Below are 57,671 nucleotides of genomic sequence, written 5' to 3'. Positions count from 1 at the left end.
AGCCTACTTGGCAGAAAAAGCAGGCAACGAACCGAGCATTGCTGCGCAAACGGTTAAATGTAAAGCCTGTGGCGCGCAATCGCAATTTTCCGCCAATATAGTTTCGGACCGCTGCCCATTCTGTGCGGCACCTTTAATTGCAGCAGAAGCGTATTCACAGCGCATTATTCAACCCAGAGCGATCGCTGCTTTTGACATCAAAGAAGCAGAAGCGCGGCAAAAGTTCACAGATTGGATCAGCGGCCTCTGGTTTGCCCCCAACGCCTTGAAGCAAGCACACCGAGCTGAGCGTGGCTTGAAAGGTATCTATACTCCATATTGGACTTATGACGCTGCCAGCGATACACCGTACTATGGCGAGCGAGGTGTTGATTACACCGAAACTGAAACCTATCGCGAAAATGGTGAAACAAAAACACGCAGTGTCACTCGCACTGCATGGTACCCAGCCTCAGGCCAAGTCCATGTCGATTTCGATGACGTTCTGGTTCTAGGTTCACGCACTTTACCTGCAGAATACGCAGCAAAGTTGGCACCGTGGCGATTAGAGCGACTACAAGCCTATCGTGATGACTATGTTTCAGGATTCACAGTCGAAGCCTATCAAGTTGGCTTAGAACCAGGCTTCGATGCAGCTCGTGATGAAATGGAAAACGTCATACGTGCAGAAATATGCCGCGATATTGGCGGCGATCATCAACGCATCAGCAGTATGAGCCCACGCTATAGTGATATTCATTTCAAACACGTGCTGCTGCCGATTTGGTTATCGTCTTACCGTTACGGCGATAAAGTTTATCGCTTCTTGGTCAATGGGCAGACTGGAAAAGTACAAGGTGAGCGCCCGTACTCGGTTTGGAAGATTGTAGGTGCGGTGGCGTTAGGCTTGGTTGTTATAGGCGCTTTAATTTGGGCTTCGCAGAAGCATTGATGCATTAACTTTTAGATTCGAATTAGATATGCAACACGAATCAAGTCCTTATATCACCTTGGGAATAATTGTTTGCGTGGCACTGGGGATCCTGATTGTAGATCATCTGATCGTACGACGAAGCAGGCATAAAAATCAAAGGGGTGTCTGTGCGAAGTGTCGAGATTTAATTGGGGCAAGTTCTCCAACGATAGCGGTTGGCGGAGGAGAAGGGAGTGCAGTGCGAGCGCTGGTTTGCGAAAATTGCTATCGAAAAAATGCTAGTGTTGAGAAAATTGTTTTTCTATTATTGGTAAGTTCGTTTCTTATAACAGCTTTATTTTTGTGGCTAATCGCCCCATGATAAATAACTTCGCTGGCGCTAGTGCCTTGCAAGTATCGTTTCTACGCCTGTGTGTATTTTAAGTTCAATCATATAGTCTCCAGAAAGGAAACGAATATGGCGACACGAGATATTTCAAAAATACTTTTCACTGCGGTTTATCCATTGTACGTACAAAAGGCTGAACGAAAAGGCCGGACGCAGGAAGAAGTAAATACTATCATCTGCTGGCTAACGGGTTATAGCCGTGAGCAGCTTGGTCAGCGCACTAAGGTTGAGATCAATTTTCAAGACTTCTTTAGTCAAGCACCTTCAATACATCCTAATATTTCCTTAATCACAGGCCTTGTGTGCGGCGTTCGTGTCGAAGATCTTCAAGATCCAATCACATATAGAGTTAGATGCCTCGACAAGCTCATCGATGAATTGGCCAAGGGTAAAAATCTTGAAAAAATATTGCGCCAGTAGAGCAGATAGTCTTAGCGTACCCATATCGTATCGTTGTGGAAAATAACTTCAAGGAGAATCAAGATGAAAGCAAATCCCGTTGGCTGGTTCGAAATTTATGTGCAAGACATCCCGCGTGCTAAGGCATTTTATGAAGCGGTTTTTGAAACCACATTAGTGGAACTGCCCAATCCTAATCCGTCTGAATTTGGGGATATGGAGATGTGGACTTTCCCTATGGCTATGCAAGATTACGGCGCATCTGGTGCCTTAATCAAAATGCCTGGGTGCCCCTCCGGTGGCAGCACATTGGTTTACTTCTCATGTGACGACTGCGCAGTGGAACTCGAGCGTGCGCTGAAGCACGGTGGCACTGTATTCAAGGGGAAACAGTCAATTGGCGTTAATGGATATATTGCGCTAGTCGTTGATACTGAAGGCAATATGATCGGTCTGCATTCTATGCAGTAATGGCAAAGCGTGACTACAGGCTCAACGATTATTCTCGCCAGAAAAGTCCGGTCATGATTGACGTCTTACAATGTGCGATGTTCTTAATGCCTTGCTCATCCAAATAAAATACGCGGTAGCAGCGCTCCCCGTCTTCGAAAAACGCTCCTGCAGCGAAGGGTGCCCACTCCACTTTAACATTTCTCCATCCTTTCTTTCTTGCAGCTGAAAGTATCCCGTCAATATCAATGTAGTGGAGGAAGATGCGGATAATGATGGCGACGGCAGCCAAACAAGAAAGGATGAGAAATTCCATTGTTAGAGCATAGTAAGAAAAAGAGGAAACCACATTGTAATGATTTCCTCAACTTGAAAAACGGTAATTAACTCCTCCAACTACCCGAACCTTGTTATTAGGGAGGAGTAAAAAAATTTTTTACGCGTTTAAGAGAATTTCCAATTTGTCGAATGACCCTGTCCATCCCATTGTCATGCCACGACGTTCGTTGATGAAGGCTTGTAGTTCAGCATCGGTGAAGTCACCGACTGGTTCCCAAGTGACCGTCACGCGGGTCTGGCTGTCGCCCTCAGCTGTAAACTCGACCGTCGTCTGCATAGTCTCTGGCCAGGTCGGCGCCATAGGATGACGCGAAATATTTTCATGTTCATCGCAGAACTGCTGTGTGTAGACGAGTCGATTGGACTTGGACATCTCTAGATAAGAAGCGCGTCCATACATGGTAATGTTGCTGCCATTCGTCATCTTATAAAACGAGCTGCCACCTTCATGCAAATCGGCGCGCATAAAAGACATAGTGAAACCAGTTGGCGGTAACCATTTAGAAAAATGTTCGGCCTTGGTCCACATGTCATACATCAGATCGATCGGTGCTGCGAAGCTGCGGTTAATGACGAAGCGTTCTTTGTGTTCAATCTGCGCTCCTAGGTATTCTGCGAAACGATCCCAAGTTGATTCGCCACCTGCTTGTTTAATGAACTGACGCGTTTGTGTGGCCGCCTCGGCTGTCGCCAAACTCATGGTCATTTCCATCAAGGTCTTTTTGCCGATCGCGGTGAAGTAGACGGTGACACGAAAAAGCGGTGGTGTGTCATCGGTGGCACCATGATCGTAAACCAAGGATCGGTGCTCATCGATTTCGTGGTAAGTCGCAATGTTGGGATAATCAGTGCCATCTGGTCCATGCATGGTGTAACGCCATTGACCACCCACGCGCAATTCTTTGCTATGGGTGGTCAAGGTGAAGCCGCGTGGCCCCCACCAATGTGCCGCTTGCACTGGGTCTACCCACGCATCCCAGACGATTTCAACCGGCGCATCGTAGATCCGCTCGAGATAAATTTCATTTGCTTGTGGTTTTGTTTTTGTTGCGGACATTCTTCTTACCTTTCTTTTCGGCGGTGACGGTTTGTAGATAGAGATCAAGGCGATCGAAACTTTCTTCCCAAAAAGCGCGATATTGATCGACCCAGTCTGCTGCCAGTTTGAGGTTTCCACCATTGAGCTTGCATGGACGACATTGAGCATCGCGGGTTTTGGTAATAAGACCTGCGGTCTCAAGAACCTTGAGATGTTTAGTGACAGCAGGTAGGCTCATGTCATTCAGAAATGGGCGTGCCAAATCGGATACATTCGCCTCACCTTGGGAAAGTTGCGCCAAAATTGCACGACGCGTAGGATCGGCGAGGGCGGAAAACGTTAAACTCAGTTGATCTTGCATAGTGTACCGAATGGTTAATTAACCTAATAGTTTAATAGTATTGTGGGATTTCGATGGCGTCAAGTGATATTTGATGCGTGTGATGAACACCAAGAAAAAAGCAATCTGATGTTGATACTTCTGATTTCATCTTTTCACGTCTTCGTTTATGATCAACTGGGTTTGCGATTGATTCTTTCATTCTTTCATCGCTGCAGGTTTTTGAATGTAGGCTGAACTACCTTGTCTAACACGACTCTTCGAGGAGCAAATCCATGAGCAATTCCATTCGTACCTGCCTTTGGTTCCGTGACGGCCGCGGACAAGAAGCCGCAGAGCTCTATTGTTCCTTGATTCCCAATAGCAGAGTCGAAAATGCCTACGTCGGCGACAACGGCTACGGTATTTTTTCTGTGATCGACTTTAACCTCGGTGGAGTACCTTATCAAATTCTCGACGCAGGGCCGATGTTCACTTTGAGTGAGGCCGTGTCGATTGCAGTTGCAACAGACAATCAGGCTGAAACTGACCGACTCTGGGCGGCATTTACGAGTAATGGCGGTGAGGAAACCGCATGCGGCTGGTTAAAAGATCGTTTCGGTGTGTCATGGCAAATTTATCCCAAGCGTTTGCTGGAATTGACCATGAATGCTGACAAAGATATATCGCGCAAAGCGATGGCGGCGATGATGAAGCAGAAGAAGATTGAAATTGCTGAGATTGAAGCGGCAGTTCGTGCTTAGCTGCTAGCGATAAATTCATTGGCTGAATATCATTGCTCGCTTATGATTAAAGTATAAGTTGAGTGACTTTTAGTATAAAGCAGCATCGAGCTATGAGGCGAGGGACGAATATGAAATCGTTTTTATTGTTATTGTTAAGCTTGGGTTTTAGTACAGCGAGTCAGCTCGCTCAAGCCGATGATTTTTCAGATGGAGTCGCTTTATATGAGCAGCGCGATTTTCCCGCCGCCGCTGCAGCATTTAAGAAAGCCGCCGATCAAGGTAAATCTGACGCGCAGTTTAATCTTGGCCTGATGTACCTTAATGGTGAAGGTGTTGCGCAGAATTACGTGGAAGCAAAAGCACTGTTTGAAAAGGCAGCACAGCAGAATAATGTGCGGGCACAAGTCAATCTCGGTCGCATGTACGCAAAAGCCAAGGGCGTTGCACCCAATTACGGGATGGCGGTTTATTGGTTCAATAAGGCAGTGGAGCTTGGATATGCTGACGCGCAATATAGTTTGGGCGTTTTATATGTGAGTGGAATTGGCGTCTCACGTGACTATGATAGAGCGCGTGATTTATTCTCAAAGGCCGCGGAACAAAAGAACGCTAGTGCCCAATATCAAATCGGGCTTATGTACTTCAAAGGAAAAGGTGTAGCGATCGATAAAGTCGCTGCGTTGAAATGGCTTATTCTTGCAGGCGACTATGATGATGCTGTGACTTACCGTAAATATGTAGAGTCGCAATTGAGTAAAGAGGAAATTGAAGAGGCTAAGGCAGAAGCAGCACAAAAACAATGAGCATTCTAGGTGCGATTACGCTGCGCTAATCGCACTTACGTACTACCAAGTAAAGTCATCAGGAATTTGGTAGGCCGCATAAGGATCATCCGCATCAATTTCATTTGATGTTTTCTTCACCCGTACCACCAACGAAGCATCGCGTTCCTCGATTTTCTCTGCGATGACGCGAGGCAGTAATTCCCTTTTGCCGTCGACGCAAACGATCATCAGTCGGCCTGCAATTAGATGTTTTTGTACTTCTTCTGAGACGTAGATCTTGTCGATCTTGGTGCCATGCGTGTAGTGATAGGCGATGTCACCATTACCTTTGCTTTGGCGATTGGTTTGCACCATTTGCACAATCTGTGCGAACACCGCTTTTTGAGCAGCGGCCGCATCACGTTGCGCATTCAGTTCACGTGCACGCTCGGCATTTTTCTTTTGTACTTCGAGTGCGGCTAAACGCGCTTCGTCTACGCTTTCTGTTCCAGTGCGGCGCTCGACCTTTTTCTGTTTGACTTTGTCTTGGTGAACTTGTTTGGCTTTGTTCTTGTTGACTAAACCTGCTTTTAAAAATTGATCTTGCAAGGACGCCATATTGCGGTTCCCGAAAAAAGTATCGTCGATATAAAAAAGTAGGGCGCAAGTGATTGCGCCCTACTTACTATTTATTTACTGAGTTAGCTTTAGAAGGCTTAGCCCAACTTAGCAAACTGCTCCTTCATTTTACTCAATGTCGCAGAGAAGCCCGATACGCGTTCTTTCTCTTGTTCGACAACGGCTGCCGGCGCACGTGCCACAAAACTTTCGTTGCTCAGTTTTGCTTGGGCTTTGTTGATTTCCGCTTCGAGTTTGGTCATTTCTTTTGACAGGCGTTCGCGTTCTGCGGCGACGTCGATCTCTACTTTCAACATCAGCTTGGTTTCACCGACGATGGAAACTGGCGCTGGTGAGTCTGGTAATACATCGACGATCTGTACTTCAGACAATTTTGCCAAGGCTGCCATGTAAGGTGCGTAGCTTTCCATGCGTGATTTGTCTGCTGCGTTTGCTGGTTGCAATAACAGCGGTACGCGTACCGCTGGTGACAATTGCATTTCACCACGCAAGTTGCGGCAAGCATCGGTGGCGGCTTTGAGACCAGTCATCCAGCCTTCAGCAGCCTCGTCGATCGCTTCTGCATTCACCAAGGGGTAGGCTTGCATCATGATGGAATCGCCTTCGGCTTTCAGCGTTTTTCCGGCCAATGGTGCTACCGTTTGCCACAATGCTTCGGTCACGAATGGAATCACTGGGTGCGCCATGCGCAGGGTCACTTCCAACACACGCAATAAAGTGCGGCGTGTGGCGCGTTGTTGTGCTTCGCTGCCTTGTTGTACTTGGACTTTGGCTACTTCCAAATACCAATCGCAGTATTCGTCCCACACAAATTTGTAGATGGCGGAGGCAATATTGTCGAAGCGGTAGTCAGCAAAACCCTTTTCGAGTTCTGCTTCTGTGCGTTGCAAAGTCGAGATGATCCATTTGTCGGCTTGGGAGTAGTCGAGATCATTGTCGCTCGCTGTGCCAGTGAAGCCGCAGTCTTTGCCTTCGGTATTCATCAAGACGAAGCGTGTGGCGTTCCACAATTTATTGCAGAAGTTGCGATAGCCTTCGCAACGACCTAAGTCAAAGTTGATGTTGCGGCCAAGTGAAGCATAGCTCGCCATCGTGAAACGCAACGCGTCTGTGCCGTAGGCTGGAATGCCGTCAGCGTATTCTTTGCGTGTGGCTTTTTCAATCTTCGGTGCATCGCTTGCGCGCATCAGGCCGGTAGTGCGTTTAACCACTAAATCGTCGACGCTGATACCATCGATTAAATCGATAGGGTCTAGAGTATTACCTTTGGACTTCGACATTTTTTGGCCGCTAGAATCGCGCACCAAGCCGTGTACGTAGACTGTATGGAATGGCACCTTACCAGTGAAGTGCGCGGTCATCATGACCATACGCGCTACCCAGAAGAAGATGATGTCAAAGCCGGTGACCAATACTGAAGACGGCAAGAACAATTTGCTGTCCACCGTCAACTCTGGCCAACCCATCGTCGAGAAGGGAACCAAAGCAGAAGAGAACCAGGTATCTAGCACATCGTTATCACGGTTCAAGGCACCTGTGTAACCAGCCGCGGCAGCTTTTGCTTTGGCTTCGGCTTCATCACGCGCGACGAAAATTTCACCGTTCTCACCATACCATGCTGGGATTTGATGACCCCACCACAACTGGCGTGAAATACACCAGTCTTGAATATTGTTCAGCCATTGGTTGTAAGTGGTGTTCCAGTTTTCTGGTACGAACTTCACTTCACCATTTGCTACTTTTTCCAGCGCGACTTCAGCAATCGATTTGCCTGGGAAGTGTGTGCCTTCTGGCGCAGCTTTGCTCATCGCCATAAACCATTGGTCGGTCAACATCGGTTCGATGACGACATTCGTACGGTCGCCGCGTGGCACCATCAATTTGTGTGGCTTTACCGACTCGAGCAAACCTAATGCATCAAGATCGGCCACCATTTGCTTACGAGCGACAAAGCGGTCCATGCCTTGGTAGGCGGCTGGGCCGTTTTCATTGATCTTGGCATCCAAAGTTAAGATACTGATCAAGGCTAAGTTATGACGTTGGCCAACAGCGTAATCGTTGAAGTCATGGGCTGGTGTAATTTTCACGCAGCCAGTGCCGAACTCTTTGTCGACATAGCTATCTGCGATGACTGGGATTTCACGATCAGTCAAAGGCAATTTCAACATTTTGCCAACGAAAGCAGTATAGCGCTCGTCGGTTGGATCAACCGCAACAGCAACGTCACCGAGCAAAGTTTCCGGACGTGTCGTCGCTACTGTTAAGTGACCACTGCCATCGGCAAATGGATAACGGATATGCCACATGGAACCGTCTTCTTCTTCCGATACCACTTCCAAATCAGACACCGCTGTACCCAATACTGGGTCCCAGTTCACCAAACGTTTGCCGCGATAGATTAAGCCTTGTTCGACCAAACGTACGAAGACTTCCGTCACGACTTTTGAACGTTCTGCGTCCATCGTAAAGTATTCACGATTCCAATCGGCAGACGCGCCCATACGACGCATTTGACCCGTGATGGTGGAACCAGATTTTTCTTTCCACTCCCAGACTTTTTCCAAGAACTTTTCACGACCTAAATCGTGGCGAGATATCTTTTGCGCATCGAGCTGGCGTTCCACCACGATTTGTGTCGCGATACCGGCGTGATCTGTGCCAGGTACCCATGCCGTGTTATGGCCACGCATACGGTAATAACGTGTCAAGCCATCCATAATCGTTTGGTTGAAGGCATGACCCATGTGCAAAGTGCCAGTGACGTTTGGTGGTGGGAGTTGGATACTGAACGATGGTTTGGACTCATCGGTCGTGGCTGTAAAGTAACCGCGTTTTTCCCATTCCGTGCGCCAAAACGATTCAATATTGGCGGGCTCAAAAGATTTGGCTAATTCCATGATGTGGTCTGACTAAAAAGTAAGTTGAAATTCGGGCATTGCGCGTTCTACTTGCTCGACTTTTTCACTCGTGATGACGAAGTCTTAATGTTGAACGACGAAACCCTCGATTATAAATGAGCATCGCTTCAAGACTGACACTATCTGCCTGAAATTTGCATTACAGATATATTAAAACCCATTTTCGTGATGCTTTTATAAAGAATCGAAAAGCTTTGTGAAAATTTGGGGACAAAAAACGGCTCCATCAGTGAAAAAATTACTTGATGCCATATGGAAAATGCTAGGATACGAAATCGCTTAGTTCCTTATAACAGAACCTTTTGAATGAAAGTCTTACCATGTTTTGGTAAGAAAATAATCATTTTGGGAGGGCCTAAGATCGTCAAAGAATAAATAAAACATTTGGCGAAACTAAGCAGGAGATTTCCTACGCGCGCTTGTTAGCACACAATAAAAAGCAAAAATGGGCGCCGCATTTCTGAAAAATGCATAGCAAAAGGTGAATGAGACATGATGGGTTTCTTTGAACGATCTGCTTCGCACAGCCCATCGCGACTACAACACCAAAGTGGCAAAAAAAGCATTCTTTTGAGGCAATTGGTGTCGTTAGCGACGCTAATGACAGCCTTGTCTGTACCTGCCTTTGTTCATGCGGAAGATGATCCTATCGTTCGCCGTATCGATCAAATCCAAGACCTCTCTGACCGCAATAATGAGGAAGGCATTCGCCAGTTACTCGAATTGCAAAAGAAAATGCCGGCGGATGCCAGTGTCCAAGCGCGCCTTGATTTAGTCGCCGTGTTAAGTGGCTTATATTTCGATGCAGGTAGAGTCAAAGAGGGCACTGCGCTGCAAGATGAGTTCAAACGTCTTTCCAAAGAGTTGAAAGATAAAGATGCTTTACTCTTTCTTTCGATTATCGAAGCCTTCGATGTCTACGAAAAGTCGGGCTATGATGCTGCGTATGCGTATTTGGATAGCTTAGAACCGTCCATAGAAAAGGCGACACCGTCGCTGAAATTTCGTTACGCTTCCATCAAGTCGCAGTTTTATAGTGCGCAGGGTAAATTTCAATTCGCCCTGAAGCAGTACATCTATATGCTCGACCTGATCGAGAAGTTGCCACGGCGTCAGTTGCAAGCGCGAATGATCACATGGGAACGGATCTCGAGTATGTACTTGGGTCTCAAAGACCCCAAGAAAGCCTTAGAAGCGACCACTGAAGCACTGGCGGTTTCATCCGCTACTGCGGTACCGAAGGCTTATGTTGAAATTTTGATCGTGCGTGGCGCCGCCTTATCCCAGATGAAGCGCAATGTCGAAGCGCTGAAGGAATACGAAACTGCACTGAATATCGCGAAACAAGAAGGGCTTCCTTTTGCTCAGGGGGCAGCGTTATTTAATTTGGCCGACCAATATTTGATCTTGAAAGACTACAAGCGCGCTGAACAGTGCGCACGTGAGTCAATGGCTGTCTATGAAAAGTTAGATGATAAGTTCAATGTGATCGGTGCCCAAGTCAATTTGGGCTTAGCGCTTGGCTATCAAGGCAAAGTTAAACAAGGTTCTGACCTTGTCATGGAGAGTATTGAATTCTTCAAAAAAGAAAAATCAAATAGTGCCCTTGAATCAATCAATGGTGAGTTGGCGGCCATGTATGAGTCTGCCGGTATGTATAAAGAAGCCTTGGTGTTAATGCGCGAAAAGCAAACCTTGAGTGAGGAGGTGTATCAAGCAGAAGTCGCCAAGGAGACCGCTAAATTACGCGAGAGTTTTGATACCGAAAAACGTGAAAAACAAATCGAATTACTGGCGAAAAATAATGAACTGAAAGACGCGGATATTCGCAATCATCGTTTGCAACAAATGGTGACTTTGCTTGCCTCTGTCGTCGCGGTATTGGCTGGTTGTTTTATCTACATGCTGTATCGTCGCAGTAAGAAATTGAATTTGCAGTTACAGGAAGTGAACTCGCAGTTGGAGTTTCATGCCGTGCGTGACCCGCTCACGGGGTTGCACAACCGTCGTTCCTTTATCGCTTTGATGTCAACACGTGTTGTTCGTGTGGAAGCAGAACGGCGTGAAGGCGCTTATGCCAACCCTGATTGCATGATCTTGCTCGACATCGATCACTTCAAGAATATTAACGATACCTGGGGTCATGCGGTAGGCGATATCGTCTTAAAGGAAGTGGCATCACGTTTGCGTAATGTAGTTCGTGATGAAGATATGCTGATGCGTTGGGGTGGAGAGGAATTTTTGATCTTCTCACCTAAATCAAACCCCGAACAAATTACCAGTTTGGTCGAGCGTGTTTTACGTACGATTGGTGAAGCACCGTTTATGAATGGCGAACAAGCAATCACAGTCACCGTAACTGCAGGTTTCATTTCTGTGCCATTCTCAGATGTGCCCGAAGATGTGTGCGATTGGGAACGTGCTTTGCAAATCGCCGACATGGCCCTGTACCTTGGTAAAACGCATGGCCGCAATCGTGCCTATGGTTTGGCTCGATTGTTGGTGCCACATGAAGATGCAATCCCGACATTGACCCACGATTTGGCTGCGGCCATCAAACAAAACATGGTCGAAGTAATTGAAGTACTCGGCCCACCGCAAGTCGCTAATTAAGTCGACCACACAGTCGCCTCTTTAAGGGGCGGATCTGCCTCCAACTCATCATTGAAGACTCACAATTGCGTGAGTCACGGGTTTTTTTCATCAGGATTCTTGTTTTGATAAAGCTTTGCTTTTTTTTACAGTAGGCGGCTATAATGCGCCCGCACAGTGGTAATTGTTCTGTGTATTTTTAAACGCTAGGGGTCCTGAGTGCTGTGCATTCGGGTGAGAAATACCCTTGAACCTGATCTGGATAATGCCAGCGAAGGGAAGCAGCCAATGCAAGACACACGTCCATCGTGCGCGCTTGATCTGGAAACTCCTTTGCTGGCTCCGTGCCGACAAAAAACGCAAAGGAGCCAAATGAACGCCAACCCGCAATTCCTCGCCACCACTGCACAAGTGGACCAAGCCGCTATTCAAGCGTTACCTAATTCGCGAAAAATTTACGTAACAGGCTCACGTCCTGATATTCGTATTCCGATGCGCGAAATTTCGCAGGCAGATACACCAGCGATGTTTGGAGCAGAGAAAAATCCACCCATTTACGTTTACGATACTTCAGGTGCCTACACTGATCCACAGACCACGATCGATATCCGCTCTGGTTTATCACCAATACGCAATGCTTGGATTCAAGAACGTAACGATACCGAAGAGCTGAGCGGCCCAAGCTCAAACTATGGGGTGGAACGCCTCAACGATAGCAAATTACAAGCACTGCGCTTTAACTTACAGCGCAAGCCGCGCCGTGCGATTGTAGGTAAAAATGTGACGCAAATGCATTACGCGCGCCAAGGCATCATTACGCCAGAGATGGAGTACGTGGCAATCCGCGAAAACATGCAACGCGCTGAATACCTGCAAGCACTCAAGCAAAGCGGGCCTCAGGGAGAGAAGCTGGCCGCGATGATGGGGCGCCAACATCGTGGACAAAGTTTTGGTGCAGCAATCCCGGAGATCATTACCGCCGAATTTGTACGCGATGAAATCGCCCGAGGGCGCGCGATTATTCCGGCCAATATCAATCATCCAGAGATCGAGCCGATGATTATCGGTCGTAACTTCTTGGTGAAGATTAACGCCAATATTGGTAATTCCGCAGTGACATCGTCAATCGGTGAAGAGGTTGAGAAAATGACGTGGGCGATTCGCTGGGGTGGTGACACGGTAATGGATCTTTCAACCGGCAAGCATATTCATGAAACACGCGAGTGGATCATTCGTAATTCACCGGTGCCGATTGGTACTGTGCCTATCTATCAAGCGCTCGAAAAAGTGAATGGCAAGGCTGAAGATTTAACTTGGGAAATCTTCCGCGATACCTTGATCGAGCAAGCGGAGCAGGGCGTCGATTACTTCACCATACATGCAGGCGTGCGTTTGCAGTATGTGCCATTAACCGCCAATCGCATGACAGGCATCGTCTCGCGTGGTGGATCGATCATGGCGAAATGGTGTTTGGCTCATCATCAAGAGAATTTCTTGTACACGCATTTCGAAGACATCTGCGAGATCATGAAAGCTTACGATGTTTCTTTCTCGCTTGGTGATGGCTTGCGTCCAGGCTCGATTTACGATGCTAATGATGAAGCGCAATTAGGTGAATTGAAAACACTTGGTGAGTTGACGCAAATCGCATGGAAGCATGATGTACAAGTGATGATCGAAGGCCCAGGCCACGTTCCTATGCACATGATCAAAGAGAACATGGACCTGCAACTGGAGCAGTGCCACGAAGCACCGTTCTATACATTGGGCCCGCTAACGACTGATATCGCACCTGGTTATGATCACATCACGTCAGGCATAGGCGCGGCGCAGATCGGTTGGTATGGCACGGCGATGCTGTGTTACGTCACGCCGAAAGAGCATCTTGGTTTGCCCAATAAAGCGGACGTCAAAGAAGGCATCATCACCTACAAGATCGCCGCCCACGCTGCGGACTTGGCGAAAGGACATCCGGGCGCTCAGATTCGTGACAATGCCTTATCAAAGGCACGCTTCGAGTTTCGTTGGGAAGATCAATTCAATATTGGACTTGATCCAGACCGCGCACGTGAATTTCATGACGAAACACTGCCTAAAGACTCTGCCAAAGTGGCGCACTTCTGCTCGATGTGCGGCCCTCATTTTTGCTCCATGAAGATTACGCAAGAAGTGCGCGATTATGCAGCTAATCACGGTATCAGTGAAATCGACGCGTTGAAAAAGGGGATGGAAGTCAAGGCTATCGAATTCGTCAAAACTGGAGCTGAGATTTATAAAAAATCGTAGATCGAGCTATGGAAATACAACTCAATGGTGAGCCTCGCACCTTGTCTCCCGAGGCATGCTTACAAAATTTGATCACCGAACTCAATATTGGAAATCAAGCTATTGCGGTGGCGGTCAATCGTCAAGTAATTAGCCGATCCATGTGGTCCAAGCATAGGCTGAACCATGGTGATCAAGTGGATGTGGTTAGGGCAATCGGTGGAGGATAGCTACCGATTCGACAAGACTAATTAGGAAAAATCATGACAGTAGAAACAAAAACAAGCAGCCTGACGATTGCAGGCAAAACCTATCAATCGCGTTTGTTGGTCGGTAGTGGTAAGTATAAAGATCTCGAGCAAACCAAGCTGGCTACTGAAGCGAGTGGTGCGGAAATTATCACTGTAGCGATTCGTCGTGTGAACATCGGTCAAGATCCGAATGCACCTAGTTTGCTCGATGTCGTTCCGCCTTCGAAATACACCATCTTGCCGAATACAGCAGGATGTTATAACGCGAAAGATGCAATCTATACCTTGCAACTGGGGCGTGAATTATTGGGCGGACACAAACTTTGTAAGCTCGAAGTATTGGGCGATGAAAAAACGTTGTTCCCCAACATGCCTGAGACCTTGGAGGCTGCAAAGGTCTTGGTCAAGGATGGTTTTGATGTGATGGTGTATTGCAGCGATGATCCGATTCAAGCGCGCATGTTGGAGGACATTGGCTGTGTCGCAGTAATGCCGTTGGCTTCACTGATTGGCTCTGGCATGGGGATTTTGAATCCGTGGAATTTGTCGCTCATCATTGAACAAGCGACCGTGCCAATCATAGTCGATGCGGGTGTAGGTACGGCTTCTGACGCGGCCATTGCGATGGAACTTGGGTGTGACGGCGTTTTGATGAATACGGCAATTGCTGGCGCGCGCGACCCGATTCGTATGGCGCGTGCTATGGGATTGGCGGTAGAAGCAGGGCGCGAAGCCTTCATGGCTGGTCGCATCGCACGAAAGTTTGTGGCGTCGCCTTCTTCGCCTATGGCTGGCAGAGTGGTGTGATGTTTGAAGCTCAGCCACATCATAAGTTACGGCCTTGTGTGCTGGTCTTCGCTGGACATGATCCTAGTGGTGGCGCTGGTATTCAGGCCGATATTGAGGCGATTGCGGCGCAGGGTGCTCATGCCTTGCCTATCATCACTGCGCTGACTGTGCAGGATAATAATCAAGTGTATGCAGTGTATCCGGTTGCTGCTGAGGTGATTCGAGCACAAACAAGAGCCTTGATCTCATGTATGCCGATTCGTGCAGTGAAGATTGGTATTGTCGGCAATCGAGAAAATGCAGAAGTGATTGCACAACTCATCGATCAAATTCAGGAAACTAGCGTGCACGTGGGTGGTCGCCTGCCTGTGATCGTCGACCCTGTGTTGGGTAGTGGACGGGGTAATCCCTTGGCAGTCGATGATGCTTCTATTGCGATCGCTCCTGTATTAGAACGTGCCAGTCTCATCACGCCTAATTTGCCTGAATTGGTCAAGCTTGCACCCCACGGCCTGACGAACGCACAAAAAGCGATATCGCTGCTCGGAGGGGTAGTCAGTGATGTGCTGCTCAAAGGTGGGCACGCGGATGAAGAGTTGGTGATCAATCGCTGGTTTTCATCTACACAGGGGCAGCCAGAGGTGCAATGGACTTGGCCACGTCTGAAGGAGCAATTCCATGGCAGCGGTTGTACTTTAGCCGCTGCCATATCTGCGCATTTGGCACTCGGCATGACCCTGCAGCAAAGTTTGTTGGCTGCTCAAGAATATACCCAAGCAGCGCTGTTTTCTGCATTTCGAATTGCAGATGGACAGTTAATTCCGCAGCGTTCGCAAGTCGCTTAAAGTGAGAAAAATGAGAGAGAAAATGAGTGAGCAATTGCCACAATCTGGCTTGTATTTGGTCACCCCAAATTGGGATGATACCGAGGAACTACTGGCGGTCACTGAAGTTGCATTGCAAGCCGGCGTATCGGTATTGCAGTACCGGCATAAAACCGCATCTTCAGAACAACGATTTGAACAAGCGCAAGCCTTGTTGAAGCTGTGTCGGGTTCATAAAGTTCCTTTCATCATTAATGATCATATTGGCCTGTGCGCAGAGCTCGATGCAGACGGCGTGCATGTCGGTGGGACTGATATGGGCGTGGGAGAAGCCAGAGTCTTATTAGGTAAAAATAAGATCATTGGCGCTTCTTGTTATGGTGAACTGGTCTTGGCTGAAAATGCCTATGTGCAACAGGCCAGTTATGTGGCTTTTGGTGGATTCTATCCTTCTGTCGTGAAGCAATACCCTGTGACCACGCCGCCAGATATCCTTGTGCGAGCGAAAGCGGTAATACCACTTCCGATTGTGGTCATTGGTGGTATGACGCCGGAGTTAGCACAACCACTAGTTAATCGAGGTGCTAACATGGTTGCTGCCATTAGTAGTGTGTATAACTCGCTTGACCCCCATAGTGCCGTTAGGGAATTTGTTTCTTTATTTAAATAAAATTAAGCCCTAAGACCACTAGTGTGTTGTGAAAAAAGCGTAATTCTGTTGCAGCCAGATAATTCGCGCATAAAACATGCGATTTTATGCGCGATTTTTTTGTGAGCCTCTCGCTTTATTGTATGATCTTGTCACTGATTGCAAGAATCGCTCCCGAAAATTTCCGATGAGAAATTGGGAGAGAAAATAAGGTTTACACGTTCACAATGACCCAATCCACACCCATGATGGCGTCCCCTGAGGGCAGCCATCGTTTTGTATTAGAAATGCGCGGTTTCACCGAGGCAGAAAAAAGTATGCTGACCTCGACCTTTCGACTCACGAGCCGTCGCGAGATGTCATATGTCGAACCTGAAATGGGAGACTCTCGGGCCGATATATATTTGATTAATGCTGATAATCCAGAGGCGCTCGAGGAACTCGCACGCCGCGATATCGGCGTGCCGAATGCCCATTCGCCAGCGGTTGTGATTGGCAGAACTGCGGTGGAAACGCCGTGGCCGTTTGTGCCAAAACCCATTCATTGGATGCGCCTCTTCGAGAAACTCGATGAAGTGATGCAAGATGCTTTGCAAGAGCGCAATCGTCGCTCCACGCAAAATCCTAATCAATGGGATGGTACTAGTCTGCGTCGCTCAACCGATCAAAAGCTCAAGCCAGTGCCAGCAACAACGGTCTTGGCAGATCGCGAATCGGTACTCGTCGTCGATGATAGCGCGACAGTGCGTGCTTTTATGCGCATCAAACTGTCGCCGTTCCAATTCGATGTCGACTTCGCAGAGACCGGTGAAGAGGCAATCGAGAAAGCTAACATCAAGAAATACACTTGTATCTTCCTCGACATCATGATGCCTGGCATCGATGGCTATGAAGTTTGCAAACGCATTAAGGGTAACGCCAAGACCAAATCTACCGCGGTCGTCATGTTGACCAGTAAGTCATCCATGATCGACAAGTTCCGCGGCAGCTGGTCTGGCTGTAATGCTTACCTCAGCAAGCCAGTGGCAGAAGACGAGTTATTGGCAACTATCGCCAAATTCTTGCCTAGTGCATTGGAAAGCATACGCGATTAGATTCAAAGTTTTGGTGAGTTTATCTGCAAAGCCCCAACATTTCGAAAGGTGTTGGGGCTTTTTTAATATCGCACGTTGTTTACTAAAACAGCTAAACTGCATCACTTCTCCATCCAATAGATTGACCCATAAATTCGGCTCAGACTAATATCCGCTATGGCTTTGGCATTCTGAATGCTTATCTTAAGCCGTTTCATTTGTTTATTAAAATGAGGGAGAATAGCTCCTCTCGGTCTTGTTGAAAGTGGTTTGGAATGGGTGTCACCATACGCGATATTGCAAAAGCGACAGGTCTGTCTTTGGGCACGATATCGCGCGCTTTGAAGAATCAGAGTGGTTTGACCGAAACGACGCGGGCTCGTGTGTTCGCGGTGGCACGTGAGCTTGGTTATGATTTATCTAAGCTCAAAGTGGGGCGAGTGCGCCGCATCGCTTTTCTATTGCATCGCCAACACAATACTTTATCGAGTAGCCCGTTCTTTTCTCCAGTCTTGCATGGCGCAGAAGCGGCATGTCGCCGTGAAGGTATTGCACTATCCTTTGTAGCGATAGGGCCAGCCGAGCCCATCATGGAGCAGATCCGTCTGCATCAACCCGATGCAATTCTGTGTGCCGGTTTTTTTGAGCCTGAAATCTTGCATGCGATTCGCGCGGCAGGAAAACCCTTGGTGCTGATCGATATGCACCTACAAGACTACACCTCGATTAATCCTGATAATCGACTTGGCGGTTATTTAGCGACACGGCATTTAATCCAAGCTGGACGTAAGCGTATCGCGATGTTGAGTGGTCCCAGTGCTCATTACAGTATTCAAGAACGGGTGCACGGTTTTCGTAAGGCCTTATTTGATGCCAAAATTTTGGCGAACCCCGAATTAGAAATCGCGATACCGCATCATGCCAACGAAGAACTCAGCGTCAAACAGGCGATGTTAAAGCTGCTGGCCATGACGCAACCGCCCGATGCGGTATTTTGCTACAACGATACGACGGCATTGACAGCGATGCAGGCCTGCCTTGAAGCAGGTCTCAAAATTCCACACGATATCGCGATCGTCGGCTTTGACAATATCAGTGCCGCCGCCAAATCGAATCCACCCTTGACCAGTATTCATGTCGATAAAGAAGCACTCGGCGCAGAAGGCGTCGCTATGTTACTGCGCAAGGCACAGGACGAAGCAATCGATAAAACTTTAGCAGTACAACTCATAGTGCGTGAAAGCAGTACTGACGACTTGTAGTTTGAGCGTGCGGCTGTGTCGTATGCATTTCTTATTTCAAGGATTTCCATGTTAACTCGAACCCGATTTATGCTAGCGGCACTCACCGTGATAGTGAGTGGTGGTATGACTTTCAGCGCCTGCGCTGCCGATAAAAATAGTCCAGTCGCCGCGGTGAATGTATTCATCGGAACTGGTGGAGATGGGCACACTTTCCCTGGTGCGACGAGACCGTTTGGAATGGTGCAGTTGAGCCCCGATACGCAAGTGCGACACTTCAAACAAAGTTATCCATGGGCAGCGGGTTATCGTTACGAAGACGACTCCATCCTGGGCTTTTCACATACGCATTTTTCGGGCACTGGTCACTCCGATCTCGGTGATATTTTGGTGATGCCCTATAGCGGCGAAACGAAATGGGAGCCCGGCTATCCAGAACGTGCCTATAGCGGTTATCGTTCGCGTTTTAGTCATCAGCAAGAAAAGGCGGAGCCTGGTTACTATTCGGTGAAGTTGCTTGATCATGCGATCGATGCTGAATTGACGGCCAGTGATCGTGTTGGCTTGCATCGCTATCGTTACGCGAAGGGCGAAGAAGCCAGAATGATGGTCGATTTGCGCAGCAGTATTTACGATTACAAAACAAAGAATTTGTGGTCGAGCATGCGTGTGCGCAGTAACACCTTGGTGACCGGTATGCGCGAGACCCGTGGTTGGGCGCCTGGTCGTCAGCTGTATTTTGCGATGCAATTCTCAACGCCATTTCAGAGTCGAGATATTCAGAACCGAGAAGATGGCGTTGAGTACCGTGGCTTCGCTGGGCCTGGCAGCAATGGTAAGGATAAAGTCAAAATAGAAGGTAAAGCCATCGTCGCTTCATTTGACTTTGGGATGCCTACGGATCAGACTGTGATGGTTAAAGTGGCGATCTCAGCAGTCAGCGAAGAAGGTGCGATCGCTAATCTTCAAGAAATGCCGTCTTGGGATTTTGCAGTGGAAAGACAAAAGGCGAGCGATGCTTGGCATCAGGCTTTGTCTGCTGTTCAGATCGAAGCCAAGCCTGAGATGCGGACGATGGCTTACACTGCGCTGTATCACAGTATGATGGGCCCAAGCTTGTTCATGGATATCGACGGCCAATATCGCGGCCCTGATAATCAAGTTCATCAAGCTAACGGGTATCGCTTCCACTCGACCTTCTCTTTGTGGGACACTTACCGCGCATTGCACCCTTTGCTAAGCTTGATTCAACCCGCACAACGTAATACGGATTTTGTGAAATCCTTAGTCGCCTCGCAGCAGCATAGCCCAGATGGCATCCTACCTGTGTGGCAGTTCCATGGTTTAGAGACTTGGTGCATGATTGGTTATCACGCAGTGCCCGTGATCGCGGATTTATACATGAAAGGCATCAATGACTTTGATGCCGATGCAGCCTTAAATGCCATGGTGAAAAGCGCGGAATATGGTCCGTACGGCGGCTTGCAACATTATATGAAATACGGCTACGTGCCGACCGACCTTGAACCGGAAGCGGCATCTAAAACGGTTGAATACGCCTTTGATGATTGGACGATTGCACGCATGGCCGAGAAAATGGGCAAGGCCGATATCGCTAAAAAGTTCTATGCGCGCGCACAGAATTATCGCAATGTGTTTGATGTGAGAACGGGCTTCATTCGTGCCCGCAAGGCCAATGGCGAATTCCGCGTGCCTTTCGACCCAGCGGTCTCTAATTTTGGAAGTGATTATACGGAGGGTAGTGCTTGGCAGTATTCTTGGTATATGCCACACGACAATGCGGGCCTGATTGCTATGCTTGGCGGCGATGCTGCTGCGATTGCCAAGATCGACCAAGTATTTGACGCCAAGGTCGATGAGAAAATCTACGCACACATGGAGGATATTTCGGGCTTGATCGGTCATTATGCACACGGCAATGAGCCCTCACATCACGTTGCTTATCTCTACAACTACTTTGGCGCGCCATGGAAAACTCAAGCCCGTTTACAGCAAATTGTTGATAGTCAGTATCAAGCCAAAGCTGATGGTTTATCTGGGAACGACGACTTAGGTCAGATGTCAGCGTGGTTGGCGTTCACCAGTTTTGGTTTTTATCCTGTGGCGCCTGGCAGTAACGAATACATCATTGGGCGACCTTTCCTCGATAAAACTGTATTGAATCTTCCAAACGGAAAACGCTTTACGATACGCGCAGAAAATCTGAGCAAGGCGAATATGTATGTGGGCAGTGTGCGTTTAAATGGCCAAGCTTTGCATCGTAATTTCATCACGCATGAACAGATCACCGCAGGTGGTGAATTAGTATTTGTGATGCAGTCCAAACCGAACAAGGAATGGGGTAGTAAGTTAGATGCTCGTCCGTATACACAGACGGCGTATCAATGATCCGATAAGAGATTTTGTGTAAAACAAAAGCGCCGTCATGGGATTCATGAACGGCGCTTCTTCTTACTTATTTACTTACTTAGAAGCTATGTTCGAAATTTAGACGGACGTTCCGATAAGATTTTGATGTGAGATCTCGTGTGATCACACTTTCTTTTGTGGTGTACTCACCTAAGAATGATCGCTTGCGTTTGAGTAAATTATCAATAGACAAGCGCAAGGATGTCTTTGGCGATATTTTCCACAAAGAGTAAGTATCCATGTCGACGCTGGAATGGCCAATGTTGCGACGCACGTCGTTTATTCGGATAGGATTGGAATCTTGGTAACGCATACTGGTACCCAGCGTGAGAGGCACGTCTTTCGCTTTGTAATCGATGCTAAAATTCGCGCTCAATTTGCCTGATACCAGTAGGTTGTCTGGTTTCGGCAAGTAGGAAACTGAAGACCAAGTTCTGCCGACGTAAAAGCTGAAGTCGATATTCGGTGCGTCGTTGATAAAGCGCTTCAAAGGGAATTGGGTCTCAAAGCTTAGGACTTTAGAGCTACCTTCTCCCGCATTCACGATACGCTGCCACCATGCGTTGTCAAAGTAACTGATTTGGTTGCGATGGATGTCGGTAATTCTTCTGACGACGGCCTTAATACTGTAACTGAATTCCTCTTTATCATTATGCTCGTAGGATGTTTGTAAAGACCAAGCGAGCTCAGGTCGTAACAGTGGGTTGCCGCGGAAGCTTGGATTATCAATCGAGTTATTCGAAACGATGAATTTCGGTGAGGTCAGTGCAAAGTTAGGTGGAGCTTTATAGGTGCGTGAAACCCCGAGACGAACACGGTCAGTGTTCTCGTCATTGAGTTGCCACAGCGTTTGAATGATAGGGCTCCATACACTTGAGTTGTTCGTCACGCTGGTCTGACTACTACCGTCACTCTTGACGCGTACGGACTCCCACCGTAGGCCGAAATAGGCAGAGGACTCTTTGCGGAATTTCCATTCGTCTTGTGCAAAGAAAGCGATGTTATCAACCACTGAGTGAGTATCTTCTTGGCTTTGAAATGGCGTGCTATAACTTGGTCCTACGTCGCTTTGAATACGCCTGTCGTTGTTGGTACGAGTGGAAAAATTCCAACCGCCAACAATGTCATGCTCGGCATTACTAGGCGCCGTGACCTTTAACGTACTACTTGCACCACCGCTACGGTTATTGATAGCGGTATTACGGATATAGTCAATTTGTGTCGAGTTAGCATAGTTCACCTCATTGCCATGGTCACGCGAAGTGTTGCCGTTCAAACCAATCGTCAGATCTAGCTTTGCGTCAATAAAGAATGGACTACTTATTTTTATTGATGTATTGCCGCCTTTAGAGCGTGAGGTATTGTTTGAAACGATCCTCTGAATGGGAAGGCTGCGTCCTAACAGGAAGTCGTAAGTTTGCTCTGATCGATTGTCAGCATCGTTACTCGCTATAGAAGTGGCTGAACGTATGCTAAGGCCATCTTTGCCACGATATTGAATGATAGGATTGATATAGAGCTGTTTAGCGCTCGACCAATCCGCGGAACTTTGGAGATCTTGGCGTATCAACTGTTGGCGCTGATCATACTCGGAAGTCAGCACCGAATTGGGGAATTGAAAGCGATATTCTCCAGCTGAAACAGACAAGGAGTAACTAAGATTATCCTTCTTGTCTGAGCTGGTCCATTCAATGCGGGGCGAGGTCGAGACATCATGACTCAAACCTAATTTCAGCTGTTGTTGCGCAGCTCGCGGTACCTTCTTCAACACGATATTGATGGTTCCTGCCATGGCCTGACTACTGAACTCGGCGCTGCCAAGACGATAGATCTCTACGCGTTCAATCGTACTCATCGGAATATCATTAATATTGATGCCACGAGGTGGCTCACCATCGACGAGCACCTGCGTGTAGCCAGAACCCATGCCCGGCAATTGCATTACACCCTTGACTACCGTCACGCCTGGTACGCGCTTCATTGCTTCTGCGACATTGGTATCGCCGTAACGCGTCAGCTCGGCATTGCTGACGACGGTTTTCGCAGCCGCATCTTTGCGACCAAGTTCGACTTCGGTTTGTGCTTTGATTTCAACTTGCTGCGTCTTGACTGGTTCGGCTTCTTTTTTTCCAGTTTGAGGCGCAGTCGTCGTGTTTGGTTTTGTACTATTTTCTTGCGCAAGAGCGCTTGTGGTGGCGAGTGAAAAGAGGGAAGCGATAGAAAGGCTAAGTGTGCCTTTGGTGAAATGGTGCATAAAAGATTAAATCAATGTTTAAAAAAAAGTTAATTATTTTCCATTGAAAATGCAATTTAGTCAATTTTATTGATCAATGAATGGCGTGGTTAGCGCGCTCAGTTTTGAATTGGGACTTAGTTGAGCTCATCCATAATGTCATCGCTGAGATGCTCGATTTGCCCCCATTGAACCAACTTGAGAGGACCTTGTTCGAAACAAAAGCGATTGATGCTGGCGTTATAAATGGTGACGGTGCGTTCTGCGTTCAAAGGCAAGCCTGTCGCTTCGCGCCATGCGCATTCAAGTACGCCTCCGTGGGCGACTAAGGCAATGCGTTTGCCCGCGTATAGTTGGGCGTAATGCTGAATACAGGAAATGGTCCGCGTGTGAAATTCGCGTATGCTTTCACCGTGGTTGTCGCTGCCATCTGTCTTTGCGGGGAAGTGAAAATCCGGATCGCGGCTACGCCATTGCGCATAAGCTTCTGGATAGAGTTCAGGTAGCTCGCTGTACAGCTTACCTTCGAAATCACCGAAACAGCGTTCACGAAGCTGCGGATTGATTTGTAGCGATGTGTTTTGTAGATCGGCGATCGCTTGCGCCGTTTGCATGGCTCTTTGCAAATCGCTGGAAATAATCGCATCGAGTTTCTCGTTTTGCAAATGCTTTGCCAATGCTTTGGCTTGGCGTAGTCCTTCTTCGTTCAGAGGAATATCGAGGTGGCCTTGCAATTTACGGACGGCATTCCATGCGGTCTCGCCGTGGCGAATCAAAAGAATGTCAGTCACTGGTTTTTCTTTGCTTTGGTTTGCAGCCAAAAAGTGACTGGTCCGTCATTGGTCAAACTCACTTGCATGTCGGCACCGAACTGTCCGGTTTCGACTTGGGGATGCTGCAGTCTTGCTTGCGCCACGAAGTAATCAAACAACTGTTTCCCCAAGGCTGGCGGTGCTGCTGGGGTAAAAGATGGGCGAGTTCCGGATTGCGTATCGGCTGCCAAGGTAAATTGAGGAACCAATAAGAGTCCACCTGCCACGTCTTTGACACTGCGATTCATCTTTCCTGCATCATCACTGAACACACGGTAGCTCAATAACTTGCCCAACAGTTGTTGCGCATCTTGTTCCGTGTCTTCGCGTTCAGCGCAAACCAAGACCATTAAGCCTTTGTCGATCGCACCCACTAAGGCGCCATCGACTTCGACTTTGGCACAGGTAACCCGTTGTAGCAGAGCGATCATGCTGATAGGTTAACTTTAGCGAATTTACGTTTCCCTACTTGCAGCACCACGGTACCTGCTTGTACTTGCAATGCTTTATCGCTTATGACGGATCCATCGATACGCACGCCACCTTGGTCGACCATGCGCATTGCTTCGGAAGTAGAGGCGCAGAGGTTGGCTTGCTTTAATAATTGAGCGATACCGATAGGAGCACCACTGAGACTGATCTCAGGGATATCATCTGGGATGCCGCCTTTAGAACGATTGACGAAATCCGTTAAGGCATCATCCGCCGCTTGTTTACTGTGGAAGCGTGTGACGATTTCTTGTGCGATGGCCACTTTGATGTCGCGTGGATTTTGACCTTCTGCAGCCGATTTTTTGTACTGCGCGATTTGCTCGAGCGAGCAGAAAGACAAGAGGTCGTAGTAACGCCACATCATTTCATCCGAAATACTCATGACTTTTGCGAACATGGTATTTGCGGGTTCAGTAATCGCGATGTAGTTGTTCTTGGACTTCGACATCTTCTCCACGCCATCCAAACCTTCGAGCAGAGGCATGGTCAAGATACATTGCTGCTCTTGGCCGAAGTCTTTTTGTAATTCACGACCCACTAACAAGTTAAATTTTTGATCAGTGCCACCGAGTTCGAGATCGGCATGCAAAGCCACAGAATCATAGCCTTGCATCAATGGATAGAGGAACTCATGCACGGAAATCGGTGTGCCAGCTTTGAAGCGTTTCGTGAAATCATCACGTTCCATCATACGCGCCACTGTGTAGCGAGACGCCAATTGAATCATGCCGCGTGAACCCAGCGCGTCGCACCATTCGGAGTTGTAGCGAATCTCTGTTTTGCTAGCATCTAATACTAAAGACGCTTGTTTGAAATAAGTCTGCGCGTTCTCTTCGATTTTTTCGCGAGTCAACGGTGGGCGCGTTGCATTGCGACCTGATGGGTCACCGATCATGGACGTGAAGTCGCCGATCAAGAAAATCACCGTATGGCCAAGATCTTGTAGTTGGCGCATTTTGTTGAGCACCACGGTATGGCCTAAGTGCAAGTCAGGCGCAGTGGGATCTAAACCGAGTTTGATACGCAAAGGTTTGCCACTTTGTTCACTGCGCGCCAATTTTTGTGCGAACTCAGATTCGATCAAGAGTTCGTCCACTCCACGTTTGGTGACAGCGAGTGCGTGCTGTACTGCGTCGGAGAGTGGCAAGAGTTTGGAGGCGGTTGGCGCTTTTTCTGTAGATTGTGGCGAAGTCATGATGATGTTTCTATAAAGTGTTTACGTATGCGGTGCTATCAACAAAGTAAGTTTATGTTAAATCAACTTAATTCTAAATATTGTGTAACAGGAGTGGCATTCTTTGATGCCTGCAACCATAATCGGTTGCTTGCATTATTCGCCATTTGCTTTACAATCAGGCGACCAAATTGAAGCCCCACCTTAAGTTAATAAAAAATAAAAAGGAGTGGGTTTGCTAACACTCTGTTCGTAGCGCTCCACCAAGAGCTGGCTGCGAAACCCTAATTTTAACTTATTGCATGCGTTTATCCGATAAATTCCGTCATCTAGCTGCAACTACGCAAGTTAAAGCCCAGGAAGTGATTCATTCAGCAGTGCAAAATGTACGCAGTATGCGTCCATCTCGCGTGATTTCCTTTACAGCTTTGTTCTTTGCCGTTTGTGCAGTCGGCGCGGTAGGTGTTGCGCCATTGGCACCAGATGCCTCTAATCTCCCTGTCAAAACCATCTTGCAAGAATTGCCATTACCTTCACTCGAAGAGCAAATGGCGAAAATCATCTTGCAACAACAACACTTCATTAAAGAAGAAAAGATTCAGCGCGGTGATAGCTTAGCTTCACTGCTGCAGCGTCTTGGTGTTGATGATGCAAAGGCAACAGGCTTTATCAAAAGCGACTCTATCGCTCGTGGCTTAATGCAAGCCCGCGCAGGTAAATCGGTTCGCGCTAAAACCACCGATGACGGTTTGTTGGAATGGTTACGCGTTAGCGTGCAAGATGATGGCAATAAAGGCAATAAAACTTTGTTGATCGCACGTGATGAGCATGGCGAATTTAAAGCAGAAGAAATCACGGAACAATTTGAGCGCCGCATTGAAATGCGTTCTGGTGATATTCAATCTTCTTTGTATGTCGCGACTGACAAGGCATTGATCCCAGGTGCTGTGGCTGATCAAATCGTCAAAATGTTTGAGACGAATATCGATTTCTACAAATTGCAACGTGGGGATTACTTCAATATTGTCTACGAAACTTTCTGGCAAAACGGCGAAATGGTGAAAACAGGCCGTTTATTGTCTGGCGAGTTTAGAAATGCCGGTAAATTATTCCAAGCCGTTTGGTTTGACGAAGGTGCGGGTGAGGGCGGTTACTACAGCTTCGATGGTAAATCACTCAAGAAGGCTTTCTTGAAGTCACCATTGGAGTTCTCTCGTATTTCCTCTGGTTTCTCGATGCGCTTGCATCCAATCTCTGGTAAGTGGAAGCAACACAAGGGGATTGATTTCGCAGCAGTTACTGGCACACCAATTCGGGCGTCTGCTGATGGCACTATCGACCACGCTGGTGTGCAAGGCGGTTACGGCAACATGGTGATTATTAAACACTGGAATGGCTATAGCACTGCGTATGGCCACATGAGTCGCATCGCACCGAGTATGCGTAAAGGTGCGCGTGTAATGCAAGGTGAAGTCATCGGTTACGTTGGTTCCACTGGCTGGTCAACCGGGCCGCACTTGCATTACGAATTCCGTGTCAATAACGAAGCGCGTGATCCGAACTCGATCAGCGTTCAAAGTGCGGCGGCTTTGGCAGCGAACGAAATGCCGCGCTTCCGCACGGTTGCGGCAGATATGGAACATCGTTTTGCATTATTGCGTCCAGAGCGCGGCTCTGCTGCACGAGTGGCAGCACGCTGAGGTAAACTGAGAAACACATCAACAAAGCCGAACCGTGTGTTCGGCTTTTTTATTCGAAATTGAGAATTCTGTGAGTGAGCTTACTTCTTCTATTTATATAGGCTTAATGTCGGGCACGAGCTTGGATGGTGTCGATGGGGTGCTAGTACAATTGCCCGAGCAAGCTGGCGCGCCGATGGAAATCATCGCCAACGCACACATCCCCTTTCACAGTGGAATAAGATCGCAAGCCTTAGCCTTGCAACAAAATGGTGAAGATGAAATTCATCGCGAAGCACTTCTCGCTAATGCGGTGACGCAAATATACGCGCAATGTGTTCGTCAATTAATGCAGAATGCTAGCGGAAGTAAGGTAAGTGCGATCGGGGTTCATGGTCAAACCATACGCCACAGACCCGAGCTCGGATATACACGTCAAACGAATAATCCTGCCTTGTTGGCTGAACTCACTTGCATTGATGTTATCGCTGATTTCCGTAGTCGCGACGTGGCCGCGGGAGGTCAAGGAGCGCCTCTTGTACCTGCTTTTCATCGTGCTATTTTTGGAAGTCTTGGAAAATGCAGAGTCGTGGTGAATATCGGCGGCATCAGTAATATCAGCGTTTTACGTGCAGACGGCTCGACCGTCGGTTTTGATACTGGTCCAGGTAACGTATTGATGGATGGGTGGATAGAGCGACATCAAGGGCAAACCTATGACGCTGACGGTGTATGGGCGAACCAAGGTGCGGTCCATGACGCTTTGCTCGTGCGGCTTTATGATGAACCTTTTCTACAACTGCCACCACCAAAAAGCACCGGACGAGATCTTTTTCGCATGCATTGGCTCGATCAAATTTTGCAAGAATTTGCAAGTGTTTCGCCAGTCGATGTGCAGGCTACTTTGTGCGCCTTTACTGCAAAAACAATTGCGGATCAAATTCGTCACCATGCTGGTGGTGTTTCTGAAATCTATGTTTGTGGCGGCGGTGTATTCAATGCCACCCTCATGCGCAACTTAGGACAAGAGCTATCGCCGGTGCCGGTGAAATCGACAGCGGAATTAGGCGTCGCCCCTGAGCAAGTGGAGGCACTTGCCTTTGCATGGCTCGCACAATGTTTTGTGCAGAGACGCCCAGGTAACTTGGCGGAAGTCACTGGTGCTCGTGGTGAGCGAATTTTAGGTGCATTGTATCCCGCATAACTGCGGATCAATGCATTGCGTCAAAGTATCGTTAAAGAGGAATTATGTCGAATAAATTTTTGTATATCGCTGACCCCATGTGTTCATGGTGCTATGGATTTAGCCTTGAACTGAGTAAATTATTGGAGACACTACCTGGCGCGCAACTTGATATCGTACTTGGTGGCTTACGTGCGTATAACACGGAAGTGATGGACGATGATACGCGTCAGATGATCTTGTCGCATTGGCAGAAAGTCGCTGATGTCAGTGGTTTGCCATTCGACATGACAGGCATGAATAAGCCAGGTTTTATCTACAATACCGAGCCTGCATGTCGAGCTGTAGTTACCGCCAAATTATTGGCTGATGATGGCGATGCCGGTGACTTGCTCAGGGTATTTCGCGCGATTCAGCATGCTTTCTACGCAGAAGCTAAAGATGTGACCAATGAAACAGTATTGGCTGAGATTTGCGTCGAAGCGTTGAATCAAGACGGTGCAGGCGCCTATGATATTGAGAGCTACCTCGAAACTTTACAATCACCATCAACACATGACGAAACACGGCAGCATTTTGAGCAGATACAACGTTGGGGAATTCGAGGGTACCCAGTTCTCTGTGTGGTTAAAGAAAACGGCTTGCACATGATTGCTTCTGGGTACACCAAGCTAGAGAATTTGCAGCAGGCACTCAAGGACTTAGAAAAATCTGTTTGAGATGAACCTGCTACTTTGCTTTTGATTTAGAACGTGAATAAAGAGAAGAAATAATGAAAGAAATTGTTTTTCCTATGTTAGGAATTGTGGTGTTGGCTCTTAGTGGTTGCGCAGCTTCAGGCAAGCTTTACAAAGAGGTCGTGCAAGTTAAACCCCCTAAGGTCGATGGTGTATCAAGAGTTGTTGTACTTCGTCCGAATGAGTTTGCAGCCGGAGGGCGCGCCGCATATTTGTTCGTCGGTGAAAAAGAAAAGCGATTTGTATCGAATGGTGGCTTTGTAATTTTGGATGTGGTTCCCGCAAAATATTCGATTTCAGTCCGACTAAATGGTGATAATCGTGCGTGCGAACTTGATGCGAACCTTATTGAAAGCAAAGAAGATTATTATTTTGAGATTAAACCAAATTCAGACCTAGTTCTATCACATGCTATTTCTGCAGGTGTCGCCGCTGGCTTTAGTGCAACGGGAAAATATGGTGCAGCTGGAGTAACACCGTCAGGCCCCACTTTCGATCTTAAAGCATGTAAAGGATTCTTCTTCATTTATCCAATCGAGAAAAATCAAGCACTCAAGAAATTGGAGGTGATACGAGAAAGTGAGTAATCGTCTGATATTAAAACTGATGTCCTGTCATTCTCAAAATATGATAATAAAGAAGGAAATTATTGAATGCTAAGTCCCCGTTTAAGTATCGTACCCCAAGGTCCAGAATTCTCACAAATTGTACTTGGCTTGTGGCGCCTCTCATCGTGGCAAATGAGCGCGCAAGAGCGCGTCAGTTTTCTCGAACAAGCGCTGGAGCTTGGTATTACTACGATAGACGAAGCAGATATCTATGGTGATTACACGAGCGAGGCACTTCTTGGTGAAGCATTCGCGTTAGCACCGCATTTGCGTCAACAATTCCAAATTGTTAGTAAATGCGGCATTCAATTTCCGTCAGCGCAGAAGCCTTTGCAAACTTCGCATATTTACGAAACTAGCGCTGCACATATCATTGGTTCGGCAGAAAACTCGTTGCGGAATATGCAGCTTGATAGTCTCGATCTTTTGTTGATCCATCGACCTGATCCTTTAATGGACGCAGATGAAATTGCAGAGGCCTTTACGCATTTACGTTCAAGGGGCAAGGTTCAACATTTTGGCGTATCGAATTTCACGCCTTCGCAATTTAGTCTATTGCATAGCCGCTTCCCTTTGGTGACCAATCAAGTTGAATGTTCTTTGTTGCAGATGGCGCCGATATACGACGGTAGTTTTGATCAATGTCAGCAACTGCGTATCTCACCAATGATTTGGTCTGCATTGGGTGGAGGTGCTTTATTTGAGGGTAAAACAGAGCAAAGTCGTCGCGTCTTGTTGGCTCTTGAAAAGATCGCGGTTGAGCTCGAAGTGAGTACTTCGACCATCGCCTTGGCTTGGATCTTCAGGCACCCGGTTCATCCGCTTGTATTGACCGGTTCAAGTCGAGTACAGGCCTTGCAAGAGGCGGTTCAGGCAAGTCATTTGCAGCTTAGCCGCGAGCATTGGTTTGATTTGTGGCGCGCAAGTACTGGAGTGGATATTCCATAATCAAATCGAAAAAGTGTTAAATAACCACCAAGTTTTAAAAATCACTTTTCTTCCTCGGTGTTTCCACGTATAAAAGAAGCTTACATATCAATCGTACGGCCTTAATCCTGTTCTCGGCAGCCTTGGAGGTTAGTAATTGCAGATAAATCGTGGTTTCATTGCGGATTTGGCGCCTACGTCAGATATTCAGTCCATGGATTTGCAATCATGGCGCAATGAACTGTTATCGTCGATTCTATTGTGGGCGCTCGTTTTGGGTGTAATCACTGCGGTGCCGAGCGTGATTATGGCATTGCGAGACGATATGGTATCGGTGGCGATCATCGACACGCTTGCCATTTTGTGGGCAGCTGCCATCTGGCGCTTGAAATCACTCTCCTTTGTTGCTCGTAGTTGGAACTTATTGCTGATCATCTACTTGATTGGTCTGTTTTTCTTCTTTAAGATCGGTCCAGTTAGTCAAATCTATTTGATGGCGGTGCCTGTATTGGGTGCGCTGCTATTGGGCTTGCGACCAGCAGTCTACGCGTTGGTTCTCAATGCGGTCACACTATTAACCCTTGGCTATATCTTTAACGTCAATCTGCAGTTCGATCGTTTTCAAGATCAGCCATTTGTGCGCTGGGTGATTATCACACTTAACTTTACCTTTATCTCTGCGGTGATCACCGTGAGTTGCGGGGTGTTGTTACGCCGACTTGAGGCTTCATTAAAATCTCAGCTGCAGATTAGTTTAAGTTTGCAAAAGGAGCAGGCCTCGTTAAAGAAGGCCAATGAAGAATTGCGTTTGATTTCAGCTGCTGTTGAAAATTTGAACGACATCGTGATGATTACCGATAGTGATCTCAATAACGGTGGGCCACATATCGTGTTCGTGAATAAAGCCTTTGAGCGTACAACAGGTTACAGCCGCAACGAGACGGTCGGACTTAATCCGCGCATGTTGCAAGGTGACGCCAGTGAAACAGATGACTTAGGTCGCATCCGAGAAGCGATTGCGAGTCAGAAATCGGTACGTGCTGAGTTCATCAACTACACCAAGAGTGGTGATGAGTTTTGGTTGGAAGCTGATATTCAACCAATTATCGATAGAGACGGGCATTGCACACACTATGTTGCGGTTGAGCGTGATATCACTGATCGTAAGCGTGCTGAGTCCGATATCTATCGACTCGCTTTCTTCGATGTGTTAACGGGTTTGCCGAACCGTCGCTTACTGCGCGATCGCCTTAGTATTTTGCTGGCGACTGCGCAGCGCACTGGCATCTTTAGTGCGGTGCTGTTCATCGATCTTGATCACTTTAAAACGATTAATGATGCGCGCGGGCATGCTATTGGTGACGCGTTGTTGGTGGAGGTTGCCAACCGCCTCACGAGTATCTTGCGTGAGGTCGATACCGTTGCTCGTATTGGCGGTGATGAGTTCGTGGTGCTAATCGATCACCTTGATTTGAATATGGAGAACGCCAGTCGCATCGCTTTGACTGTCGCTGAGAAAATCCGCAACGCTTTAGCAATGCCTTTTGAAATCGAGGATCAAATCTATAGTTCTGCATGCAGTATTGGGGTGACCCTATTGCCTAAGGCTACGCAAACTGTTGATGACTTATTGCGTGAATCTGATACGGCCATGTATCGTGCCAAGAGTGCTGGGCGCAACCAAATTGCTTTCTTCGAAGGTGCGATGCAAGCCGAAGTCGAGCAGCGTCTTACTTTGGAAAGAGATTTGTCACGGGCACTTGATTTATGTGAGCTTCGTATGGTGATGCAGGCACAGGTTGACCAAGATGGTACGCCTGTGGGTGCCGAACTGTTGATGCGTTGGACGAAAACGAATGGCGAGTTTGTGTCACCGGCTGTCTTTATTCCTTTAGCGGAAGAGTCAGGGTTGATCTTAAAATTAGGCGATTGGGTATTGCATCAGGCCTGTGAAATCGTCAATCAACTCCGCACACATGGCTGGATGTTTCCGGTTTCTGTGAACGTTAGTCCAAAACAATTCCGCCAACAAGATTTCGTTGAGAAGGTGAGAGATATTTTGGCAGCGCATCACTTAAGTGGTGAAGAGTTTGTTTTCGAAGTCACGGAAGGATTGTTCATCAACGACATGCAAGAAACTATCGCGCGTATGAATGCGCTCGCAGCTTTGGGTATTCGTTTCTCGATTGATGATTTCGGAACTGGCTATTCCAGTTTGTTCTACTTGAAGCGTCTGCCGTTGTACGAATTAAAGATTGATAAGAGCTTTGTGCAAGATATTCCAGGTGATGCAAACGACACGGCGATTGTACGTTTGATCTTATCGATGGCAAAACATCTAGGGTTGCGCGTCGTAGCGGAGGGTGTGGAAACGCCAGAACAAGCTGCCTATCTCACAGAAAATGCCTGTGATTGCATGCAAGGTTTCTTATTCTCTAGGCCGGCTTCGTTCCAAGACTGGCTCGTCAAACAAGGCTCGGCTCCCTAATTTACTCTCAGTAATTGCCCTTTAATGAAAGAATTTCGAAAGAAAGTATAATGGAGGTATTGAAGTTCAATGCCATCTAGAAGCCCGTCTATGCTGTCTGCTAATAAAACGCTGATCATTATTCTCCTCGCTATTCTTGTGGGCGCTGGCGCCCTCTTTTTAACGAAGGACTCAAGTGGCCGCCAAGCCGCGCCAGATTTGACCTATGTCAATCTTAAAGGCGAGAAAATCACGTCAACCAGTTTGCGCGGCAAAGTTTATATGGTGAACTTTTGGGCGACTTCTTGCACCACTTGCGTGGCCGAAATGCCAGAGATGATTGGCACCTATGACAAGTTTCATAGCAAAGGACTTGAGTTTGTAGCGGTCGCTATGCGCTACGACCCTCCCAATTATGTGATCAACTTCACCGAAACACGTGCTTTACCATTTCATGTCGCTTTAGATGTCGAAGGGAAACTGGCAGAGGCCTTTGGTGATGTGAAATTAACACCAACGACATTCTTGATCGACAAACAAGGTCGCATTATCAAGCGATATGTCGGCAAACCATCGTTTGATGAATTAGAAGAAATTATCGGTAAAGAGTTAAGTGCTTCTTAAGTGTTGATGGCTTCTAGCAGCATCTGTAGTTAATATCCGCCAAATCGAAGTGTGCATGGTCTTCGCCTAGAATTATGTCGATCCTTTAAGGCCTAATTGAACAACACTTCGCAAAAAAGTCTATTGAAAATCCGCCGCAAATTAAAAAATATTGTTCCTGAAAACCGCTGCGATTGCTAATTATTTAGGCAGCTTTTCAGGTAGAATAGCGCTTCTTCGAAATTCTTCTTTCATCCCCCAAGGTCAAGCATCGTGCAGATAGGTTCTTATCAGCTCAGGAATAATATTTTCGTCGCGCCTATGGCAGGTGTGACGGATAGGCCATTCCGCCAGTTGTGCAAAGACTTGGGCGCAGGGTACGCGGTGTCCGAAATGGCAGCCTCGAATCCGAAATTATGGGAGACGGAAAAATCCTCACGCCGCACGAATCACGAAGGCGAGATGGAGCCGAAAGCAGTACAAATCGCCGGTGCCGATCCACAAATGTTAGCTGATTGCGCGAAGTTTAATGTCGATAAAGGTGCGCAAATTATTGACATTAATATGGGCTGCCCAGTCAAAAAAGTATGCAACGCTTGGTGTGGTTCAGCTTTATTGCAAGATGAGAAATTGGTCGCGCAAATTCTTGATGCCGTAGTGGCAGCGGTTGATGTACCGGTCACTTTAAAATTCCGCACTGGCTGGGATCGAGAACACAAGAATGCTTTGCGTATCGCGCGCATTGCCGAGGCCGCAGGGATCGCGATGTTGACTCTACATGGTCGTACTCGTGCAGATGGCTACAAAGGCGCTGCCGAATACGAGACCATTGCAGCAGTGAAAGCACAAGCCGGCATCCCTGTGGTGGCGAATGGCGATATCACTACTCCAGAAAAAGCGAAGTATGTATTAGAAGTGACTGGCGCAGATGCCATCATGATCGGCCGCGCAGCACAAGGCCGACCCTGGATATTTCGCGAGGTCGAACATTTTCTCAAAACGGGGCAGCATCTGCCGCCGCCATTGGTCTCTGAAGTCAGTGGGCTCCTAGATCGACACCTGCGTGAACACTACGCTTTTTACGGCGAGTTCATGGGAGTACGAACGGCACGAAAGCATATCGGTTGGTATGTTGAAGATCTGATTGATGGCGAAGAGTTCCGACAGCGTATGAATAAAATTGAAAGCTGTGAGGAGCAATTGGCGGCAGTTAAAATGTTTTTTGATAGCCGACCGACAGAACGGTTACAATACCGCCCCTCCGAGACTAGGATGGCAGCTTAAGCTGCATTTTCTAGTCTCCACACAAAAGAGCAGTGTCGAAAAAATTTACACCGTTTTAGTTAAAACCAGAAATTCTATTCAACATAGATTTCATCAATAAAAAGAAAATTCAGTATGAGCAAAGAAAGCATCCAAGAGGCAGTTCACAAAAATCTCGAAAAGTATTTCCGTGATTTGGGCGAACAACCTGCTTCCAATATTTACGATATGGTCGTCTTGGCGGTTGAAAAACCGATGTTAGAAATGGTCATGACGCGCACTGATAGCAATCAATCTCAAGCTGCAGACATGCTTGGTATTAACCGTAATACCTTGCGCAAGAAGTTGCAGCAACACGGTCTTCTTTAATCCTTCCTTTTTACAATTATTATGATCAAACAAGCTCTCATTTCCGTTTCAGACAAAACTGGCGTGCTCGAATTTGCGCGTGAATTGGCTGGTATGGGCGTCAAAATTTTATCAACTGGCGGCACCGCAAAATTGTTGGCTGACAATGGTTTAGCTGTGACAGAAGTAGCCGATTACACCGGCTTCCCAGAGATGCTTGATGGTCGTGTAAAAACTTTGCACCCAAAAGTACATGGCGGCATTTTGGCGCGTCGTGATTTCCCTGAACACCAAGCAGCTCTGGAAAAATACGGCATCCCAACCATCGATATGGTGGTCGTGAACTTGTACCCATTCCAAGCGACTGTCGCGAAAGCAGAATGCTCTTTGGAAGATGCGATTGAAAATATCGATATCGGTGGTCCAACGATGTTGCGCTCTTCTGCAAAAAATCATAAAGACGTGGTCGTGATTTGCGATCCTAGCGATTACGCGACTGTATTGGCAGAAATGAAGTCCGGCAATAACGTAGTGTCGTATGACACCAAGTTTATGTTGGCGAAAAAAGTATTTGCGCACACTGCGCAATACGATGGCGCCATTACTAACTATTTGACCAGTTTGGGCGAAGATAAAGCGCACGCAACACGCAGCGCCTATCCACAAACTTTGAATATGCATTTCGAAAAAGTACAAGAAATGCGTTACGGTGAAAATCCGCATCAAAGTGCTTCTTTCTATCGCGACTTAGTACCTGTCGCAGGCGCATTGGCGAACTACACACAGTTGCAAGGTAAAGAACTCTCCTACAACAACATCGCCGATGCCGATGCGGCATGGGAATGTGTTAAGTCTTTCGATACGGGTGCATGCGTGATCGTGAAGCATGCGAACCCATGTGGCGTGGCAATTGGCGCGACAGCATTAGAAGCCTACAGCAAAGCATTGCAAACAGATCCAACATCCGCGTTTGGTGGCATCATCGCTTTCAATACGGTATGTGATGGCGCAGCAGCTGAAGCAGTAGCGAAACAATTCGTCGAAGTGTTGATCGCTCCTTCATTCACAGCAGAAGCGAAGCAAATTTTCGCAGCAAAACAAAACGTACGTTTGCTAGAAATTCCGTTGGGCGCTGGCGTCAATCAATACGACGTGAAACGCGTAGGCGGTGGTTTGTTAGTGCAAGCGCCAGATGCGAAGAACGTATTGCCAGCCGATGTGCGCGTGGTCAGCAAATTGCAACCAACACCACAACAAATGGCAGACTTGATGTTCGCATGGCGCGTCGCTAAATACGTGAAATCTAATGCGATCGTGTTCTGCGGTAATGGCATGACTTTAGGTGTAGGTGCTGGCCAAATGAGTCGTATCGACTCCGCACGTATCGCTTCCATCAAAGCACAAAATGCGGGTTTGAGTTTGCAAGGCTCTGCAGTAGCGTCTGATGCCTTCTTCCCATTCCGCGATGGTTTGGATGTCGTCGTCGATGCTGGCGCGACATGTGTAATCCACCCAGGTGGTTCTATGCGTGATCAAGAAGTGATTGATGCGGCGGATGAGCGTGGTGTCGTGATGTTGTACACAGGTGTGCGTCACTTCCGTCATTAATTGAATCATCGAACGTCATTCAGTTTATGGCGTTCGTCTATATTCTCGCTAGTGATCGCAATGGCACATTGTATGTCGGTGTAACCAGTGATTTAATTCAGCGAATCTACCAACACAAAAACAAGTTTGTACCAAGCTTTACTGAAAAGTATGGCGTGGACAAACTTGTTTGGTTTGAAGCCTGCGATTCGATAGAAAGTGCCATCATCCGTGAGAAGCAAATTAAGAAGTGGAAGCGTGAGTGGAAGATTCGCTTGATTGAGGAGACGAATCCGTATTGGAATGATTTGTATCCTTCGATCGTTTAGTTTGATCTCTTATTGAGTCTTCGCGGTTCTGAGTTGAACGCCACTGGGCTCCTGCCTTCGCAGGAGCGACAGTTAATAAGCCGCGGTGGCTTTTCTGGAGTGGCAGGCTTCGATTTCTTTCAAACTCTTGAGCAACGATAAACTCCTTACCGTCGTTCCTGCGAAGGCAGGAACCCAGTGGCTTTCGTCGAGTAACGATAACAGCAACTCTCACCTACGAATCCATACGCGAAAGCATCGGATCTGCGTATAATTTGCTAACGATACATTCATCAACAGCAAACACCCATGAAAATCCTAGGCATCGATCCCGGCTTACGCACCACAGGTTTCGGTGTCATCTTCAAGCAGGGAAGCAAACTGAGTTATATCGCTTCCGGCACGATCAAGACGGTAGAAGGCTCTCTGCCAGAACGTCTAAAAACCATTCTTTTGGGCGTCACCGAAATCATCCAAACCTACCAACCCGATTGCGCTGCAATTGAGAAGGTGTTCGTCAACGTCAATCCACAATCTACACTCTTGCTTGGCCAAGCTCGTGGTGCAGCGATCTGCGCTTTGGTTCAAGCCAACCTTCTCGTCGCTGAATACACGGCGCTGCAAGTAAAGCAAGGTGTGGTTGGACACGGTAAAGCAAAAAAAGAACAAGTGCAGGATATGGTACAGCGATTGTTGTCGCTATCTGGAACACCCAGTTCCGATGCGGCCGACGCTTTGGGCGTGGCGATTTGTCATGCGCATAGTGGAGATACTTTGAAGACCCTCGGCGCTATTGCGCCTGAGTTGGCGAAGAAGGGTTTGCGGGTTAAGGGGGGGAGGTTGATTGGGTGAGCCAATTCTAAATTGAAAGGCAATTGAAATGAGCTGGAAAGTGCTTTCGACAATTGAACCAATAATTTCAACTAGCGATGCGTATTTTTACTTGTGCCTATCTATCGCATTTGTTGCCTTTTCAGTCCTAGAGGCGAATTTCTGTACATTACTCGCGGGTGCTTTTTTTCTGATCACGGGACTATTTTTTCTATTTGTTGTCATTTTCCCTGAAAGGTCTAAGCGCGGTATTCGAATTCTTGATGATGCTTTTGAATATGCTCAGACATTCAAGGTTCAAAAGGTTATGCGATTTCAGGATATTTCAATGATTGAGGCAAGTAGCTTTGAATCTTCGGAGACCGGTGAGCGAGACATCATGTTGAAGATTTCTACCGAGAACTCTATGGTGATTGTTTTTGAGAAAGATTTGCGTAGAACGGGTTTATTGGAGCGGTTGGAGGTATTTTTTCCAATTGATCAAATGGAAATGGAGAGGGCTCGTGGTTTTGAGCGTAAGTGGTACGATTTTCTCGCTGTTAAATACTTTGTCGTGTTTGCTCTTTGATCTTTATCTTTTGATTGGTCGTATTCGGCTGCGTACTTACATCGGTCCTTGATTGCGGTTTGTTTCGCTGGCCGGGTGTGGCCCGGCGGCCACTCACTTTCTTTGCTTCGCCAAAGAAAGTAAGCAAAGAAAGGCGACGCAACCGTCACTGCCCTTCGGGTTCCCATTTGTGCAGGACAAAAAATGGGAAAGCTTTGAAACTCGGTTCGCTCAGACAACAAAGCTTTCTTTTTCCATTTTCTGCCCTGCACAAATGGCAGTGCCAGACGCGGGCAAGTCAAAACATACGCACTCAAAGGCCGTAAGCAAATGAAATTGCGAAAGAAAGTAGCTAAGGTTAAGCGTATTTCAACGGCCTGAGGTTGAGCGGTGGGTTTCGCCGTTCCGCTTCTAAATAGCCAATGATGCGCGACAGAAAATGGAAAAAGAAAGTGTTGCTGTTTGAGCCGAAGGCGAGTTTCAACACTTTCCCATTTTTCGTTGTGCAGCATTGGGCACCCGAAGGGCGATTTAGTGCGGTCGCCTTTTTTGGCGAAGCAAAAAAGGTAAAGACTGTCAGGCCACCCCCGACCTACAGCGGCTCGATAGACAAAAACTCAATTTTGTTTCAAGCGTCTTGAAATCGTGGTTTAGCTTTGCAAACCATCCACAAGCTCCCCACAACCCCACCAGAATAGTTTACTATTACTGCTTATTTATACAGTATGAAAGCCCAGCATGATAGGTCGTATCGCCGGAACCTTAATTGAAAAGAATCCCCCTCAAATCATGGTTGATTGCCAAGGCGTTGGCTATGAGATCGATGTGCCGATGAGTACTTTTTATAACTTGCCTGCTTTGGGTGAAAAGGTGGCTTTATTGACGCATTTGGCAATCCGCGAAGATGCGCATGTCTTGTTTGGCTTTGGTACAGCAGAAGAACGGGCCACGTTTCGGCAGTTGATTAAGATTAGCGGTGTTGGGGCGCGTACCGCTTTGTCGATTTTGTCTGGGATGTCAGTGGCCGATTTGGCGCAAGCGATTACTTTGCAAGAGGCAGGGCGTTTAACGCGGGTGCCTGGCATTGGTAAGAAGACGGCCGAACGTTTGCTATTAGAGTTGAAAGGTAAGCTCGGGGCAGATTTGGGAGCGGCTGGCGCGGCTGCGATTGCGGGTGACCATAGTTCCGATATTTTGAATGCCTTGCTGGCCTTGGGCTACTCCGACAAAGAAGCATTGGCTGCATTGAAACTGGTGCCTGCTGGCTCTGGCGTTTCGGATGGTATTAAAGCGGCCCTTAAAGCTCTGTCTAAGAGTTGAGTGGCGGTCGTGAAATTTTGTATTGAGAAGTTTTTTGTGCTTCTGTTCTTGGCTCTGGTCGTGGCTAATTCCCATGCTTGTAAGCCAGCGAAAGAGGCCTATGATTTAACTGCTTTTTTGTCCTTAAATCAACCAAATGTGTTGATTCTTGAGGCAAAGGTATTGAAAGTGCAAGAGCTCAAGCAAGCAGATGGATTGATCGAACAATCAGTCACTCTTCGTGTTGAGAAAAATTTGCTTGGCGCATCGAATGAAATAGTTGTTGTGAAGGCTTTCTACGGCGGTATGGTGGGCACTAGTTGCGAGCGAACCTTTGATGTTGAGATGCATGAAGGGGAGCGTTGGCTGGTGGTAGCGTTGCCCGTTGATGGAAATGCAGTTGTTCGACCGATGTTGAGCCAAAGGTTTACTATTGGTGTGGATTTGAGACCTAAACTGCAGATGATTGAAAATTATGTTCGTGAGATGAAGTTCGTAGAGAACAAATGATGTTTCTTTGCTAGTAGCAAAACTTAACTTGCCAACTAACGAATTTTTTGAAAAAGTAAATTTGCATGAGCATACAAACCGATAACCTCACCTCGCAACTCGTTGATACGCGCATCATCGCGGCCACGCCTTCATCGCCAAATGAAGAGGCGATAGAGCGTGCTTTGCGTCCTAAGCAGCTCGACGAGTATGTGGGACAAGAGAAGATTCGTGATCAGCTCGAGATCTTTATTGGTGCTGCGCGTCAGCGTAAAGAAGCGCTTGATCATACGTTGCTGTTCGGCCCACCGGGTTTGGGTAAGACGACTTTGGCGCATATCATCGCGCGTGAAATGGGTGTGAATTTGCGCCAGACTTCGGGGCCAGTATTAGAGCGAGCCGGCGACTTAGCCGCTTTGCTGACGAATTTGGAAGCCAACGATGTTCTGTTTATCGATGAAATTCACCGCTTGTCGCCTGTGGTGGAAGAAATTCTGTACCCAGCCTTAGAAGACTATCAAATCGATATCATGATTGGTGAGGGTCCGGCTGCTCGTTCGGTGAAGCTCGATTTGCAGCCTTTCACTTTGGTGGGCGCGACCACGCGGGCAGGGATGTTGACCAATCCACTGCGCGATCGTTTCGGTATCGTGGCGCGTTTGGAGTTTTATACCTCGGAAGAGTTGGCACGTATTGTGACGCGTTCGGCCTCGTTGTTGGAAGTGCCGATCAAACAAGATGGCGCCTTCGAGATTGCCAAGCGTGCACGCGGTACACCGCGTATCGCCAATCGCTTATTGCGTCGCGTGCGTGATTATGTGCAGGTCAAAGGTAATGGCGAAATCACGAAACCGATGGCTGATGCGGCATTGAAAATGCTCGATGTCGATGCGGTTGGTTTCGATTTGATGGATAGAAAACTACTCGAAGCGATCTTGTTTAAATTTGGTGGCGGTCCTGTTGGCTTGGATAACGTTGCTGCTGCCATCGGTGAGGAGCGCGACACGATAGAAGACGTGCTGGAACCGTACTTGATTCAGCAAGGTTATTTGCAAAGAACACCACGTGGACGGATTGCCACCGCTAGCGCATACGAGCATTTCGGCTTGACAGCGCCGCGTACGAATCCGAATGGCGATTTGTGGGGTGGGTAGTTCCTCTCATCGACGACCATGGTTTATGTATTTAATTTAATACATCGTATTGTTTTCGATACACAAACGATTTTTTCTGCTTTGTCATAGAGAGAATTTTATTTTCTAATTCTCTCTTCTTCCTTCTTGTATTTATTTCGATACAGTCTATTCTGTTAGAATGCCACGATCGGTGGCTAAGTCCTTGATTTAGCCCCTTGCACCGCATTTTCACTGTTTGGCATGGCATTTGCTATACCCACAGCAGTTCTAGATTTTTCGAGGTTAACATGCAACAAGAAGCCGGGCGCGCGGGTGCGCTTCTCACGATAGACTTAAAGGCATTGCGGGCAAATTATCGTTATTTGCAAAACCGTTTAGGTATCGCGCAATGTGGTGCGGCTGTGAAGGCCGATGCTTACGGACTGGGTGCTATTCCCGTATCGAAAGCCTTGGTGGCCGAAGGTTGTCGTCATTTGTTCGTGGCTCAGCTCGAAGAAGCCATTAGCCTGCGTGCGCATATCCCTCGCGATACCAATATTTATGTCATGCATGGCTCGCCCGTTGGCTATGAAGCCGAGTTTATCGAGTACGGCTGCACTCCAGTGTTGAATAGCCTCGATCAAATCACGGCTTGGCGCAAACTTGCGCAAGAGCGTAATCAAGCTTTGCCTGCGATCATCCAAATTGACACCGGTATGGCGCGCATGGGTTTGTCACAAGCGGAAGTGATGGCGTGGTTGCGTGATTTCAGTATCACGGATGGGATCGATCTCACTTATGTGATGAGTCATTTAGCCTGTGCTGAAGATCAGTTAGATCCGATGAACGCGATGCAGTTGCAAGCATTCCAAAACCTTTTGAAAACGCTGCGCCAACGTTATGTGGGTTTACAAGCGAGTTTCTCCAACTCTTCCGGTATTTTCCTCGGCCCAGATTATCATTTTGATTTGGCACGTCCAGGTGCGGCTTTGTACGGCGTAGCGCCTGTCGCTGGACAAGAGAGCCCGATGAAATCGGTTGTGCAATTACAAGGCCGGATTATCCAAACACGTGAAATTCCTATGGGTGCGAGCGTAGGCTATAGCAAGACTTGGCGCGCGACCCAGCCTTCACGCATTGCCACTGTGTCTGTCGGTTATGCCGATGGTTGGTTACGCAGTTTGAGTAATTGCGGCGTGGCGCACATCGCTGGCAATGAAGTGCCAATGGTCGGTAATGTCTCAATGGATACCATCACCTTGAACGTTAGCCATGTTGACCCGCATCTCTTATACCCTGGCGCATTGGTCGATTTGATTTGCCCAGACAACACGGTGGATCAAGTTGCGAAACAGGCCGGCACCATCGGTTACGAAATTTTGACGAGCTTAGGCCCACGCTATCAACGTCATTACATTGACGCTTAATGCTATCTAGAACGCAGCTCTCACTAATCTTAGATTTAAACTTTACGGAAATACTCATATGAAAATCGTGATCTTAGGCGCCGGTGTTATCGGCACAGCCACCGCTTACTACTTAGCCAAAGCCGGACATGAAGTGACTGTGATTGAGCGCCAAGCAGGTGCCGCCTTGGAAACAAGTTTTGCCAATGCGGGCGAGGTCTCTCCAGGCTATTCCGCACCATGGGCGGGCCCAGGTGTGCCAATGAAAGCGATCAAATGGTTGATGATGGAGCACAGTCCATTAGCGATTCGTCCAAGCACGGATCCTGCCATGTGGCGTTGGGTGTTTCAAATGCTGATGAACTGCACAACGAAACGCTACGAGATCAATAAAGGTCGTATGCTGCGTATGGCGCAATATAGCCGTGATGTATTGCAGCAGTTGCGTGAAGATACTGGCATCTCCTATGACGAGCGCACTCAAGGGACATTGCAATTGTTCCGCAACCAGCAACAACTCGATGCTTCACAAGCCGATATCGACATTTTGAAACGCTATGGTGTGCCATATGAAACCTTGAGCGGTGATGAGTGCTTACGTGTTGAACCAGCACTGAAAAACGTGCGTGAAAAATTCGTCGGTGCGTTGCGCTTACCTGGCGATGAAACGGGTGACTGCTTCAAGTTCACACAGAACTTAGCGAAACTGGCTGAAGGCTTGGGCGTGAAGTTTGAATATGGTGTCAGTATCGAACGCGTGATCGCAGAAGGTGATCAAGTCAAGAGCGTGCAAACGTCGAAAGGCAGTTTTACTGCGGATCAATTTGTCTTGGCACTCGGTAGTTACTCACCAATTCTGTTGCGTGAATTGGGCATCAAAATTCCTGTGTATCCAATCAAAGGTTATTCGATCACAGTGCCAATCACCGACGCGACAGGCGCACCAGAATCAACGGTGATGGATGAAACCTACAAAGTGGCGATTACACGTTTAGGCGATCGTATTCGTGTTGGTGGTACGGCTGAGATTACAGGTTACGATTTGCGTTTGCGCGAATCACGTCGCAAGACTTTAGTGCATTCCGTGACAGATTTATTCCCACAAGGTGGCGATGTTAGCAAAGCTGAATTCTGGACTGGCTTGCGCCCGATGACACCAGACGGCACGCCAGTGATTGGGCCAACACCGTATCGCAATTTGTTCTTGAACACGGGACACGGCACACTCGGTTGGACTATGGCTTGCGGTTCTGGTCAATTCTTAGCCGATTTGATTTCCGGCAAGAAGCCAGCGATTGCGACAGACGGTTTGTACATGGACCGTTATGGGCGCGTGAACCGTCCGATCGCAGTGTAAGTCGCGTCCGCTGTCCGCTTGAATTGAACCTGCACCCGAGAGAAAACAATGCGTGTCAATATTCCCTTTGAAGATCGCGTCGGTATCGCGCACGAGATTCTGGCGGTATTGGCACGTCAAGGCTTAAACGTGCAAGCGGTGGAGGTTGATCCGCCCAATATTTATATTGATATTCCCGAACTCAAGCAAACGATGCTGCCTGCGTTGCAAGCGGATTGCGATCAAGTGCCTGGCGTGGGCACGATTGAGGTGGTCGATATTTTGCCGGGTATGCGTCGTAGTTTAAATCTCGATACCATCATGGCAGTGATGGAAGATCCAGTGATTGCGATTGACGCCCTAGGGCGCATCGTGATCGCGAATGCAGCGGCGGCCGAAGTGGCCCGTTGCACTGAGAAAGAATTGTGTCAGAAGTCTCTGTACCAAGTCTTACAAGACCATACGGTTCAGCATGAGTTGATTGCGAATGAATTCTGCGCTCCGACGCGCGAAGTTTTGCTGAACGGCGAACCTTTCATGATGGACGTCACACCCGTATTCGAGCCTTTGTCGGCAGCGGGTACGAGCAATGATGGCAAAGCGGTAGGTGCGCTACTCACATTAACGGCACCTAAGCGTATCGGCGAACGCCTGCATGCGATTTCCCATGCTGAAGTCGGTGGTTTTGAAGCGATCATTGGTGAATCTGAACAAATTCGTGTCTTGAAAAAACGCGCCGCGCGTGTCGCTGTGGTTGATGCACCTTTGTTGATTACAGGTGAGACGGGCACGGGCAAAGAGTTATTGGCACAAGCTTGTCACGGCGTCAGTGCGCGTCGCAGTGCGCCGTTTTTGGAACTCAATTGTGCCGCCTTGCCAGAGAGTTTGGCAGAGAGTGAACTCTTTGGTTATATGGCGGGCGCTTTCACGGGGGCTAATCGTGGCGGTAAGCCAGGCTTGTTCGAGATGGCCGATGGCGGCACGGTATTTTTGGATGAAGTTGGCGAGATGTCTTTGTACCTGCAGGCCAAGCTTTTGCGCTTCTTAAACGATGGTAAGTTCCGCCGTATCGGTGGCGACAAAGAAATTCAGGTCGATGTCCGCATCATTAGCGCCACCCATCGCAATCTACGCAAGATGGTGCAAGAAGGTAACTTCCGTGAAGATTTGTTTTATCGTTTAAACGTATTGCATCTGGAAATGCCGCCATTGCGTGAGCGTTCCGATGATATTTTGCTGTTGGCACGTCATTTCATTGAGCGCGCCTGTACTCAAGCGCAGAAACCAATTTCTCGCCTGAATCAAGCTGCAACGACGGCAATGTTGAACAATCGTTGGCCGGGAAATGTGCGGCAATTGCAAAATGTGGTGTTCCGGGCGATCACGATGGCTGATCAACGTGTGCTTGATGCCGCCGACCTTGATTGGGCTGAAGATTCCATGCAGGCTGATGCCGTGGTGTTTCAAGAAGCCGAAACTTGGGAAGAGTCGGTCAATCAGTTCGAAGCTGCTTTATTGTCTAAACTATATCAAGAGTTTCCGTCGAGCCGCAAACTAGCGGCCAGACTCGATACCTCCCATTCCATGATTGCGTCGAAGTTACGCAAACATGGCATCCCTAAAAAATAGGTCTTAGTTGAGCTTATCGAGGTCCGGATTATCTGGATCTTCGGGAAGATTGACGGCGGGAATGGTGTATTTCTCTTCGGCCCAAGCGCCGAGATCAATTTGTTTACAGCGTTCAGAACAGAAGGGGCGGAAAGCATTTTCCGGTACCCAAGTGACTTTGGTCCCACAGGTTGGGCAGTCGACAACAGTAGCCATGGCGATAAATCAGAAGTTACAAAGAGTGAGGTCGAAAGGTACATCGCCCTCAAATGGTTTTGGTTTCATATCGCCATCTTGCGACATGATACGTATCCATAGCATGTATTTATTGGCAGAGATCTCAGGAATAGCGCCCATTTCGCGTGGCAAAGTCACGCGCAGCAGTTGGTAGACTTTGCCTTGCAGCATTTGTTGATAACTCCCGCCCTGAGCGATCACTTTGGTTGTGCCGCCGGATTCACGGAGTAAACGCAGTACAACGTTGATCGCATCAAATAAAGGTGCGAGTGGAGAAAACCAGTTGGAAATATCAGCGAACCGCTTCTCGGTAGGTAGTTTTTTCCAAGCGTGGTAGCTCGGTAAATCGAATTCGCAAGCCCCACCAGGAATGATGGTACGACCACGGATACTCATCAACCATTCGTTATCACGGATATTTTGACCAGTCTTGCCGGTGCATGCCATGAGATTGACACTTGCACGCTCGACATCGTTGATCACTTGATCGAGCATTTCTGCTTGTACGTTAGGATTGGATTTGAAGCCGATCAGTGTGTTTTTTTGACGGTCTAACTCTTGTAGCAAGTCAGATTTTAAGTCAGCACGACCTGCTACCTCGAGCATCTCGAAAATAGTGGCGATAGCGACGTGGTGTTGCAGTGGGTCTGACTGGTGTAAGAAAAATGAAAACTTTTCAAACAGGTCTTCTAACCGCAATAACGTGCGAATACGCTCGTTGAAAGGGTATTCGTAAACAATCAAAATAAAATCCCTGTAAATGATGTTGCCGGATTCTTCTTATTTTTCGGCTTCACGTGATTCTGAACCAAGCGGAGAAAAAATACAAACATTGCGTGCAATTGTTTAGCATGCCTGTGCTAATTTTAGGTATTTTTGATGCAGATCATTTACCTGCTGCCAGATCTGGTCGAGATTTTCATCGGAATTAATGACGTCATCGGCGACCCCAAGGCGTTCATCGCGAGAGGCTTGAACTTGCATAATGTCTTCAACTTGCTCTCTTGGGAAACCATTTCTCATCATTACCCGTTTGATTTGGGTTTGCTCATCGCAGTCGATGACCAAAATGCGAGTGACACGTTCGTGCCAGTTTCCCGATTCAACCAGCAGCGGTACTACGAAAATGGGGTAGCTACCAGCCCCGGAGGCGGCAAGCTGTTCACACTCCGAGCGGATCATAGGGTGCAAGATAGCTTCTAATTGACGCTTAGCAGTAGGCTCTTTGAAGACAAGTCTACGCATTTTTTGACGGTCCATGGCGCCAGAACTATCGACAATATCCTCACCAAACGCAGCGATGATGGGTTCTATGGCTTTGCCATTGGGGGCGGTCAACTGGTGTGCGATGAGGTCGGTATCAATGATATGTGCGCCCAACTTTGCAAACATATCGCTCACGGTTGTCTTGCCACTGCCAATACCACCGGTCAGCCCAATGCTAAATAAAGTCGACTGCATTTAAGAGAATAAGCCCAGGTATTGAGAAGTAATTTGTTTGCCCCAGAACAGGGCAATCAGTCCGGCGCCAGCTAAGAAAGGACCAAAAGCGAAAGGAAGATTCCAGCCTAATCGTTTCCCGAGCAACATCAATATGCCGAACACGGAGCCGACCATCGAAGCAGCTAGGATAATGAAGGGTAAATTCATTGCTCCCAACCATGCGCCAAGTGCAGCAAGAAGCTTGAAATCTCCGTAGCCCATGCCGTCATGACCACGCCAAAGGCGATAGGCGGCGTTGACAGTCCACAAGGACATATAGCCTAAAGCAGCACCAAGCACCGCTTGTTCTAGACTAGTAAAAGTGTAACGGGTATTAATCAAGAGCCCAATCCAAAGCAGTGGTAGGGTCAGTTGATCGGGGAGAAGTTGGGTATCAAAGTCGATTCCAGTTAACGCCACCAAGAACCAAATGCACACCACCGCAGATAGCCCTTCAATGCCGCTGCCAAAATGCCAAATCGCATAGGCACTTAACAAACCAGTAACTGCCTCAACGATAGGATAGCGGACTGATATGCGTGTCTTGCACTGACTGCATTTTCCACCTAGGAATAGGTAGCTCAGCACAGGAATGTTTTCCGCTGCTGTAATTTGGTGTTGGCAATGTGGACAAGCAGAGCGCGGTAGCATCAGGTTGTATTTGTCCTGATGGGGGCGTTCTTTGCCTGTGATTTCTGCAACGTCGTTGTCTTCTGCACGTTGCATCATTTTCGGGATGCGGTGAATCACGACATTCAGGAAGCTGCCGATGAGCAGCCCCAGAATGCCGATAAATACAGTACTAATAAGTGTGTGTGGTGGCGCGAAAAAAAACAAATCTTGCATTACACCACCGACCCCAATTTGAAAATTGGTAAGTACATCGCTACAACCAAGCCACCGATGACGATACCTAAGATCGCCATAATCATTGGTTCCATGAGGCTGGAAAGTGACGCTACTGCCTCATTCACTTCTTCCTCATAGAAATCAGCAACTTTGCCTAACATCGCATCTAAAGCACCAGATTCTTCACCAATTGCCACCATCTGTGTCACCATCGGTGGGAATACATTCGCATTTTGCATTGCGACCGTCAAGCTAGTACCGGTCGTAATTTCAGTTTGAATTTTAATTGTAGCGTCAAGATACACGGCGTTGCCTGAGGCACCACCAACGGAATCGAGCGCTTCAACCAACGGTACACCTGCAGCAAACATAGTTGCTAATGTACGAGTCCAACGGGCAATGGTCGCTTTACGAATCACTTCGCCAAAAATGGGTGCCTGCAGAAGTGCTCTATCCATGAAGCGCTGCATTTCCAATGAACGCCGCCATGCTTGGAAAAAGAAATAAACCACGCCGAAAATGCCGCCAAAAATGAAATACCAATTTTTGACAAAAAAGTCGGAAATCCCCATGACGATCAGCGTTGGTGCTGGCAAATCGGCACCGAAGCTGGTAAACACTTCTTTAAAGGCAGGAACAACCCAAATCATAATCACGGCGGTGACTACAAAGGCAATGACCAAGATCGCGATAGGGTAGGTAAGTGCTGACTTAATCTTGGCTTTGATCGCCAGTGTCTTTTCTTTATAGATCGCCAAACGCGTCAGCAAGTCTTCCAAGATACCTGCCTGCTCACCCGCACCGACTAAGTTGCAAAACAGCGCGTCGAAATACAGGGGATACTTACGGAAGGCTTGATTCAAACTAGTACCGGTTTCGATGTCTCCGCGAATGTCCATCAACAGCTTGGCAACGGCAGGGTTTGAATGACCTTTACCTACGATATCGAACGATTGTAAGAGCGGTACACCCGCTTTCATCATGGTCGCCAATTGGCGGGTGAAGAGCGTAATGTCCTTGTCAGTAATCCCACGACCTGAGCTGTATTTCTTCTTTTTGACCTTAGTGACAATAACGCCTTGGCGTCTTAGGCTAGCGTTAACCACGGCCTCACCACGCGCACGCATTTCTCCGCGTACGGCTTTACCTTGTTTATCTTTGCCTTCCCACGCATACAAAATCTCTTTAGTTTGCGAGGGCTTTGCGGCTTTATTCTGCGGAGTTGCCATCTACTTGATCCTGATTCGTTATTCGTTAGTGCAGCCGAGGACTTCTTCTAGGCTGGTGAGTCCTTGACGCACTTTTTGTAGGCCAGAGCGACGCAGTCCTTTGACGCCGTCCGCTTCTGATTGCTTACGTATTTCGAGCGCGCTTCCATTCGCTAAAATGATTTTCTCGAGTGCTTCGGTGATCGGCATGATTTGGTAGATACCGACGCGACCTTTATAGCCTGAACCGTTGCAGCGTTCGCAACCAACTGGGCCATATGGTTTCCATGTCCCATCAAGTTCTTCATCTAAAAAACCTGCTTGTAATAAAACGTCGTCAAGGATTTCAACTTGTTTTTTGCAAGTACATAAACGACGTGTCAAACGTTGTGCAGTAATCAAAATCACCGAGGAAGCGATATTGAAAGGGGCAACGCCCATGTTCATTAAACGTGTCAATGTTGATGGCGCATCGTTGGTATGCAGTGTGGAAAACACCATATGACCTGTTTGCGCTGCTTTAATAGCGATGTCGGCAGTTTCTAAGTCACGAATCTCACCGACCATGATGATGTCAGGATCTTGACGCAAGAAGGCTTTCAATGCGACCGGGAAAGTTAGACCGGCTTTATCATTGACGTTCACCTGATTCACGCCTGGCAAGTTAATCTCAGCTGGATCTTCTGCGGTCGAGATATTGATGCCTGGTTTATTGATGACGTTAAGGCATGTGTACAAAGAAACCGTTTTACCAGAACCAGTTGGCCCGGTAACCAAGACCATGCCGTAGGGGCGATGGATCGCATCCATTAGAATTTCTTTTTGGTCTGGATCATAGCCGAGGGCATCGATACCCATCTGTGCCTGTGAACCGTCCAAAATACGCATAACAATTTTCTCGCCAAACAAGGTAGGCAAGGTGCTCACACGAAAATCGATGGCTTTGGTCGGCGATAGCACCAACTTCATACGTCCATCTTGAGGGACCCGTTTCTCAGAAATATCAAGTTTTGAAATAACTTTGATACGAGATACCAATTTGTCTTTAATCGCTAACGGTGGTTGGGCGATTTCACGCAATTCGCCGTCAATACGGAAGCGGATACGATAGAATTTTTCGAAGGGCTCAAAGTGAAGATCGGAAGCACCCATGTTGATCGCGTCGATCAGCATTTTCTGCAAAAATTTGACGACTGGAGCATCGTCGATTTCAGCGGCGGCCTGATTATCGGCAACGCCTGAATTAAGATCTTCCTCGGAGAATTCGAGCTCGTAGTCGTCTGATGCCAGGTCCGTAATCGATTGTTCTGACGTCTTGCTTAGTTTATCGACGAGTTTGATCAGTACGTCATGCTGCACAATGACGATGTCGACACTTAGCCCAGTTTGGAATTTGATTTGGTCGATCGCAACCGTGTTTGTTGGATCGGAGATCGCGATAGAAACCTTGTTACCCTTTTTCGATAGAGCCAACACACGTTGACCCAACATCATTTTGTGGTCAATGACCTTCTCGGGTAACTGCGCTTCGTCGACCAGGCTTAAGTCAACTTGTGGATATCCAAATGTCTCAGAGCAAAAAGTCGCTAAGTCACGGGTGTTGATGGCACCACCGTGAATCAAGGCGTCGAGAAAGTGCGACTTTTCAATCTGACTTTTCTTCTGTGCAGTCTCGATTTGCGCATTTGTCACCAAATTTGCCTGTGCTAAGGCGCGAGCCAGTCCAGAAACGGGCAAATTGGCAGCAGCATTGGGAGGGACAGCGGACATAGTTTTTGTCTAGAAAAAGGATAATCGTTGATTGCTTTGTGATAATGCAGCTAAGTAAGACTTTTGTAAACAGTGATCTATCTCAGGCATCAGTTGAGAAATGAACTTTTAGTTATTGTTTTTGAAGCGTTTATGATACTTTCAAAAGCAAGCCAAAAGCAATTTTTGCCATGATTCCACGGACATTGTTTATGAGCGAGCTCAGACCTTGGTCGGTGGGGAGGATACTGGTTTTTACAAATTGCGCCTCGAAGCTAAGACGATAAGGCCGTAGATTGAGGTTGCCAATCTGTGTAATGCGCGCTCTCAAAATGCCTGAGTTCTGCAGGCGAATGGATCGTAAGGGTGCTTCTCCTGTGTCGGACCTAAGTTGAGAATTCTGGCTTATTTGATGAACCGGATACAAAATCTGGCCGTCCCCTTGGTGTTGTAAATACGTCGGTCTTTCATTCGAGACGTCTGCACTATTGGCGGCAATTTTGACGCGAACTCGCGCTAAAAATGAAAAAAGCCACTTTAGTTTGACTGAAAGTGGCTTTCACATGCTGCAAGTTGCTTGCACTTGACTTAATGATTGCGATTAACGGCGAGATAAGCCAAGTCTAATAGGGCTTGTTTATAGGAGCTTTCGGGAAGGGCGACGATCGCATTCGCTGCGCGGGCGGCAGCATGATCTGCTTGTTCCTTGGTATAGGCGAGCGCCCCAGACTGAGTAATTGCTGACAAAATTGCATCAAATTTTGACTCATCACCTTCTTCAATGCACGCTTTCACCAGTGCTCGTTCGTCTTCGGTGCCATGTTTCATTAAATAGATCAACGGCAAGGTGGGTTTACCTTCGCGTAGATCGTCACCGACATTTTTGCCAATTTCTTCTGCCTTACCTGAGTAATCGAGCACGTCGTCGATCAATTGGAAGGCTGTGCCGAGAGAGCGTCCATACTCGCCAGCTGCCGCGATTTGTTCGGTCGTTGCACCACTAATTAAGGCGCCAATTTCGGCCGCCGCTTCAAATAGTTTTGCGGTCTTGCAGCGGATTACTTCGAGGTAGCGTTCTTCTGTGACATCGGGATCATGCATATTCAAGAGCTGTAGCACTTCACCTTCGGCGATAACATTTGTCGCGTCGGCCAAGATGCGCATCACCTGCATGCTATCGATGTTGACCATCATCTGAAATGCACGTGAATACAAGAAGTCGCCGACGAGGACTGATGCTGCATTGCCGAATAATGCGTTGGCTGTTTGACGACCACGACGCATCGAAGACTCGTCCACGACATCGTCGTGTAACAGCGTCGCTGTGTGGATAAATTCGACGATCGCCGCTAAATCGTAATGATGTTTACCTTGATACGCGTAAGCATTGGCCATGAGTAACACGAGTACAGGACGAATGCGTTTGCCACCGGCATTGATAATGTATTCAGAAATCTGGCTAACTAAGGCAACATCGGAATGAAGTTGTTCGCGAATAACCTGATTGACTGCGGCCATGTCTGGCGCGATCAGTTGGTTGATGGTGTTTTGGTTTGCTGTGGCAGACAAGGGGAATCCTGCAAAAATCCAATAGGTAAGGAGCTAGAGTAGCTGTTGTAGGTCGAGATTATACGATGTGATGGCGATCTTGCAAAAAAACACCGTCAATTCGCCTATTTTGCCCCGCATATTGTTGACTGAATTTGTTTTTTAGATAACCAAAAATCGTTGCGGCAGAGTTTTCTGAGCCATCTACGATTGATACCACTAGCACATATCGATGCTCTCGAGGGTGGCTTGTTTATGAATACCAGTAAAATACCAATTGCGACTTTCTTTAATCCGCTTAACAATACTACTTTTATCTGTCAAAGCTGGAATCATGCGCTTATTTCTTTTTGCCCTTGGTTTTTCTATCGCCACCTTGTGTATGGTTCCTTCGTCTCGGGCAACTAATGCGCCATCCAAGAACGCGCCATCGATTCAAGTGATTGGCTGGGTCCCAGCGTATGGCATCGATACTTCGTTGCCGGCCTTGGAATCAAATCCTGATATCGCAAAAGGCCTGACACGAATTGGTCTGCAATTTTGGAATCCGTCTAAAGATGGTAAATCACTCGTGTTCGCGCCTGTCAATGAACAAGGTAAGTTGGTCACCGAAGCTCAAGTGCGTGCGCTTGTCGCGTGGGCGAAACAACGAGGAATTCAAGTTGTTTTGACGGTGTATAACAACTCTCAAGTGATGAAAAAATGGGACTGGGAATTAGCACGTAATGCTTTCGCACAGCAGCCGAAATCATTTTCGCGCGCCTTGCTCAATGAAATGCAGAAGTTCGACTTAGATGGCATTGATTTGGATTTGGAAGGTGAGGGGGCGCTCGATCATGACCGTCAAGCCTATGCCCATTTCGTTGCGCAATTATCAAAAGAACTGAAAAAACGCGGGAAGTTGTTGACGGTAGATAGTTTCCACAGTCCTTGCACCAATGCGCCAAATATGTCGTGGTGGGTGGATTGGCGCGGTCAAGTCGACGCCATTCACAGTATGGGCTATCAGGATTTGTATGAGGGCAGCACCGCCAGTTTTACACCCGAGGGCGGGAACGTCTGCGAAAACGGTGCGGCGATGTTTAAGTACAGTTGGCAACTGCAATATGGCGTCAAAGCGGGTTATCGAGCCGATCAAATTGTGATGGGAATGCCAACATGGCTAGACCATTGGGGCGAGGGCGGAGCGGGACCTAGTGTTCTGAATCATATCCAAGAAGCAAAACAATTAAGTGTTGGTGTCGCGCTTTGGGATTTACAGTTAGAGGGCAAGGCTTGGCGTCAAAGTGAGACTTGGCGTGCGATTCGCGATTTGCGGGCAAAGTAGGCCGACCGATAAATGATTGCTTAAGCTTGCTAAAAGCTTAAATCTAAAGGGTTTTTTCTCCGATTATTGCTGAAAAAATGTGCAAATAGGCTTTGACCGATGCTGCCTTCCTGTGTATAATTCGCAGTTCCCTTGATTTTTTGTTTGGCAACGATCTTCGGGTCTTGCTAGCATCCTCGGGGAAATCCCTATTATTCATTTGATGAGGTTTCACATGTACGCGGTCATAAAAACCGGTGGCAAACAATATAAAGTTGTCGCTGGTGAAAAACTTAAAGTAGAACAGATACCTGCAGACATTGGCTCCGAAATCACCATTGATCAAGTACTCGCATTGGGTGCTGGAGAAACCATTAAGTTTGGTGCTCCATTGGTCGCAGGTGCTACGGTGCTGGCTAAGGTAATCGACCACGGTCGTCACGACAAAGTTCGCATTTTCAAAATGCGTCGTCGTAAGCATTACCAAAAGCGCCAAGGTCATCGCCAAAACTACACTGAACTGCAAATCGTTTCTATCAACGGTTAATTCACCGTTAAGAAATAAAGCAAATTCATTAGATTTCAAGGAGCTATTAAATGGCACATAAAAAAGGCGGCGGCACCACGCGCAACGGCCGTGACTCAGAGTCAAAACGCTTAGGCGTTAAAGTTTACGGCGGCCAAGCTATCAATGCTGGCGGTATCATCGTTCGTCAACGCGGTACAAAAGTACACGCTGGTGAAGGCGTTGGTATGGGTAAAGATCACACTTTGTACGCTTTGGTAACAGGCAAAGTACAGTTTGCGATCAAAGGCGCGTTGAAGCGTCAAACAGTAATGGTTGTTGCTGCTTAATTCTTTAAGCCGACAATTTATTCGATAGAGAGGCTCTGCCATAGGTAGAGCCTTTTTAGTTTTCAGCGTGTAGGTATAGATGCAGGCAAATGTGTTGCGCCTCGATCTTTGATTGACTCTGCGATACATTCTATAAAACGCGATGCTCGGAATGAGCATCATGCCGATGGCATTTCCCATTGGCTTATTTTGTCTTAGAACAATGTCTATTGCTGCCGGTGAAATAAAGCCGCACAATAGCCCGTTCAGACTCTCCATTCGTAATCGCCCAGTGTTCGGTGTTAAGCGCGTCTCAATCAGGATGCCACCAAAAGAAAGACTGGGACTCAAGGCTGAAAAGCCCTTTCGTTTAGGCGGCAAACATGAAATTTATTGACGAAGCAAGAATCGAAGTCATTGCAGGTGATGGGGGCAATGGTGTTGCCTCATTCTGTCGTGAGAAGTTCCGTCCATTTGGCGGCCCTGACGGCGGCGATGGTGGCAAAGGCGGTAGCATTTATGCCGTGGGCGATCGCAACATCAACACCTTGGTGGATTTTCGTTATTCCAAATTACATAAAGCAAAAGACGGTGAAAATGGCCGTGGCGCTGACTGCTATGGCAAAGGCGCGGATGACATTCGTTTGCGTATGCCAGTCGGTACCCTGATTATTGATCGCAATACGGACGAAGTGATTGCTGATATCACCGAGCATGGACAAGAAGTCTTGTTGGCGCGCGGTGGCGAAGGCGGTTGGGGTAATATCCATTTCAAATCTTCGACGAATCGAGCACCTCGCCAACGTAGCGATGGTAAAGAGGGCGAACGTCGCGAACTGAAACTCGAACTGAAAGTTTTGGCTGACGTCGGTTTGTTGGGTTTGCCGAATGCGGGCAAATCAACATTCATCACTGCAGTGTCGAATGCGCGTCCAAAGATTGCTGATTACCCATTTACGACTTTGCACCCTAACTTGGGCATGGTTCGCGTTAGTCACGAGAAGAGTTTTGTGATTGCCGATATTCCTGGTTTGATTGAAGGTGCAGCTGATGGTATTGGTCTCGGCGTACAGTTCTTGAAGCATTTGCAGCGTACTGGTTTGCTGTTGCACATCGTCGATTTGGCACCGTTCGATGAAGGTGCAGATCCAGTCAAAGATGCGAAAGCTTTGATCAAAGAATTGCAAAAATACGATGAAACACTCGCAGATAAACCTCGCTGGTTAGTCTTGAATAAGCTTGACGTTTTAAGCGAAGAGGACCGTAAGAAGCGCGTCAAAGATTTCGTCAAGCGTTTCGGCTGGAAAGGTCCAGTATTTGAGATTTCTGCACTTAATCATGAAGGTTGTCAGGCTTTGGTCAACGACATCTATGTACATCTCGAAGAAAAACGTACTGCAGAGCAGCGTTCACAAGAGACGCAAATGAAAGAAGAAGCGCAAGGCATTTTGTCGATTGATCCAGATGATCCACGTTTCAAAGTGATTGACTAAGTCTTCACATGTTTAGAATCAAAAAAAGAGCCGACATGTTCGGCTCTTTTTTTGTTTGTGGATTCATATGACGAAGTATCTGGTCGTCTTCTATTTAAAGAATAAAAAAAATGCTGGTACCAGCGCAGGAATCATATAAATAAAAAGCAAATGCTTGCGCCCCGTATTTTGCTGGTTCAGATAATGGTTGTGTTCCGCATGGCGGAGTATTGTTTGCTGTTGGTACCTGCCCACGCTACTCTGGAGTGTATTCACTCGGTTGATGATATTGTGCTGAGAATTTTTCATTTTGTATTCATTGAGTATCTTAGTTGAATGCCAGAAAAAAGCATTTGTGGGTAGTTTGGTAAGTTTAATCTTCTATATGCTTCTGCACAAGATTTTCCAAAGTGAAAGTCTTAACTCTGGCCCTCTCATGGAAAATACCTACGATACCGATTCTGTTTTCTGACTGCTTCTGCCGGATACTGTTTTCCGTGCTGTATCGTAGATGTCGCTTTGATAATTAATGTAAGCAGTGCTTAGCCAGAGTCGAAATCTCCGCACTTAATCATGAAGGTTGTCAGGCTTTGGTCAACGACATCTATGTACATCTCGAAGAAAAACGTACTGCAGAGCAGCGTTCACAAGAGACGCAAATGAAAGAAGAAGCGCAAGGCATTTTGTCGATTGATCCAGATGATCCACGTTTCAAAGTGATTGACTGAGTCAATTCCAGCGTTTGTAAAAAAAAGAGCCATAATTGATTGGCTCTTTTTTTTTGCGAGGTACGCTCATTGCTTCGTTAAATCAATCAAACACTTTTAGCTTTTCAGATGATCTTTTGAGCGAATTTTGACGTATTACGTCCTGCTTCTTTGAGAGTTCGTTGATATGATCGAGGCC

54 protein-coding genes, 1 pseudogene and 1 riboswitch (2 of these 56 cut by a window edge) are annotated in these 57,671 nt (G+C 47.5%); of the genes and pseudogenes, 38 read left to right on the top strand and 17 right to left on the bottom strand.

The window, feature by feature from the left end; all coding sequences use genetic code 11:
* The 3 genes from H8K36_RS09930 to H8K36_RS09920 form a co-directional block, all read left to right on the top strand.
* A protein-coding gene (locus H8K36_RS09930; protein ID WP_186915819.1) for a TFIIB-type zinc ribbon-containing protein crosses the window boundary here: on the top strand, positions 1-931 show its 3' portion. 155 nt of this gene lie to the left of the window's left edge; the window shows 931 of its 1,086 coding nt (coding positions 156-1,086); its start codon lies beyond the left edge, outside the window; its stop codon occupies positions 929-931.
* Between the two features lie 439 nt (positions 932-1,370).
* The gene (locus tag H8K36_RS09925) at positions 1,371-1,721 is read left to right on the top strand and encodes a DUF2200 domain-containing protein (RefSeq protein WP_186915820.1); all 351 of its coding nucleotides are present in this window, start codon (positions 1,371-1,373) and stop codon (positions 1,719-1,721) included.
* A gap of 63 nt (positions 1,722-1,784) precedes the next feature.
* Entirely contained in the window at positions 1,785-2,171 is a 387-nt protein-coding gene (locus H8K36_RS09920) for a VOC family protein (RefSeq protein WP_186915821.1), read from the top strand.
* Between the two features lie 28 nt (positions 2,172-2,199).
* Here H8K36_RS09920 and H8K36_RS09915 read toward each other — a convergent pair whose 3' ends face one another.
* The 3 genes from H8K36_RS09915 to H8K36_RS09905 form a co-directional block, all read right to left on the bottom strand.
* Positions 2,200-2,466: a hypothetical protein gene (locus tag H8K36_RS09915; protein WP_186915822.1), complete on the bottom strand. Its 267-nt coding sequence runs from the start codon at positions 2,464-2,466 to the stop codon at positions 2,200-2,202.
* A 120-nt stretch (positions 2,467-2,586) separates the two neighbouring features.
* Positions 2,587-3,546: an SRPBCC family protein gene (locus tag H8K36_RS09910; RefSeq protein WP_186915823.1), complete on the bottom strand. Its 960-nt coding sequence runs from the start codon at positions 3,544-3,546 to the stop codon at positions 2,587-2,589.
* On the bottom strand, positions 3,512-3,889 hold the full coding sequence (locus tag H8K36_RS09905) for an ArsR/SmtB family transcription factor (RefSeq protein WP_186915824.1): 378 nt from the start codon (positions 3,887-3,889) through the stop codon (positions 3,512-3,514). Before H8K36_RS09905 ends, H8K36_RS09910 begins: the two co-directional genes overlap by 35 nt.
* Positions 3,890-4,143: 254 nt before the next feature.
* On the opposite strand from H8K36_RS09905, the gene H8K36_RS09900 reads away from it, so the two are divergent.
* Positions 4,144-4,611 (top strand): VOC family protein, encoded by a 468-nt coding sequence (locus tag H8K36_RS09900; RefSeq protein WP_186915825.1) that lies wholly within the window; start codon positions 4,144-4,146, stop codon positions 4,609-4,611.
* A 110-nt stretch (positions 4,612-4,721) separates the two neighbouring features.
* Positions 4,722-5,396 carry a tetratricopeptide repeat protein gene (locus H8K36_RS09895; protein WP_186915826.1) on the top strand — a complete coding sequence of 225 codons (675 nt, stop codon included), beginning with the start codon at positions 4,722-4,724 and terminating at the stop codon, positions 5,394-5,396.
* 42 nt (positions 5,397-5,438) lie between these two features.
* Here H8K36_RS09895 and H8K36_RS09890 read toward each other — a convergent pair whose 3' ends face one another.
* Together H8K36_RS09890 and H8K36_RS09885 are read right to left on the bottom strand one after the other, a co-directional pair.
* Positions 5,439-5,975, bottom strand: a complete 537-nt coding sequence (locus H8K36_RS09890) for a DUF2058 domain-containing protein (RefSeq protein WP_186915827.1) — start codon at positions 5,973-5,975, stop codon at positions 5,439-5,441.
* 98 nt (positions 5,976-6,073) lie between these two features.
* Positions 6,074-8,893 carry a valine--tRNA ligase gene (locus H8K36_RS09885; protein ID WP_186915828.1) on the bottom strand — a complete coding sequence of 940 codons (2,820 nt, stop codon included), beginning with the start codon at positions 8,891-8,893 and terminating at the stop codon, positions 6,074-6,076.
* 621 nt (positions 8,894-9,514) lie between these two features.
* Between H8K36_RS09885 and H8K36_RS09880 the strand changes: the two genes are divergently transcribed.
* The 9 genes from H8K36_RS09880 to H8K36_RS09840 all read left to right on the top strand — a co-directional run bounded on the left by H8K36_RS09880 (position 9,515) and on the right by H8K36_RS09840 (position 21,007).
* On the top strand, positions 9,515-11,527 hold the full coding sequence (locus H8K36_RS09880; RefSeq protein ID WP_186915829.1) for a tetratricopeptide repeat-containing diguanylate cyclase: 2,013 nt from the start codon (positions 9,515-9,517) through the stop codon (positions 11,525-11,527).
* A 177-nt stretch (positions 11,528-11,704) separates the two neighbouring features.
* Positions 11,705-11,803: riboswitch (TPP riboswitch) on the top strand.
* A gap of 75 nt (positions 11,804-11,878) precedes the next feature.
* Entirely contained in the window at positions 11,879-13,792 is a 1,914-nt protein-coding gene (gene thiC, locus H8K36_RS09875) for a phosphomethylpyrimidine synthase ThiC (protein ID WP_186915830.1), read from the top strand.
* A gap of 8 nt (positions 13,793-13,800) precedes the next feature.
* The gene (gene thiS, locus H8K36_RS09870; RefSeq protein ID WP_186915831.1) at positions 13,801-14,001 is read left to right on the top strand and encodes a sulfur carrier protein ThiS; all 201 of its coding nucleotides are present in this window, start codon (positions 13,801-13,803) and stop codon (positions 13,999-14,001) included.
* Between the two features lie 33 nt (positions 14,002-14,034).
* Positions 14,035-14,829: a thiazole synthase gene (locus H8K36_RS09865; RefSeq protein WP_186915832.1), complete on the top strand. Its 795-nt coding sequence runs from the start codon at positions 14,035-14,037 to the stop codon at positions 14,827-14,829.
* Positions 14,829-15,656 carry a bifunctional hydroxymethylpyrimidine kinase/phosphomethylpyrimidine kinase gene (thiD, locus tag H8K36_RS09860; protein ID WP_186915833.1) on the top strand — a complete coding sequence of 276 codons (828 nt, stop codon included), beginning with the start codon at positions 14,829-14,831 and terminating at the stop codon, positions 15,654-15,656. Before H8K36_RS09865 ends, thiD begins: the two co-directional genes overlap by 1 nt.
* Positions 15,657-15,678: 22 nt before the next feature.
* Positions 15,679-16,305 (top strand): thiamine phosphate synthase, encoded by a 627-nt coding sequence (gene thiE, locus H8K36_RS09855; RefSeq protein WP_230404480.1) that lies wholly within the window; start codon positions 15,679-15,681, stop codon positions 16,303-16,305.
* A gap of 206 nt (positions 16,306-16,511) precedes the next feature.
* The gene (locus H8K36_RS09850) at positions 16,512-17,378 is read left to right on the top strand and encodes a response regulator (protein WP_186915835.1); all 867 of its coding nucleotides are present in this window, start codon (positions 16,512-16,514) and stop codon (positions 17,376-17,378) included.
* Between the two features lie 254 nt (positions 17,379-17,632).
* The gene (locus H8K36_RS09845; protein WP_186915836.1) at positions 17,633-18,619 is read left to right on the top strand and encodes a LacI family DNA-binding transcriptional regulator; all 987 of its coding nucleotides are present in this window, start codon (positions 17,633-17,635) and stop codon (positions 18,617-18,619) included.
* 48 nt (positions 18,620-18,667) lie between these two features.
* Positions 18,668-21,007, top strand: a complete 2,340-nt coding sequence (locus tag H8K36_RS09840) for a GH92 family glycosyl hydrolase (RefSeq protein WP_230404476.1) — start codon at positions 18,668-18,670, stop codon at positions 21,005-21,007.
* Between the two features lie 79 nt (positions 21,008-21,086).
* Here H8K36_RS09840 and H8K36_RS09835 read toward each other — a convergent pair whose 3' ends face one another.
* The 4 genes from H8K36_RS09835 to tyrS all read right to left on the bottom strand — a co-directional run bounded on the left by H8K36_RS09835 (position 21,087) and on the right by tyrS (position 25,760).
* A complete protein-coding gene (locus tag H8K36_RS09835; protein WP_186915837.1) occupies positions 21,087-23,282 on the bottom strand; it encodes a TonB-dependent receptor plug domain-containing protein in 2,196 nt (731 codons plus the stop codon).
* A gap of 116 nt (positions 23,283-23,398) precedes the next feature.
* Positions 23,399-24,052, bottom strand: a complete 654-nt coding sequence (locus tag H8K36_RS09830; protein WP_186915838.1) for a histidine phosphatase family protein — start codon at positions 24,050-24,052, stop codon at positions 23,399-23,401.
* On the bottom strand, positions 24,049-24,504 hold the full coding sequence (dtd, locus tag H8K36_RS09825; protein WP_186915839.1) for a D-aminoacyl-tRNA deacylase: 456 nt from the start codon (positions 24,502-24,504) through the stop codon (positions 24,049-24,051). Before dtd ends, H8K36_RS09830 begins: the two co-directional genes overlap by 4 nt.
* Positions 24,501-25,760, bottom strand: coding sequence for a tyrosine--tRNA ligase (gene tyrS, locus H8K36_RS09820; protein WP_186915840.1), 1,260 nt, complete (start codon positions 25,758-25,760; stop codon positions 24,501-24,503). The genes dtd and tyrS overlap by 4 nt, the downstream gene beginning before the upstream one ends.
* Before the next feature lie 281 nt (positions 25,761-26,041).
* Between tyrS and H8K36_RS09815 the strand changes: the two genes are divergently transcribed.
* The 19 genes from H8K36_RS09815 (at position 26,042) to H8K36_RS09725 (ending at position 46,101) form a co-directional block, all read left to right on the top strand.
* A complete protein-coding gene (locus tag H8K36_RS09815; RefSeq protein ID WP_186915841.1) occupies positions 26,042-27,439 on the top strand; it encodes a M23 family metallopeptidase in 1,398 nt (465 codons plus the stop codon).
* Positions 27,440-27,509: 70 nt separating this feature from the next.
* Positions 27,510-28,622, top strand: coding sequence for an anhydro-N-acetylmuramic acid kinase (locus H8K36_RS09810; protein WP_186915842.1), 1,113 nt, complete (start codon positions 27,510-27,512; stop codon positions 28,620-28,622).
* Positions 28,623-28,666: 44 nt separating this feature from the next.
* On the top strand, positions 28,667-29,320 hold the full coding sequence (locus H8K36_RS09805) for a DsbA family protein (protein ID WP_186915843.1): 654 nt from the start codon (positions 28,667-28,669) through the stop codon (positions 29,318-29,320).
* A 53-nt stretch (positions 29,321-29,373) separates the two neighbouring features.
* A complete protein-coding gene (locus H8K36_RS09800) occupies positions 29,374-29,925 on the top strand; it encodes a hypothetical protein (protein ID WP_186915844.1) in 552 nt (183 codons plus the stop codon).
* A 66-nt stretch (positions 29,926-29,991) separates the two neighbouring features.
* Positions 29,992-30,894: an aldo/keto reductase gene (locus H8K36_RS09795; RefSeq protein WP_186915845.1), complete on the top strand. Its 903-nt coding sequence runs from the start codon at positions 29,992-29,994 to the stop codon at positions 30,892-30,894.
* 136 nt (positions 30,895-31,030) lie between these two features.
* A complete protein-coding gene (locus tag H8K36_RS09790) occupies positions 31,031-33,361 on the top strand; it encodes a putative bifunctional diguanylate cyclase/phosphodiesterase (protein ID WP_230404472.1) in 2,331 nt (776 codons plus the stop codon).
* A gap of 90 nt (positions 33,362-33,451) precedes the next feature.
* Positions 33,452-33,964, top strand: coding sequence for a peroxiredoxin family protein (locus H8K36_RS09785; RefSeq protein ID WP_230404469.1), 513 nt, complete (start codon positions 33,452-33,454; stop codon positions 33,962-33,964).
* 252 nt (positions 33,965-34,216) lie between these two features.
* Entirely contained in the window at positions 34,217-35,227 is a 1,011-nt protein-coding gene (gene dusB / locus H8K36_RS09780) for a tRNA dihydrouridine synthase DusB (RefSeq protein ID WP_186915847.1), read from the top strand.
* Positions 35,228-35,341: 114 nt separating this feature from the next.
* On the top strand, positions 35,342-35,575 hold the full coding sequence (locus H8K36_RS09775; RefSeq protein WP_186892113.1) for a helix-turn-helix domain-containing protein: 234 nt from the start codon (positions 35,342-35,344) through the stop codon (positions 35,573-35,575).
* Positions 35,576-35,596: 21 nt separating this feature from the next.
* Positions 35,597-37,162, top strand: coding sequence for a bifunctional phosphoribosylaminoimidazolecarboxamide formyltransferase/IMP cyclohydrolase (gene purH / locus H8K36_RS09770; RefSeq protein WP_186915848.1), 1,566 nt, complete (start codon positions 35,597-35,599; stop codon positions 37,160-37,162).
* A 26-nt stretch (positions 37,163-37,188) separates the two neighbouring features.
* On the top strand, positions 37,189-37,470 hold the full coding sequence (locus H8K36_RS09765; protein WP_186915849.1) for a GIY-YIG nuclease family protein: 282 nt from the start codon (positions 37,189-37,191) through the stop codon (positions 37,468-37,470).
* A 288-nt stretch (positions 37,471-37,758) separates the two neighbouring features.
* Positions 37,759-38,301: a crossover junction endodeoxyribonuclease RuvC gene (gene ruvC, locus H8K36_RS09760; RefSeq protein ID WP_186915850.1), complete on the top strand. Its 543-nt coding sequence runs from the start codon at positions 37,759-37,761 to the stop codon at positions 38,299-38,301.
* A gap of 28 nt (positions 38,302-38,329) precedes the next feature.
* Positions 38,330-38,848 carry a hypothetical protein gene (locus H8K36_RS09755; protein WP_186915851.1) on the top strand — a complete coding sequence of 173 codons (519 nt, stop codon included), beginning with the start codon at positions 38,330-38,332 and terminating at the stop codon, positions 38,846-38,848.
* A 717-nt stretch (positions 38,849-39,565) separates the two neighbouring features.
* Positions 39,566-40,147 carry a Holliday junction branch migration protein RuvA gene (gene ruvA, locus H8K36_RS09750; RefSeq protein ID WP_186915852.1) on the top strand — a complete coding sequence of 194 codons (582 nt, stop codon included), beginning with the start codon at positions 39,566-39,568 and terminating at the stop codon, positions 40,145-40,147.
* A gap of 36 nt (positions 40,148-40,183) precedes the next feature.
* Positions 40,184-40,636 (top strand): hypothetical protein, encoded by a 453-nt coding sequence (locus tag H8K36_RS09745; RefSeq protein WP_186915853.1) that lies wholly within the window; start codon positions 40,184-40,186, stop codon positions 40,634-40,636.
* 65 nt (positions 40,637-40,701) lie between these two features.
* Positions 40,702-41,769, top strand: coding sequence for a Holliday junction branch migration DNA helicase RuvB (ruvB, locus tag H8K36_RS09740; RefSeq protein ID WP_186915854.1), 1,068 nt, complete (start codon positions 40,702-40,704; stop codon positions 41,767-41,769).
* Positions 41,770-42,038: 269 nt separating this feature from the next.
* Positions 42,039-43,157, top strand: coding sequence for an alanine racemase (alr, locus tag H8K36_RS09735; RefSeq protein ID WP_186915855.1), 1,119 nt, complete (start codon positions 42,039-42,041; stop codon positions 43,155-43,157).
* Positions 43,158-43,215: 58 nt separating this feature from the next.
* On the top strand, positions 43,216-44,493 hold the full coding sequence (locus H8K36_RS09730; protein WP_186915856.1) for a D-amino acid dehydrogenase: 1,278 nt from the start codon (positions 43,216-43,218) through the stop codon (positions 44,491-44,493).
* 48 nt (positions 44,494-44,541) lie between these two features.
* Positions 44,542-46,101 carry a sigma-54-dependent transcriptional regulator gene (locus H8K36_RS09725; protein ID WP_186915857.1) on the top strand — a complete coding sequence of 520 codons (1,560 nt, stop codon included), beginning with the start codon at positions 44,542-44,544 and terminating at the stop codon, positions 46,099-46,101.
* Positions 46,102-46,104: 3 nt separating this feature from the next.
* Here the strand turns inward: H8K36_RS09725 and H8K36_RS09720 are convergent, their stop codons facing one another.
* The 7 genes from H8K36_RS09720 to ispB all read right to left on the bottom strand — a co-directional run bounded on the left by H8K36_RS09720 (position 46,105) and on the right by ispB (position 53,174).
* A complete protein-coding gene (locus H8K36_RS09720; RefSeq protein ID WP_186915858.1) occupies positions 46,105-46,296 on the bottom strand; it encodes a DNA gyrase inhibitor YacG in 192 nt (63 codons plus the stop codon).
* A 9-nt stretch (positions 46,297-46,305) separates the two neighbouring features.
* Positions 46,306-47,061, bottom strand: a complete 756-nt coding sequence (gene zapD / locus H8K36_RS09715; protein ID WP_186915859.1) for a cell division protein ZapD — start codon at positions 47,059-47,061, stop codon at positions 46,306-46,308.
* Between the two features lie 102 nt (positions 47,062-47,163).
* On the bottom strand, positions 47,164-47,778 hold the full coding sequence (gene coaE, locus H8K36_RS09710) for a dephospho-CoA kinase (protein WP_186915860.1): 615 nt from the start codon (positions 47,776-47,778) through the stop codon (positions 47,164-47,166).
* A complete protein-coding gene (locus tag H8K36_RS09705) occupies positions 47,779-48,645 on the bottom strand; it encodes a prepilin peptidase (protein ID WP_186915861.1) in 867 nt (288 codons plus the stop codon).
* Complete coding sequence (locus H8K36_RS09700; RefSeq protein WP_186915862.1) at positions 48,645-49,877, bottom strand: type II secretion system F family protein; 1,233 nt, start codon at positions 49,875-49,877, stop codon at positions 48,645-48,647. The genes H8K36_RS09705 and H8K36_RS09700 overlap by 1 nt, the downstream gene beginning before the upstream one ends.
* Positions 49,878-49,895: 18 nt before the next feature.
* Entirely contained in the window at positions 49,896-51,626 is a 1,731-nt protein-coding gene (gene pilB, locus H8K36_RS09695) for a type IV-A pilus assembly ATPase PilB (protein ID WP_186915863.1), read from the bottom strand.
* Positions 51,627-52,193: 567 nt separating this feature from the next.
* Entirely contained in the window at positions 52,194-53,174 is a 981-nt protein-coding gene (gene ispB, locus H8K36_RS09690; RefSeq protein ID WP_186915864.1) for an octaprenyl diphosphate synthase, read from the bottom strand.
* Positions 53,175-53,487: 313 nt separating this feature from the next.
* On the opposite strand from ispB, the gene H8K36_RS09685 reads away from it, so the two are divergent.
* The 5 genes and pseudogenes from H8K36_RS09685 to obgE all read left to right on the top strand — a co-directional run.
* Complete coding sequence (locus tag H8K36_RS09685; protein ID WP_186915865.1) at positions 53,488-54,480, top strand: glycosyl hydrolase family 18 protein; 993 nt, start codon at positions 53,488-53,490, stop codon at positions 54,478-54,480.
* Positions 54,481-54,694: 214 nt separating this feature from the next.
* Positions 54,695-55,006 carry a 50S ribosomal protein L21 gene (gene rplU, locus H8K36_RS09680; protein WP_110255243.1) on the top strand — a complete coding sequence of 104 codons (312 nt, stop codon included), beginning with the start codon at positions 54,695-54,697 and terminating at the stop codon, positions 55,004-55,006.
* 50 nt (positions 55,007-55,056) lie between these two features.
* Complete coding sequence (gene rpmA, locus H8K36_RS09675; protein WP_186915866.1) at positions 55,057-55,314, top strand: 50S ribosomal protein L27; 258 nt, start codon at positions 55,057-55,059, stop codon at positions 55,312-55,314.
* Between the two features lie 362 nt (positions 55,315-55,676).
* Positions 55,677-56,786, top strand: coding sequence for an Obg family GTPase CgtA (gene cgtA / locus H8K36_RS09670; protein WP_186915867.1), 1,110 nt, complete (start codon positions 55,677-55,679; stop codon positions 56,784-56,786).
* Between the two features lie 533 nt (positions 56,787-57,319).
* Positions 57,320-57,493 (top strand): annotated as a pseudogene (gene obgE / locus H8K36_RS09665) (GTPase ObgE); the annotation flags it as partial.
* 82 nt (positions 57,494-57,575) lie between these two features.
* On the opposite strand, the gene H8K36_RS09660 reads toward obgE, so the two are convergent.
* Positions 57,576-57,671: the final stretch of a hypothetical protein gene (locus H8K36_RS09660; RefSeq protein WP_186915868.1), read on the bottom strand. It continues 735 nt past the right edge of the window; 96 of the gene's 831 nt are visible here — the last part of the coding sequence; its start codon lies beyond the right edge, outside the window — the gene reads right to left on this strand; it ends in the stop codon at positions 57,576-57,578.

Origin of the sequence: Affinundibacterium nitidum (genome assembly GCF_014284155.1) — a bacterium.
Classification (GTDB): Bacteria; Pseudomonadota; Gammaproteobacteria; order Burkholderiales; family Burkholderiaceae_D; genus Undibacterium; species Undibacterium nitidum.
Note: the sequence above shows the minus strand (reverse complement) of the source record. Positions and strands in the feature narration are given on the sequence as shown.

Excerpts from the sequence above, each read along its gene's own strand:
- dtd (WP_186915839.1), bottom strand. The coding sequence starts at position 24,504 with ATGATCGCTCTGCTACAACGGGTTACCTGTGCCAAAGTCGAAGTCGAT.
- thiE (WP_230404480.1), top strand. The coding sequence starts at position 15,679 with ATGAGTGAGCAATTGCCACAATCTGGCTTGTATTTGGTCACCCCAAAT.
- H8K36_RS09925 (WP_186915820.1), top strand. The coding sequence starts at position 1,371 with ATGGCGACACGAGATATTTCAAAAATACTTTTCACTGCGGTTTATCCA.
- H8K36_RS09775 (WP_186892113.1), top strand. The coding sequence starts at position 35,342 with ATGAGCAAAGAAAGCATCCAAGAGGCAGTTCACAAAAATCTCGAAAAG.
- coaE (WP_186915860.1), bottom strand. The coding sequence starts at position 47,778 with ATGCAGTCGACTTTATTTAGCATTGGGCTGACCGGTGGTATTGGCAGT.
- rpmA (WP_186915866.1), top strand. The coding sequence starts at position 55,057 with ATGGCACATAAAAAAGGCGGCGGCACCACGCGCAACGGCCGTGACTCA.
- H8K36_RS09805 (WP_186915843.1), top strand. The coding sequence starts at position 28,667 with ATGTCGAATAAATTTTTGTATATCGCTGACCCCATGTGTTCATGGTGC.
- H8K36_RS09895 (WP_186915826.1), top strand. The coding sequence starts at position 4,722 with ATGAAATCGTTTTTATTGTTATTGTTAAGCTTGGGTTTTAGTACAGCG.
- H8K36_RS09890 (WP_186915827.1), bottom strand. The coding sequence starts at position 5,975 with ATGGCGTCCTTGCAAGATCAATTTTTAAAAGCAGGTTTAGTCAACAAG.
- H8K36_RS09755 (WP_186915851.1), top strand. The coding sequence starts at position 38,330 with ATGAGCTGGAAAGTGCTTTCGACAATTGAACCAATAATTTCAACTAGC.
- cgtA (WP_186915867.1), top strand. The coding sequence starts at position 55,677 with ATGAAATTTATTGACGAAGCAAGAATCGAAGTCATTGCAGGTGATGGG.
- H8K36_RS09730 (WP_186915856.1), top strand. The coding sequence starts at position 43,216 with ATGAAAATCGTGATCTTAGGCGCCGGTGTTATCGGCACAGCCACCGCT.
- H8K36_RS09885 (WP_186915828.1), bottom strand. The coding sequence starts at position 8,893 with ATGGAATTAGCCAAATCTTTTGAGCCCGCCAATATTGAATCGTTTTGG.
- H8K36_RS09900 (WP_186915825.1), top strand. The coding sequence starts at position 4,144 with ATGAGCAATTCCATTCGTACCTGCCTTTGGTTCCGTGACGGCCGCGGA.
- H8K36_RS09905 (WP_186915824.1), bottom strand. The coding sequence starts at position 3,889 with ATGCAAGATCAACTGAGTTTAACGTTTTCCGCCCTCGCCGATCCTACG.
- H8K36_RS09915 (WP_186915822.1), bottom strand. The coding sequence starts at position 2,466 with ATGGAATTTCTCATCCTTTCTTGTTTGGCTGCCGTCGCCATCATTATC.
- thiD (WP_186915833.1), top strand. The coding sequence starts at position 14,829 with ATGTTTGAAGCTCAGCCACATCATAAGTTACGGCCTTGTGTGCTGGTC.
- ruvA (WP_186915852.1), top strand. The coding sequence starts at position 39,566 with ATGATAGGTCGTATCGCCGGAACCTTAATTGAAAAGAATCCCCCTCAA.
- ruvB (WP_186915854.1), top strand. The coding sequence starts at position 40,702 with ATGAGCATACAAACCGATAACCTCACCTCGCAACTCGTTGATACGCGC.
- H8K36_RS09920 (WP_186915821.1), top strand. The coding sequence starts at position 1,785 with ATGAAAGCAAATCCCGTTGGCTGGTTCGAAATTTATGTGCAAGACATC.
- purH (WP_186915848.1), top strand. The coding sequence starts at position 35,597 with ATGATCAAACAAGCTCTCATTTCCGTTTCAGACAAAACTGGCGTGCTC.
- H8K36_RS09800 (WP_186915844.1), top strand. The coding sequence starts at position 29,374 with ATGAAAGAAATTGTTTTTCCTATGTTAGGAATTGTGGTGTTGGCTCTT.
- H8K36_RS09685 (WP_186915865.1), top strand. The coding sequence starts at position 53,488 with ATGCGCTTATTTCTTTTTGCCCTTGGTTTTTCTATCGCCACCTTGTGT.
- thiC (WP_186915830.1), top strand. The coding sequence starts at position 11,879 with ATGAACGCCAACCCGCAATTCCTCGCCACCACTGCACAAGTGGACCAA.
- H8K36_RS09815 (WP_186915841.1), top strand. The coding sequence starts at position 26,042 with ATGCGTTTATCCGATAAATTCCGTCATCTAGCTGCAACTACGCAAGTT.
- H8K36_RS09765 (WP_186915849.1), top strand. The coding sequence starts at position 37,189 with ATGGCGTTCGTCTATATTCTCGCTAGTGATCGCAATGGCACATTGTAT.
- H8K36_RS09705 (WP_186915861.1), bottom strand. The coding sequence starts at position 48,645 with ATGCAAGATTTGTTTTTTTTCGCGCCACCACACACACTTATTAGTACT.
- rplU (WP_110255243.1), top strand. The coding sequence starts at position 54,695 with ATGTACGCGGTCATAAAAACCGGTGGCAAACAATATAAAGTTGTCGCT.
- pilB (WP_186915863.1), bottom strand. The coding sequence starts at position 51,626 with ATGTCCGCTGTCCCTCCCAATGCTGCTGCCAATTTGCCCGTTTCTGGA.
- H8K36_RS09725 (WP_186915857.1), top strand. The coding sequence starts at position 44,542 with ATGCGTGTCAATATTCCCTTTGAAGATCGCGTCGGTATCGCGCACGAG.
- H8K36_RS09795 (WP_186915845.1), top strand. The coding sequence starts at position 29,992 with ATGCTAAGTCCCCGTTTAAGTATCGTACCCCAAGGTCCAGAATTCTCA.
- alr (WP_186915855.1), top strand. The coding sequence starts at position 42,039 with ATGCAACAAGAAGCCGGGCGCGCGGGTGCGCTTCTCACGATAGACTTA.
- H8K36_RS09835 (WP_186915837.1), bottom strand. The coding sequence starts at position 23,282 with ATGCACCATTTCACCAAAGGCACACTTAGCCTTTCTATCGCTTCCCTC.
- H8K36_RS09840 (WP_230404476.1), top strand. The coding sequence starts at position 18,668 with ATGTTAACTCGAACCCGATTTATGCTAGCGGCACTCACCGTGATAGTG.
- H8K36_RS09845 (WP_186915836.1), top strand. The coding sequence starts at position 17,633 with ATGGGTGTCACCATACGCGATATTGCAAAAGCGACAGGTCTGTCTTTG.
- H8K36_RS09720 (WP_186915858.1), bottom strand. The coding sequence starts at position 46,296 with ATGGCTACTGTTGTCGACTGCCCAACCTGTGGGACCAAAGTCACTTGG.
- H8K36_RS09700 (WP_186915862.1), bottom strand. The coding sequence starts at position 49,877 with ATGGCAACTCCGCAGAATAAAGCCGCAAAGCCCTCGCAAACTAAAGAG.
- H8K36_RS09850 (WP_186915835.1), top strand. The coding sequence starts at position 16,512 with ATGACCCAATCCACACCCATGATGGCGTCCCCTGAGGGCAGCCATCGT.
- H8K36_RS09865 (WP_186915832.1), top strand. The coding sequence starts at position 14,035 with ATGACAGTAGAAACAAAAACAAGCAGCCTGACGATTGCAGGCAAAACC.
- H8K36_RS09785 (WP_230404469.1), top strand. The coding sequence starts at position 33,452 with ATGCTGTCTGCTAATAAAACGCTGATCATTATTCTCCTCGCTATTCTT.
- H8K36_RS09880 (WP_186915829.1), top strand. The coding sequence starts at position 9,515 with ATGACAGCCTTGTCTGTACCTGCCTTTGTTCATGCGGAAGATGATCCT.
- tyrS (WP_186915840.1), bottom strand. The coding sequence starts at position 25,760 with ATGACTTCGCCACAATCTACAGAAAAAGCGCCAACCGCCTCCAAACTC.
- thiS (WP_186915831.1), top strand. The coding sequence starts at position 13,801 with ATGGAAATACAACTCAATGGTGAGCCTCGCACCTTGTCTCCCGAGGCA.
- H8K36_RS09910 (WP_186915823.1), bottom strand. The coding sequence starts at position 3,546 with ATGTCCGCAACAAAAACAAAACCACAAGCAAATGAAATTTATCTCGAG.
- ruvC (WP_186915850.1), top strand. The coding sequence starts at position 37,759 with ATGAAAATCCTAGGCATCGATCCCGGCTTACGCACCACAGGTTTCGGT.